Source organism: Catenuloplanes niger, assembly GCF_031458255.1.
Taxonomy (GTDB): Bacteria; Actinomycetota; Actinomycetes; order Mycobacteriales; family Micromonosporaceae; genus Catenuloplanes; species Catenuloplanes niger.
In genome coordinates this window covers 1,661,560-1,719,230 of sequence record NZ_JAVDYC010000001.1, presented here as the reverse complement: position 1 = coordinate 1,719,230, position 57,671 = coordinate 1,661,560, and the positions used below count along the sequence as shown (strand labels likewise).

The window sequence follows — 57,671 nt, the reverse complement described above, 5'->3', positions numbered from 1 at the left end:
ATCAATACCGGACATACGACCGCGAGGGTACGAGGTGAGCCCGCGCTCCGGCGACGCCGGAGCGGCCCGCCGTGCCCTACCGTCGGGAGCGTGCCCCACACACCCACCGGCCCACCGGACGCCGACCCCGACGCGCCCCGGCCCGGCACGCGCCCGAGGCCAGACGCGGAGCCGCGCGGGGGAGAGCCCGGCGGTGAGCCGCGCGGGCGGGCCGGCCGGCGTGGCCGGCTGTGCGGGCTGGCCGCGGACCGCCTCGACGAGGTCCGCGAACGCCGGGACCTGCGCGACCGTCTCCGCCGCGAGCGCGGTCTGCGGACGCGCCGGGACATGGCGCAGCACCTGCGCGACCGGGAGCGGCATCGGCACCGGCGGTGGGGCGGTCCGTCGTGGTACGGCCACCACGGCGGCCCGCCGCCCTGGGCGGACCCGGGGCGCAGGAAGCCGGACTCGCTGGGCGGCGTCGTGATCTTCTCCGCGCTGGTGCAGGTCATCGGCGTACGCCTGGTGGCCGGCTCCTGGGCGGAGTTCACACCGGTCATGCTCGCGCTGCTGCTGGCCGGCCCGGTCAGCCTGCTGTTCCGGCGGGTGCTGCCGGTGCTGCCGGTCGCGGTGTCGGCCGCGGCCGCGATCGTCTACGCGTTGACCGGCCACCCGGGCGGCCCGTACTTCGTGGCGCTGATCGTCGCGGTCGCGCACGGTGTGCGGGCCGAGCGGGCGATCCGGGTCGCGGCCGTGGCCGGCGTCGCCTGGCTGTCCTACCTGCTGGCCGGCCGGGTCTTCGCGGACGCCCTCGGCGTCGCGCCGGGCAACCGGCCCACGGTCGCGGCGCTCGCGATCATCGCGCTGGTCTCGATCGTCATGGTGGTCGGCGCGGAGGCCGGCCGCACGCGGGAGATCCAGTTCGCGGAGATGCTGCGGGCCGAGGCGGAGGAGGAACGCGCCCGCGAGGAACAGGACCGGCGGCAGGCCAGCGAGGAACGGCTGAGCATCGCGCGGGAGCTGCACGACGTGATCGGCCACCACCTGTCCCTGATCAACGTGCAGGCCGGCGTCGGCCTGCACCTGATGGACAGCCGCCCGGAGCAGGCCCGGTCCGCGCTCGCCGCGATCAAGACGGCCAGCTCGGAGGCGCTGCGTGAGGTTCGTGCGGTGCTGGGCGCGCTGGCCGAGGAGGACGAGTCCGCGCCGCGCGCGCCCGCGCCCGGACTGGCCCGGCTGGACGCGCTGACCGAGGGCGCGGGCCTGCCGTGCCGTACCGTCGTCGGCGGCACACCCCGGCCGCTCCCGGCCGAGGTGGACCGTGCCGCGTACAGGATCGTGCAGGAAGCGCTGACCAACGTGCGCCGGCACGCGGGCGGCGCCGCCACCACGGTCACGGTCGACTACGCGCCGGCCGGGATCGGCCTGCGGGTGGAGAACGAGCCGGGCGCGGCCGACCCGACCGTGCCACCGGGCTCCGGCATCGGCCTGCCCGGCATGCGGGCGCGCGCGGAGGCGCTCGGCGGCGCGCTGGAGGCGGCACCGACCGCGTCCGGCGGATACCTGGTCGTCGCGCGCCTGCCGGCGCCGGAGGAGGAGACGAAGTGATCAAGGTGCTGCTCGCCGACGACCAGGCGCTGGTCCGGGCCGGTTTCCGCGCGCTGCTGGACGCGGAGCCGGGCATCGAGGTGGTCGGCGAGGCCGCGGACGGCCTGGCCGCGGCCACGCTGGCCGCGCGCACCCGGCCGGACGTCGTGCTGATGGACATCCGCATGCCCGGCGTCGACGGTCTGGAGGCGACCCGCCGGATCGTCGCTGACCCGGCGCTGACCGACACGAGGATCATCATCCTGACCACGTTCGAGCTGGACGAGTACCTGTTCGAGGCGTTGCGCGTCGGCGCGTCCGGCTTCCTGGTCAAGGACACCGAGCCGGTCGACCTGCTGCGCGGCGTGCGCGCGGTCGCGGCCGGCGACGGTCTGCTGTCGCCGAGCGTCACCCGCCGCCTGATCGCCGAGTTCGCCACGAAGGGCCGCCGCACGCCCGCCCCGCCGCCGCCGTCCCCGGACCCGCTCACCGACCGCGAGCGGGAGGTGGTCGCGCTGGTCGGCGAGGGCCTCAACAACGACGAGATCGCCGAGCGCCTCCACGTCAGCCCGGCCACCGCCAAGACCCACGTCTCCCGCGCGATGATCAAGCTGGCCGCCCGCGACCGCGCCCAACTGGTCGTCTTCGCCTACGAATCCGGCCTGGTCCGGCCCACCTGGCTGCACTGAACCCCACAAAAGCGGATATTCCCGCTTCCGGCGCGACGGCTTGGGCATGCTCCCGCGGGCCCCGGTCCCCCAGCACAAGGACAGAACCCTGTGCGCGCTTCTCGCGTGTGCGCGCTTCCGCGGCCCGGGTGCCTGCGCCCGCGCGATATCGAACCCGGGCGCTGCCGCGCCCGAAATTTCACGATATAGCATCCAGCGTAAGCGCCGCCTTCGCCGCAGGCGGCCCTGACCGATCGCTCAGGTGTGCAAAAAGTAGATCCACAACGGATGTGGATCTACTTTTTGCACACCTGAGCCGTCGCTCAGCGCGGCCGGTGCGGTCAGGGCGTGACGCTACCGGCCCCGAAATGGCGCGGCTGATCAGCGCCTGGTTGTTACGAGCGGCGTCCGGACGCTGGCGCGTCCGGACGCCTGCGCGGTGCGGCGCTGCGCTGGACATGGCTCTCGGTGCGGCGGTTGGGGTGGCGGGATCACACCAAGGGCGGGCCTCGCGCTGGGCATCGCCTCGGTGCGGCGCCCGAGGGCTGCCGGGTCGCGCTGGGAATGCGCGCACGCTGGACATTCTCTCGGTGCGATGCTCGGGGTTGCAGGACCACGCCGAGACCGGGGCCCGCGCTGGTGATCGTCTCGGTGCGGTGCCCGGGTTGCGGGACCGCGTTGGGACCGGGGCCCGCGGCGGATATCAGCTCGGTGCGGCGGCCGGGGGTTGCGGGACCGTGCTGGGAGTCGGGCCTGCGGTGGATGTCGGCTCGGTGCGGCGGCTGGGGGTTGCGGGACCGCGCTGGGACCGGGGCCCGCGGGAGCGTGCCCAGAGTGGGCACGCCGGAAGTGGGAAAATCAAGAGCTTGGGTTTTCAGCCCATGGTCTTCTGGCCGTCGATGGCCTCGCGGAGCAGGTCGGCGTGGCCGGAGTGCTGGGCGGTCTCGGCGATGATGTGGAGGAGGACGCGGCGTACGGACCAGGTCGCGCCGGGCTCGAACCAGGGGGCCTCGGGCAGCGCGCGTGTGACGTCGAGGTCGGCGGTGGCAGCGAGGTCGTCGGTGCGGGCGGCGACCTTTTCGTAGTCGGCGAGCAGGCCGGCCAGCGTCTCGCCCTCGACCATCCGGAAGCCGTTGACCCAGTCGTTCGGCTCGGCCTGCATGGCGTCGGCGCCGCCGGTGGCGAACGTGACCCAGGAGTGCTCGGTCGCGGACACGTGTTTGATCAGGCCGCCGAGCGACAGCGTGGTGCTGGGGACCGGCTGCGACGCGGCCTGCTCGTCGGTCAGGTTCCGCACCGTGAACCGCAGGAAGCCGCGGTGGCGGTCCAGCAGGGCGATCAGGTCGGCACGTTCCGGTGTGATCTGCATAAGAGCAGCGTAGGAAGGATAGCGGCCTACTTTTGTCCTATACATGCGCGAGTTCCCCCGGACGGGCGGGAGCTGTCCGGGATTCGTGTCCGATCTGCCCTGACCTCACATCCGGCGAGGAGGTTTCGCAGCATGGACGACGTGACGACGGCGGCAGGTGCTGAAGTGCACCGCCTGGGGACGGTGTCCCCGGGGCGGACGGTGCTGGCCGTGGCGCACACGGTGGCGACGCCGCGATCGGTTGTGGACGCGGTCGACTCTGGAGAGTGACCTACGGATCCAGACGCTGTTCATGTTGGCACGAGACGTGCTTGCCGGCGGTCGCCGGGCCGAGCTGCGGCGGCTGCACGGCTTGGAGATCTTCTGGGATGGGGCGGTGTGTGCCCACTTCGACCTGGTGATCGCGGCGGACAGCGGCCATCTCTACGAGCTCAACGGTGCGATGCGTTCCGCCAGCCTGGAAGAATCTCACCGGTCGGCTCGCCGGGTCGAAAGCACCGAGATGGGCGAAGAGCTGACCGTCGGGAAAGCGCTCGATGAAGCGCCGCGACCAGTGAAGCGCAAGGGCGGTCTTGCCGATGCCGCCGGTGCGGGTCAGCACCAGAACGGTTCCCCTTCCGCCGACGGGGGCATCCAGTCGGCATAGTTCGTCGTCGCGGCCGACGAAGTGGACCGGGCTCGCCGGCAATTGACGCGGGATAACCGGACCTGACGCGACGCGCGCGTGCGCTTCGAACATCATCTCTCCGCCCGGTGCGAGTCGTGTGATCGATTGTTCGTGCACGAAGGCCACAGCCGTCGTTGACGTGTGTTTGGCGTGGTGTAAAGCCTTTGTGGCCAGTGGTGGCTAATGGCCGAATCGGCAAAAGATGAAGATCGATATTTGCTGAAGGAGCTCCGGGTGCGCTTCGTTGCCGATATTTGTGCAGGCGAGAAGGATGATCCGCGTGCGTCACATGCCGATGCACGTGCAGATGAGTGCCCACATTCGATGAGTGATCATGAATTGGTCGCGATCGTGTCCCATAGTGAATGGGGCGCCTGGTACTGGCATCTGGGGGGACGATGTACCGCACTGTGCTGACCTTCGTCGAACGACACTGTTGCCCGCCCGCGATCAGCCGGCGTGCTCGAGGAGGCCGTGGTGTCGGCTGTACCCGGTGAACCGCCGCGTGCCGAAACCCCGATGGCCGAGGTGACGATACGCGCCGACGGAAGCCGCGAGATCTATCAGTCCGCAGGCGATCAGTACATATATGAAAAGGGCCCGACCGGCCCTGTGGTAGGGAGCCGGGGGTTGCCACGCGACATCTCGACATTCGTCGGCCGCGAGACCGAAATGCATATGGTGATGTCCAGTGTTGAACGCGTGATGGATGATGGTGCGGTTCTGCCGATCGTGACGATCAGTGGAATGCCGGGCGTCGGAAAAAGTGCGTTCGCCGTGCAGGCAGCGCATCGGCTGGCCGGCTACTTCCCGGACGCGCAGTTCTTTCTCGATCTACGTGCGCACAGCGCCGCGTCCGATGCCGGAATGGAACCGCACGACGCGCTCGAGGCGTTGCTGATGGCCGACGGAGTGGAATCGGCCCGCATCGTAGGAGGACTCGAGGCGCGGGCTGCGCAGTGGCGCAGCAGACTCGCCGGGCGCAGGTGCCTTTTGATCTTGGACAACGCCGACCGCGAGGATCAGGTGCAACCGTTGCTTCCCGGCGACCCACGCTGTCTCGCCATCGTCACCAGTCGTAGCCGGATGACGAGCATGACCGCCGCGCACACCACGATCGCGCTGCCGCTGTCGACGTTGCCGCCCACTACGGCAGCGGACCTCTTCGGTCGTATCTCCGGCCGGGACCCACAGGGAGACGAGGCGGAAGCGATCGCGGAACTGGTGAACGCCGCCGGGCGGCTGCCGCTTGCTGTCTGCCTGCTGGCTGCCGAGTTGAGGCCGGAGCCGGGCTGGCGGGTCTCCGATCTGCTGTCCGAGCTCCGGCACGCGTCGCACGCGGCCAGCGTGATCACGGCGGGCGGAAAAGCGCTCACGCCGGCCTTCCACCTGTCCTACTCGCGGCTGCCGACGCCGTTGCGCAGAGTGTTCCGATATCTCGGTGCGCATCCTGGGGCCGAGCTGAACGCGGCGGCGGTGGCCGCGCTGACCGACATGCCGGTGGCGCGCGCTGGTCGTCACCTCAGCCTGCTCTACGAGAACCATCTGCTCGACCAGCCCCGCCGCGGTCGCTTCCGGCTACACGATCTGGTCGGTGACTACACGCGCCACCTTCTTTCCGACGAGACACCGGCGATGCGAGCCCTGTTGCTCGGCCGGATCTCCGATCACTACCTGACGCTCGCCGTTGACGCCTGGCGCTCGATCACCGGAGACCCGTCAGGGGCGGCGGGGTCCGAACAGGCACGCCTTCGGTTGGAGGCCGAGCGCGAGAACTTGTTCGCCTGCGTGGACGCGCTCGTCGTCCGCGACGACCACCAGCGGGTCGTGGGCTTCGCGGCGGGCCTGGCGCCGATCCTCCTGCACACCGGGCCTTGGGATAGGGCTATCCGGCTGCAGCGTGCGGCGGTTGTCGCCGCGGAGCGCCTTGACGATCACACCGCGGTCGCGCGCGCGCTGCGTGAACTCGGTGTGCTGTATCGCCTGACCGGTGCCTACGCCGATGCGGGAAGGGCGCTTGACCGTGCCCTGCGGATCGATCGCGATCAGTCAGACGAGGTGGGCATGGCTTCGACGCTCGCCCGGCTCGGCGCGGTCCGCCGCCATGAGGGCAATCTCGTCGGTGCCGTCGAGGTGCTCAGCACCTCGGTCGACATCAGCCGTCGCGTGGGCCACGAGGCCGGTGAGGCTGAAGCCCTCGACGAGCTCGGTGTGGCGCTGGCGGTCTCCGGTGATCCGGCCCGGGCGGTGCGCTGCCTGCAGCGAGCGCTGGTCATCCACCGGTCCGCCCGGTCCGGTATCGCCTACGCCGACACGCTGAACCAGCTGGGTGGCGTGTGGCAGATGATGTCCGACTACCCGGCGGCAATCACCGCGCACGAGGAGGCGCTCGCTGTCTACCAGGCTCGGCACGACGCCGAGGGCGAATCACGCGCGCGGCACTATCTCGGGGGCGCACTGGTGGAGATCGGGGACTTCGGGCGGGCGGACGAGGTGCTGCGGGCCGCGGTTCCGTTGCTGGAGCGGTTGGGGAATCGTCGAGGTCATGGCATCGCGCTCAACTACCTCGGCGTCATCGCCAGGGAGACCGGGGCGTACGGGACCGCGCGACAACGGCTCGAGCGCGCGCTGACCATCTACCGGACACTGGGCTATGCCCACGGCGAGGCCGACGCCATCAATCACCTCGGGCTTCTCGACGGGCTCACCGGTGACAATGCGGCGGCATCGCTCGCGCATCAGAGCGCGCTCGTCGCCTTCGCGCGCCTGGGTCACCTGCCCGGTCAGGCGGAGGCTCTCCTTGCACTCGGCGGTCTGGAATTGCGCCTCAACCGTCCGGAGAAGGCTGTCGAACACTACCGGGCGGCGCTGCGGTACGCGACGGACGGCAGCTGTCCGGGTCTGCGGGCCCGGGCTCACGAAGGCCTGGGGCGGTGCGGGCTGACTCTTGGAGATCCGGATCCGGACCTCGAACTCCGCCAGGCACAACGGTTGTACTACCGGGTCGGTGCGGTGCCTGCGGCGGAGGCGATCACCGAACTGCTGGAGCAGACATTGCAGCGGTACGACCCGCCGATCGCGTCCTGAGGTGGGCACGATCGAGTGAACCGTCGCCCCGGCCGCCGCGGCTAGTGCGGCAACCGGGGCGACTGCGGCTAGGCTTGCTGGCGATGGTCGACGGGGAGCTTCTTGTCGAAGTGGAAGATCGCCATTGTGGACTCGTTGCCCCTGTCGGTGTGGGTGTAGACGGCTATGTTCGGTGCCGAGGGAAGTTCTGCCCCCGTCCCGGACTCGACCGTCGACGGCCTCTCCGCCTCGGCCGTCATGGGGTGGAACCCTGCGACGGGAGAGCTCGCGGCGATCAAGGCCGTCGTGGTCAGCCCAGCGACGATGATGGACAGCGGAACGTGCACGGGTGTTTCCTCTCGACATGACTCGGCTCGCAAAAGCAATGTCGTAGGCCGAAGATCGACCACGGTCCGCAGAGGTTACTCCCAAAGCGGCTGAAACCGCTAGATGTATGAATGAGGCCTTGCTTAACAGGCTTTTAGGTCGCAGTGGGTTAATCACACCAAGTCGGGCGTTGGTCCACGACCGAGCTGGTTCACGAGTCGCTCCGCTTGAAGATTGTTATTCGCCCTGCGGCCTGGTGTACGCGCCGGCTGTTGGTCGCGTAGAGGCTCACGCCGCGGTTGGCGGGCGGATCACCTGTCCCACTTCGTGCCACCTCAACGCCGGCGTGCGGAGGTGTTTCGGCCTCGTGGTCCTTCGTGGCGGCTTGCCGCGCCGCTTCCCGTACAGAGGAACTCGGGCCGACGCCGACCGCTTGGATCATGCGCTGCGTGAGCCTCTGGACGAAATCCGGTATCGCGGCGCGCTGCCCCGCCGATCGGAGCGTCTCCACGCCGAGTAGGAGCAGACGGTCGGTGGGAACGGTGTCCTCGGCGAGCTGCTCGATCAGCGTCATCGCGTCCTGATGCGCCCCGGTTAGTTCGAGTTGCTGACAGAGTCGGTACACGGTCTCGACACGTTCCTGCCCCAGCGCGTGCCGCCGCCGGTCCGCCCACTGTGTGGTGACTCCGGTCAGGGCCGGACCGGTCCATGTGTCCAGTGCCGAGCGGTATTGCCGGGCAGCCGACGCCGGATCCGAACGTACAGCCGCGTCGTGCGCGGCTGCACACAGCGACCGGAAATTGTGGTAGTCGACGGTCAGTGGGTCCACGTCGAGCGAATACATACGCGGCCGGTGACTACGGAGCGTCCCGGGTGGTGCGCCCGCGCGGGTGAGGGCTCGCCGGACGGACCGGACGTACGTCGCCAGCGTTTCGTCGGCCTGCCCGGGCGGCTCCTCGTCCCACACGTGTGAGATCAGATCGTCGACGCTGAGTCGTCGATTGGGGCTGAGGGCGAACGCGCCGAGGACACAACGCTCGGCACTCCGCGGAAACCCGATCATGGCACCGTCACCGGCCACCATGCTGACGACGCCCAGAAGTCGGATCTGCATGTGGACCCCACCACCATTATGTCAGCGGTGGTCGATGTCCGCCCGGTTGCCGGCCGGCAACCGGGCGAGTACCGGAGCTGCCGCTCAGGCGGCGGGGCGGAACCAGACGACGGCGTACGGGCCGACCGCGATCTCGGCGGAGTGCGGCAGGCCGTGCGAGCCGGCGCCGTCGGCGGTGACCGCGCCGAAGTTGCCGACGCCGGAGCCGCCGTAGTGGGACGCGTCGGTGTTGAGGACCTCGTCCCAGCGGCCGCCCTGCGGCAGGCCGATGCGGTAGCCGGTGCGCGGCACGCCGGAGAAGTTGGCCACGCACGCGACGACCGAGCCGTCGTCGCCCCAGCGCAGGTACGACACCATGTTGTTCTGCCAGTCGTCGTGCGCGATCCAGCGGAAGCCCTGCGGCAGCGTGTCCTGCGACCAGAGCGCGCGCGACTCGCGGTAGACCCGGTTGAGGTCGCGCAGCGTGGCGTGCACGCCCTGGACGGCCGGGTCGCCGAGTACGTGCCAGTCGAGGCCGCGGTGCTCGGCCCACTCGTGCTCGTCGGCCAGCTCGGAGCCCATGAAGATCAGCTGCTTGCCGGGGAACGACCACATGTAGCCGAGGAAGCCGCGCAGGCCGGCCAGGCGCTGCCAGCGGTCGCCGGGCAGCTTCGCGATCAGCGACTTCTTGCCGTGCACCACCTCGTCGTGGCTGATCGGCAGCGTGAACTGCTCGTCGAACGCGTAGCAGGACGGCCAGGTGAGCTGGTCGTGGTGGTGCTTGCGGTAGACCGGGTCGCGCTCGACGTACTCGAGCGTGTCGTGCATCCAGCCCATGTTCCACTTCAGGCCGAAGCCGAGGCCGCCCCAGTCGGTGGGCCGGGAGACGCCGGGGAACGCGGTGGACTCCTCGGCGATCATGACGGCGCCGGGGTGCTCGCGGTAGACGACCGCGTTCAGCTCGCGGAGGAACGCGATGGCCTCGAGGTTCTCGTTGCCGCCGTGCTCGTTCGGCGACCACTTGCCGTGCTCGCGGGAGTAGTCGAGGTAGAGCATCGAGGCGACCGCGTCCACCCGGAGGCCGTCGACGTGGAACTCCTCCAGCCAGTACAGCGCGTTCGCGACCAGGAAGTTCCGCACCTCCCAGCGGCCGTAGTTGAAGATCAGGCTGCCCCAGTCCGGGTGCTCGCCGCGGTGCGGGTCCGGGTGCTCGTAGAGCGCGGTGCCGTCGAAGTTCGCCAGCGCCCACTCGTCCTTGGGGAAGTGCGCGGGCACCCAGTCGAGCAGCACGCCGATGCCGGCTTGGTGCAGCCGGTCGACCAGGTACCGGAACTCGTCCGGGGTGCCGAACCGGGACGTCGGCGCGTAGTAGCCGGTCACCTGGTAGCCCCACGAGCCGCCGAACGGGTGTTCCATCACCGGCATCAGCTCGACGTGCGTGAAGCCGAGCTCGCTCACGTACTCGGTCAGCTGGTCGGCGAGCTCGCGGTAGCCCAGGCCGGGGCGCCAGGAGCCGAGGTGCACCTCGTACACGCTCATCGGCTGGCGGTGGTGCTCGGTCTGCCCGGCGCGCGTGGCCATCCAGTCGCCGTCGTCCCACTTGTGCTCGGACCGGAAGATCCGGGACGCGGTACGCGGGGGCGTCTCGGTCGCCACGGCCAGCGGGTCGGCCCGGTCCATCCACGAGCCGTCCGCACCGTGGATCTTGTACTTGTACAGCTGTCCGATGGCCGCGCCGGGCACGAAGGCGGCCCAGACCCCGCTGTCGCCGAGGTTGCGCATGGGTACGCCGTCGTCCGCACCCCATCCCGCGAAATCGCCGATCACCCGGATCTCGCGCGCGTTCGGCGCCCAGACCGCGAAGTGGCAGCCGTCGTCGGTGGGGTGCGCGCCGAGCACCGTCCAGAGGCGCTCGTGCCGCCCCTGGGAGAGCAGCCAGCGGTCGATCTCGCCGATGAAGTCGTTGCTGTCGTTGCTGTCGGACACGGAGCGGTAAGCCTCGCAACCTGGAGTATGAGGGCGGAAAAGGTTCCGCTGGCCGTCGCGAGGGGCGGCGGCCAGCGGAGAGAGCCGGAGATCGGGGGGATCCTAGACGGCGGACGAGGCGGCGTTCATCAGGCCGTGCAGGAGGTTGCCCTCGGGCACGACGGCCTTCGGCCGGCCGGTGGCGAGCTGCGCCTCGGCCTGCTTGGTGTTGAAGGCGGGTGCTTCCCGGATGGCCGAGCCGTACGCGGCGGCGGTGCGGGCCGCGATCGTGCCCCAGCCGTACCGCTCGGTGACCATCGAGCGCGCCTGCCGGGCGACGCGGCGCGCGAACACCTCGTCGGCCAGCAGCGAGTCGACCGCGTCGGCGAGCGCGTCCGGGTTGCTGTGCGGGAACGTGACGCCGGTGACGCCGGGCTCGACGATCTCGGCGAGACCGCCGGTCGAGGAGACCGCGATCGGCGCGCCGGCCGAGGCGGCCTCCAGCGCGATCATGCCGAACGGCTCGTAGAGGCTCGGGATGACCGTGGCGTCGGTGGCGGCGAGGACGGCGGGCAGCTGCTTCTCGTTCATGAAGCCGGCGAACGTGACCGTGTCGTCCAGGTGCAGCCGCGCGGCCTCGGCCTGGAGCTCCGACCGGTACGGCCCGTCGCCCGCGATGACGACCTTCAGGCCGGGGTGCCGGTGCTTGAGCTTCGGCACCGCGTTGACCAGGTGCTGCACGCCCTTCTCGTAGACCAGCCGGCCGGCGAACCCGATCAGCGGGCCGTCACCGGCGAACTTCGAGCGGGCGGCCGCGACGGCGCGGGGCTGGGCACGCCACATGGTGTCGTCGACTCCGTTGGGCACGACGTCCATCCGGGCCGCGGGGAGGTCGAGGAGCCGGTTCACCTCCCACCGCATGTACTCCGAGCAGACGATGACGCGCACCGCCTCCTGCGCGAGCCACCACTCGACGGTGTGGATCGCCTTGTTCATCTCCTCCGGGAGCCAGCCCTGGTGCCGGCCGGCCTCGGTGGCGTGAATCGTGGCGACGAGGGGGATGTCGAGGTGCTCCTTGAGCGTGACCGCGGTGTGCGTCACGAGCCAGTCGTGCGCGTGGATCACGTCGTACTCACCGGACTCCGCCGCCCGCAGGGCCGCGCGGGTGAGCGTGTGGTTGAAGGCCATGGTCCAGGCGAGCAGGGACGGCGTGGCGAGCGGGAAGACCGGCGGGTCCTCCGGCGCGCGCACGATGCGGACGCCGTCCGCGTACTCCTCCAGCGGGGCGCCGGCGACGTGCCGGGTCACCACCGTCACCTCGTGGCCGGCCTGGGCGAGCGCGATCGAGAGCGCGTGGACGTGTCGGCCGAGGCCCCCCACCACGACCGGCGGGTACTCCCAGGAGAGCATCAGCACGCGTTGCGGACGTGCGGTCCGCATCTCGATGATGTCGGCGTTTGGTGACATAGGCCCGGCCCCCTCGCAGATTCGTCCCTAGGCACACGCCAGCGGACGCCCCTCAAATCAGGTTCAGAAGGGTGTCAACGCGTTGTCGGGATGGCCTTATCTTGCCCTACCCGTGGAAACCAGCGAAGACACCCCGGTTGCCGTCGTGTAACCAAGGTTGATCAACACCGACGGACGCGAACTAGTTCCCCGACCGACCACGCTTGAAACGGGCAACCCGTAGCCGAGTGAGGTGGCTCACCGTCCGCTGTTTCAGTGACAGAGCCTAGGCCAAACTCGGTCAAATGACCTTCGATACCGGAGAGTAGTTCGCCATCTGACACGGCGGACTTCGCACACGTATCGATAAATGGCCCCACCCACCACGGCCACACCGTGCCCATGTGATACGCGCCATCCCTGGCGTCGGAATTTCCACGGTGTTCACCCAGGAAACCCATTTCCCGGGGGCCGAGGCTGCGTAGACCGATCGGCGTCAGCAATCCCTTGGAAATTGCACGGAGAGCACGTGCATCGGCACGCATCGGCGCGTACGGCAAAGACCAGGCCAACAATTGGTTAGGACGAAGCGAGGCATCGTCGCCGTGCGGTCCGTCGACCACGTCGTAGAGCCACCCGGCGGGCGCCGGGAAGCGGCGGCGGAACGAGGCGAGCGCGGCCCGGTGCGCGGCCGGAGCCGCGCCGGCGTCACCGCGGGTGCGCCGTGCGAGATCCACGATACCGGCCAGGCCGTTGATCCAGAGCGCGTTCACCTCGACCGGCTTCCCGGCCCGCGCGGTCACCGGCACGCCGCGCACCCGGGCGTCCATCCAGGTCAGCGCCTCCCCGGCGGCGCCCTGGGTGAGCAGGCCGTCGTCCGGGTCGACGCGGATGCCGTAGCGGGTGCCGCGCAGGTGCGCGTCCACCACGTCGCGCAGCGCCGGCAGCAGCTCCTCGGCCAGGTCGGTGTCGCCGGTGACGGTCACGTGCCGGGCCACCGCGTGCAGGAACCACAGTGTGCCGTCCACCGTGTTGTACTCGACGCTGCCGGTGTCCGCGGTGTTCGCCAGCATGCCCTCGGAGAGCGTGGCCGCGTAGCCGAGCAGCAGCCGCCGGCCCTCCTCCGCGCGGTTCGTGGTGAGCAGCAGTCCCTCGTAGGCGATCATGGTGTCCCGGGACCAGGCGCCGAACCAGGGGTATCCGGCGACCACGTCCGGCGTGGAGCCGGTGCGGACCACGAACGCGTCCGCGGCGAGCGCGAGCGTGGCGTCCACGTCGTCGGCCGGCGCGGCGGCGGCGACCACCGCGCGGTTCCGGCGCCGGGCCGCGGAGATCACCTCGCGGGCCGGCGGCGGGGTGTCGCCGAGCGCGCCGGCCCACGCGCGCACCTCCAGCACGTCGCCGGGCTCCCGCAGTTCGGCGCCGAACGTACCCGCGTGGAACAGATCCTCGTCGGCGGCCAGCCCGCGTGCCGCCTCCTCCCGGTGGTGCACGCCGGTCCACCAGGTGCCGGCCGCGCGCCAGTCCGGGCCGTCCAGGCGGTAGGCGTTCTCGATCACCGCGCCGCCGGCCGCCGGCTCGACGCCCAGCGCGGGCCCGCCCGCACCCCGCTCGCCGTGCCCGTCCCGCCAGGTGCACAGCGCCTGGAGGTCGAGCCGGACCGGGCCGCCGGCCAGCAGCCGGTGCACCACGGCGACCGCGGGGCGTCCGTACACCATGGCCAGCTCGCGTTCGAGGACCACGTCGCCGACCCGCCAGCGCCACCGGGGCAGGCCGTCGATCAGCGAGAACCGCTCCAGGAACGCGTGCCCGGCCGGCGCGACCGAGCTGGACGCCCACTCGTGCACGCCCAGCCGGACCTCGTCACCGCCGACGGTGAGCACTGGGTCCAGGCTCGCCAGCGCGAGCGTGCGCGCGGCCGCGGTCGCGCCGGAGACCATGAGCAGCCCGTGGTAGCGGCGGGTGCGCAGGCCGGAGACCGTGCCCATGGCGTATCCGCCGAGGCCGTCCGGGACCAGCCACTCGCGCGCGGCGCCCTCGGTGAGCGCGCCGCAGACCTGAGGGCCGAAGCTGATCGGGATCATGATTTCAGCACCTATCACTCATGTCGTCGGTGGAGTGGCGGTAACACGCCACGGCGACAATGTTTAGTGTGATCGACTTTGTCTTGGGAAGTTCTCCTATGGAAGATTCACGAGGAGGTGAGGGGCGCCGGTGAGTGAACGGGAGCGTCTCGCGCAGGCGGACTCGGGCGAGCAGCCGTGGCGGGCGTGGGGGCCCTACCTGTCGGAACGCGCCTGGGGCACGGTCCGCGAGGACTACAGTGAACACGGCACCGCCTGGGACTACTTCCCGCACGATCACGCACGGTCGCGCGTCTACCGGTGGAACGAGGACGGCATGGCCGGCGTCTGCGACGACCGCCAGCTGTTCTGCTTCGCGCTGGGCCTGTGGAACGGCAAGGACTCCATCCTCAAGGAGCGGATGTTCGGCCTCGGCGGCGACGGCGGCAACCACGGCGAGGACGTCAAGGACTACTGGTGGTACGAGGACTCCACGCCCACCCACTCGTGGATGCGCTGGCGCTACCACTACCCCCAGGCCGCGTTCCCCTACGAGGACCTGGTGCGGACGAACCGCGCCCGGCGCCGCGACGAGAGCGAGTACGAGCTGGTCGACACCGGCGTCTTCGACGACGACCGGTTCTGGGCCGTCACCGTCGACTACGCCAAGGCCTCGCCGACCGACTACTGCATGCTGGTCACGCTCGCCAACCGCGGCCCGGACGAGGCCACGCTGCACGTGCTGCCCACCATGTGGTTCCGCAACACGTGGTCGTGGGGCATCCCCGGCCGGGACCACGTGCCGACCATCCTCGGCTCCGGCAACCGGCTGATCGGGCAGCACCGCGGGCTCGGCCAGATCGTGCTGGAGGGCTCCGGTGACCCCGAGCCGCTCGCCTGCGACAACGAGACCAACACCCAGCGGCTGTGGGGGCTGGTGGGGCGCAGCGCGTACCCGAAGGACGGCATCAACGACTACGTGGTCGACGGCGCGGACACGGTCAACCCGGACGGCGAGGGCACCAAGGCGGCACTGCACTACACGGTGACCGTGCCGGCCCGGTCGCAGGCCACGATCCGGCTGCGGCTGTCGCTGACCGCGCCCGGCCCCGTACCCTCGCTGGATCTCGAAGCGGGTTTCGACACCGTGATGCGGCTGCGCGCGGCCGAGGCCGACGACTTCTTCGCCGAGGTCATCCCGGCCGCCGCGCCCCGCGAGGCCGCGAACGTGGCCCGGCAGGCGATCGCCGGCCTGATGTGGGGCAAGCAGTTCTACCACTTCGACGTGGAGCAGTGGCTCTCCGGCGACCCCGGCTCCACGCCGCCGTCCGGGCGCCGGCACGGGCGCAACAGCGCCTGGTGGCACATGAACAGCTTCGACGTCATCTCGATGCCGGACCCGTGGGAGTACCCCTGGTACGCGGCGTGGGACCTGGCGTTCCACTGCGTCTCCATCGCGCGCGTCGACCCCGGGTTCGCCAAGTCGCAGCTGCTGCTCCTGCTCCGCGAGTGGTACATGCACCCCAACGGCCAGATCCCGGCGTACGAATGGGCGTTCGGTGACGTGAACCCGCCCGTGCACGCCTGGGCCGCGCTGCGCGTCTTCGAGATCGACGGCGGCTGGGACCACGACTTCCTCGCCCGGGTGCTGCACAAGCTGCTGCTCAACTTCACCTGGTGGGTCAACCGCAAGGACGTCAACGGCAACAACGTGTTCGAGGGCGGCTTCCTCGGGCTGGACAACGTCGGCCCGTTCGACCGGTCCGCCGCGCTGCCGGTCGCCGGTGTGCTGGAGCAGTCCGACGGCACCGGCTGGATGGCGATGTACGCGCTGAACCTGCTGGACATGGCGGTCCGGCTGGCCATCCACGACCACACGTACGAGGACGTGGCCACCAAGTTCTTCGAGCACTACGCGTACATCGGGATGGCCGCCTACCAGCAGGGCCTGTGGAACGACGAGGACTCGTTCTTCTACGACGTGCTGCGGCTGCCGGACGGCGTGAAGCTGCCGCTCAAGGTCCGGTCCGTGGTCGGCCTGCTGCCGCTCGCGGCGACCAGCACGCTCACCGCGGTCACGCTGTCCCGGCTGCCGGAGCTGGCCGCGCGGGTGCGCTGGTTCCAGAACCGCCGCCCGCAGTACGCGGACATCGTCGGCTCGCGGCGGCTGTCCGGCGGCGGGCGGCAGCAGCGGCTGCTCGCCATGGTCGGGCAGGAACAGCTGATGCGGATCCTGGCCCGCATGCTCGACGAGGAGGAGTTCCTCTCGCCGTACGGGCTGCGCACGCTCTCCCGCAGCCACCTGGAGAAGCCGTTCACGATCTGGCTCGGCGGCTCCGACTTCACGGTCGGCTACGAGCCGGCGGAGTCGACCAGCGGCCTGTTCGGCGGCAACTCCAACTGGCGCGGCCCGATCTGGATGCCGACCAACTACCTGCTGATCGAGGCGGTCCGCGAGTTCGCCACGTTCTACGGCGACGACCTGCTGGTGGAGTACCCGACCCGGTCCGGGAAGAAGGTCACGCTCACCGAGGTGGCGGACGACCTGTCACACCGGCTGATCTCGCTGTTCCTGCCGGCGGCGGACGGCCGGCGGCCGATATACGGTCAGTGCGAGCTGTTCCAGACCCACCCGGATTGGAAGGACCGAATCGTCTTCCCGGAGTACTTCCACGGGGACAACGGCGCCGGCCTCGGCGCGTGGCACCAGACCGGCTGGACCGCGCTGGTCAGCGACCTGATCCTGACCGTCTACCGATAACAGAACAGCGGGGGTACGTACCCCCGCTGTTCGCCTGGATTCTCAGGGCGCGGTGTGGTGGGCGATCGTGTCCTGGCGCGTGATCGTCGCCGCGACCCGGTGCAACTCGGCCGGGTCCGGCTGCCAGGCGTCCGCGATGTCGTGGTGCAGGCCGGCCCGCGTCGCGGCGAGCAACTGCTGCTGAACCACCTCGACCGGCTCGCCCGCGTAGTGGTCGCGGACCCGTTCCGTCGCGGCCTGCAGCGCGGAGGTCAGCTGCTCCTCCAGCGCGCCCCGCAGCTTCCGCTCCACCGGTCCCAGCTGCCGGACATCGAGTGTGACCTTCGGCTCGTCCAAGTCGGACATGTTCGACCCCCCTGATGCGCCATCCTGCGTGCTCGCGCTCGTTACCCGGTCCGCCCGGCGCGGCAAACGTCACGACCCGGAAAAAATCCGACGCCGAACGGCAACCTGACGGCGGTCGATATTCGTTAACCTCGTGTCGGGTCGGACGCTCCAGGACGCGTTCGGTTGCAGGAGGTATCGGTGACCAGGCTCGCCCGCGCACTGTCCGTGCTCTGTGGAGTGATTCTCACGTTCTCGCTGCTGGCGGCGCCCGCGGCGGCGCGCCCGGCCGGGTGCGCCGACGGCACCGTCCCGCTCACCGCCGAGGAGGCGCGGCTCGACCGCCCGGTCCCCGGCGGCACCGCGTCCGTCCCCGCCGAGATCCTCGACCGCAGCGGGTTCGACGGCCTGACCCGCGCGTTCACGCTCGGCCTGTGCGCCGTGTCGTCCGGCCGGATCGCCGGGTCGTACGCGGAGGCCACCGGCCGCCTGCTCTTCGAGTCCGCGGTCGCTCGCGCCCAGCGTTCGCTGACCATCGGCGCGGCCCTCCCGTCCGACGACGACCGCCCGCTCTACTGGGCACGGCTGGCCCTCACGCGCGCGCTGCGGCAGTGGACGCCGTCGTTCCCGCACACGGCATCCGAGCGCGCCACCTGGGAGAAGCGCCTGGAGTACGCGTCACGCGGCCTCACCTCCAGCGCGTTCCGCCCGCTGCCCGGCGTCCGCAAACTGATGATCTCCGGCTTCGACCCGTTCCAGCTGGACGCGGAGATCCGCCGCGGCAACCCGTCCGGCGCGGTCGCGCTGGCCCTCGACGGAAAGATCCTGACCGCGCTCGACGGCACCCGCGTGCAGGTCCAGGCCGTGGTCTTCCCGGTCCGCTACCCCGACTTCGACCAGGGAATCGTGGAGGACGCGTTCCGCGCCGCCCTCGCCCGCGACCCCGACCAGGTCACCACGATCAGCCAGGGCCGGCCGGACGCGTTCGACCTGGAGGCCTTCAACGGCCGCCGCCGCTCCACCGCCGTACCCGACAACCTGAACCTGTGGGGCGGCGGCCTGCCGACCGCACCGGCCGTCTTCCCCAACGTCGGCCCCGGTCCCGAGTTCCTGCCCAGCACGCTCCCGATGGAAGCCATGTCGCAGGCCGAGGGCCTGTTCGCGGTGCGCATCAACACCTCGGTCCGGGAGATCCCCGCGGGCGGCACCACCCCGGTCACCCGCCCCGACGGCCCCACACCCGGCTCGATCGCGGTCGACGGCGGCGGCGGTGGCTACCTGTCCAACGAGAGCGCGTACCGCGTCACCCGCCTCCTCACCGAGACGCCGTCACCCCCGGCCGGCGGGCACGTCCACACGCCGGTCCTCGACTTCGACGCCGACAACTTCGAGACGATCACGGACCCGGTCTTCGAGGCCAACCGCGCGGCCATCATCACCCAGACCACCGCGATCCTCCTCGCCGGCCTCACCGCCAGCCCCGCCGCCTAGCCTCACCCGCATATCGGTAGACCGCTTCCGGCCGGTCGACGTCCGGCGTGACATGGGCGGCATATCCGGCATGTGGAGCCGCCGCACGTCACCGGTGGCGCGGAAACCGCGTCACCGAGCCGCGTTTGCCGGTGGCGCGGAAACCGCGTCACCGGGCCGCGTTTGCCGGTGGTGCGGAAACCGCGTCACCGGGCCGCGTTTGCCGGTGGTGCGGAAACCGCGTCACCGGAGCTGCGTCTGTCGGTGGTGCGGAAACCGCGTGACCGGCGGCACGGGAAGGCGCGTCACCGGCGGTGCAGAAACCGCGTCACCGGCGGCGTGGAAACCGTGGCGCCGGTGGCCCCGGAAACCAGGTCACCGGACATGGGGCAAGATCCTTCCAGCACCGTTGCTGTCTGGTGGCGTCGACGCTGTATCGCGCCGAGAGGACGTTCGATCCCAGCAAGCAGAAGGTCGATCCCACATAACGACCGCCCGGCGCCTTCGATCTTCTCGTGCGCACCGCGCAGACCGCCGCCAGGCACACCAGACGAAACCCACCCCACCCAGGAAAAAACAGCCGGGCCAACGAACGCCAAGCCCGCCGGAACCCCCGCCCCTCCCCGGAGCCCGAGGCCCGCCGGAGGCATGCCCTGGATGCCCCCGGCGCAACGCGGAGCGATCCGGGGAATGCGGAAGCGCGCCCGCGCGGCGCGGAGCTGGTCCGGCCGACGTGGGAACGCGCCCGCGCGGCGCGGAGCAGTCCGGCGGATGCGGGAACGCGACCACGCAACGTACCCCCGGCCACCCGCATCCCCCGTTTGAAGGTCGCCGATCCCAGGAACCCTTCGCGGATAAACCAGATGATCAAGGAAACTGACTGCATGCGAATCGGAGTGCTCGACGTCGGCTCGAACACGGCTCAGCTGGTCGTGGCCGACGTCGGCGACGGCGTCCCCCTGCCCGTGCACGCGATCAAGGAACCGGTCCGCCTGGCCGAGGTGATCGGCCGGGACGGTGCCCTGTGCGCGGAGGCGATCGACCGCCTGGCGACCGCCGTCGGGGCGGCCGTCGCGCAGGCCCGGCGCTGGGAGGTGCAGGAGCTGTTCGCCTACGCGACCGCGGTCGTCCGGGACGCCCCGAACCGGGACGCCGCGCTGGCCGGGATCGAGGCGCGGACCGGGGTGCGGCTGGGCACGCTGTCCGGTACCGAGGAGGCGGAGTTGACGTTCCTGGCCGTACGCCGCTGGATGGGCTGGCGGGCCGGCCCGCTGCTGCTTCTCGACATCGGCGGCGGCTCGGCGGAGATCGCCTACGGGCATGATCTGGCGCCGTCGTTCGCGGTGTCGCTGCCGATCGGCGCGGCCCGGATCACCCGTGAGCGGCTGCGCGGTGATCCGCCGCGGAGCGCGAAGGTCGACAAGGTACGCGGCTATCTGCGCCGGGAGCTGGGCGAGGTGGCGAGCCGGATGCGCTGGGACGCGCCGCGGACCGCGGTCGCCACGTCCCGCACGTTCCAGCAGCTGGCCCAGTTGTGCGGTGCGCCGCCGCTGCGGCACGGCCTGTTCGTGCCGCGGGTGTTGCGCCGGGAGGAGCTGGCGCGGCAGATCGGCCGGCTCGGCGCGCTGACCGCGGCCAAACGCGCGCGGCTGCCCGGGATCTCGGCGCCGCGAGCCCGGCAGTCGCTGGCCGGCGCGCTGGTGGCACACACCATGTTGGACATGTTCGGCCTGGACGAGGTGACGATCTGCCCGTGGGCGCTGCGGGAGGGGATTCTGCTGCGGCGGGTCGAGTCGGCGGGCAGCTGGGCGGGCCGGGCGTTGACGCTGGCCGAGCCGGCCGGGACCGCCTGACGTGGACAGTGTGTTAACGATGCGTTTCGCCGTGTCGTGGGCGGGGGAGATGGTGGTACGGATGACCCGCTGAGGTCGTCCCCCGGACCGCGTGCCGTGTGGGTGTGAGCGCAGCGATGCCCCGCGGCGCGCGCCATCTCCACATGGGAGGCGAGGCACAGGGATGGGAGATACCCCGAGGAAGGGCTGGCGCGCGCTTGCCGCGACGGTGCTGGTGACCGTGCCGCTCGCGGCGTGCGGTGGTCAGGACGACGGTGGCCCCCCGACGATCAATTTCTACAATCCGCCGGTCGAGAACATGCAGACCGTGATCGACGAGTGCAACGCGGCCGCGAACGGCCGTTACCAGATCGTCTACCGGGTGCTGCCGCGCGGCGCGGACGATCAGCGCGTGCAGATGGTCCGGCGGCTCGCGGCCGAGGACCCGAGCATGGACGTGCTCGGGCTGGACGTGACGTGGACGCAGGAGTTCGCGGGCGCGGAGTGGATCCGGGAGTGGACCGGCGCGGACGCGGCGGAGGTGCGGGACGGCACGCTGCCCGGTCCGCTGGAGTCCGCGACGTACGAGGACCGGCTGTACGCGGCGCCGAACAACACGAACGTGCAGTTGCTCTGGTACCGCTCGGATCTGGTGCCGAACCCGCCGCGCACCTGGGACGAGATGATCGCCCAGGCCCAGCAGCTGAAGGCGCAGGGCAGGCCGTACCAGGTGATCACGATGGGCGCCCAGTACGAGGGGCTGGTCGTCCTCTACAACACGCTGGTGGCCAGCGCCGGCGGTGCCATTCTGAGCGAGGACGGCAAGACCGCGGTGCTCGACGACGGCGCGGTGCGCGCGCTGGACGTGCTGAAGCGGTTCGCCACGGCCGGGGTGACCAGCCCGTCGTTCACGAACGCGCTGGAGGACCCGGCCCGGCTGGAGTTCCAGGGCGGCAACGGCGCGTTCCAGCTGAACTGGCCGTACGTCTACCCGGCCATGCAGGAGGCCGCGCCGGACCTGGCCCGGACGGTGCGCTGGGCCCGTTACCCCGGGGTGGACGCGAACACGCCGAGCCGGGTCACGATCGGTGGCACGAACCTGGCGGTCAGCGCGTACTCCCGGTATCCGGCGGAGTCGTTCGAGGCGGCCCGCTGTCTGCGCAACGCGGAGCACCAGAAGTACGCGGCGATCAACGACGGTGTGCCGCCGACGATCGAGGCGGTCTACGCCGAGCCGGAGATGGCCGAGGCGTACCCGATGAAGGACGTGATCCTGGCGGAGTTGCAGGACGCGTCGGTGCGGCCGCTGTCCCCGGCGTACCAGAACATCTCCACGGTCATGTCGGCGACGCTGTCCCCGCCGGGTGACATCGATCCGGAGTCGACCGCCGAGCAGCTGAGGCAGGAGATCCAGGACGCGCTCGACTCGAAGGGGGTGTTGCCGTGAGCACGGTCCTCAGTGAGGGCAAGAAACAGGAGCGGCGGCTCGGCTGGCTGCTGTGCGCGCCGGCCGCGGTCGTCATGGTGGCGGTGACGGCGTACCCGATCCTCTATTCGGTCTGGCTGTCGTTGCAGCGGTTCGACCTGAAGTTCCCGGACGAGCGCCAGTTCGTCGGCCTGGACAACTACGTGACGGTGCTGTCCAACGGGTACTGGTGGACCGCGTTCGGCGTCACCATGCTGATCACGGTGGTGACGGTCGCGATCGAGTTGGTGCTCGGCATGGGCCTGGCACTGATCATGCACCGGACGCTGGTCGGGCGCGGGCTGGTCCGGACCGCCGCGCTGATCCCGTACGGCATCGTGACCGTGGTGGCCGCGTTCTCCTGGCGGTACGCGTGGACGCCGGACACCGGGTACCTGGCGAACCTGGTCACGCCGGACGGGGCGCCGCTGACCGAGCGGGCCGGGTCACTGGCGATCATCATCGTGGCGGAGATCTGGAAGACCACGCCGTTCATGGCGCTGCTGCTGATGGCGGGCCTGGCGCTGGTGCCGGACGAGCTGATGCGGGCCGCGTCGATGGACGGGGCGACCTGGTGGCAGCGGTTCACGAAGGTGATGCTGCCGGTGATGAAGCCGGCGATCCTGGTCGCGCTGCTGTTCCGTACCCTCGATTCGGTCCGGGTCTTCGACAACATCTATGTGCTGACGGCCGGTGCGAACGAGACGTCCTCGGTCTCGATGATCGCCTACAACAACCTGTTGCGCGGGCTCAACCTCGGCATCGGCTCCACGATGTCGGTGCTGATCTTCTTGACCGTCGCGCTCATCGCGTTCGTCTTCGTCAAACTCTTCGGCACCGCCGCACCGGGTGCCTCCGACGAGGGGAGGCGCTGATGACCACGGCGCTCACGGAGCAGAAACGACGACCGGCGCCGGTACGCGAGCGGGTCAGCAAGGAGACGCGGGAGAAGGCCGTCTGGGGCCTGCTGGGCGTGCTCGTGGTCGCGTTCGCGCTGATCCCGGTGCTGTGGATCACGTCGCTGTCGTTCAAGACCCCGGCCACGATCGCGGACGGCAACTTCATCCCGCGGGAGTGGACGCTCGACAACTACCGGGTCATCTTCTCCACCGACCAGTTCGTCCGCGCGCTGGTCAACTCGATCGGCATCGCGCTGATCGCGACCACGGTCGCGGTGGTGCTCGGCACGATGGCCGCGTACGCGATCGCCCGGCTGGACTTCCCCGGCAAGGGGCTGCTGGTCGGCGTGTCGCTGCTGATCGCGATGTTCCCGCAGGTCTCGCTGGTCTCGCCGCTGTTCGAGATCGAGCGCCGGCTCGGCCTGTTCGACACCTGGCCGGGCCTGATCCTGCCGTACATCACGTTCGCGCTGCCGTTGGCGATCTACACGCTCTCCGCGTTCTTCAAGCAGATCCCGTGGGACCTGGAGAAGGCCGCGAAGATGGACGGCGCCACCCAGGCGCAGGCGTTCCGCCGGGTGATCGCGCCGCTGGCCGCACCGGGCGTGTTCACCACCGCGATCCTGGTCTTCATCTTCTGCTGGAACGACTTCCTGTTCGCGATCTCGCTGACCTCCACCGAGCGGTCCCGCACGGTGCCGGTCGCACTGTCGTTCTTCACCGGCGAGTCCCAGTTCGAGGACCCGACCGGCGCGATCTCCGCGGCCGCCGTGGTGATCACGATCCCGATCATTCTGTTCGTGCTGTTCTTCCAGCGTCGCATCGTCTCGGGTCTGACGAACGGCGCGGTCAAGGGGTGATGGTCCAGTGGCGGAGATAGTTCTCGACAAGATCAGTAAGCAGTACCCGGACGGTACGACCGCGGTCGAGGAGGTGAGCCTGGAGATCGCGGACGGCGAGTTCGTGATCCTGGTCGGCCCGTCCGGCTGCGGCAAGTCCACCACGCTCAACATGATCGCCGGGCTGGAGGACATCAGCTCCGGTGACCTGTTGATCGGCGGCGAGCGGGTCAACGACAAGGCGCCGCGCGACCGGGACATCGCCATGGTGTTCCAGTCCTACGCGCTCTACCCGAACATGACGGTCCGCGACAACATGGGCTTCCCGCTCAAGCTGGCCAAGCTCGACAAGGCGGTGATCAACCAGAAGGTGGAGGAGGCCGCGAAGGTCCTGGAGCTGACGCCCTACCTCGACCGCAAGCCGGCGAACCTCTCCGGTGGCCAGCGCCAGCGCGTCGCCATGGGCCGGGCGATCGTGCGCAGCCCCAAGGCGTTCCTGATGGACGAGCCGCTGTCCAACCTGGACGCGAAGCTGCGCGTGCAGATGCGTACCCAGGTGTCCCGCCTGCAGAAGCAGCTCGGCACCACCACCGTCTACGTGACGCACGACCAGACCGAGGCGATGACGCTCGGCGACCGCGTGGTGGTGATGCGGGCCGGCCGCGTGCAGCAGGTCGGTCACCCGCAGGACCTCTACGACCACCCGGCCAATCTCTTCACGGCCGGCTTCATCGGCTCACCGTCGATGAACTTCCTGCCCGCGGCCGTGTCGGACGGCCACCTGGAGACGCCGCTCGGAAAGATCACGATCCCCGCCCGGGTACGGGACGGGCTCTCCTCGTCCGAGCTGATCCTCGGCATCCGCCCGGAGCACTTCGAGGACGCCGCGCTGGTCGACGACGCCCAGCGGGCCCGGGGCCACGAGTTCACCGCCCCGGTCGACCTGGTCGAGTCGATGGGCTCGGACAAGTACGCCTACTTCACGCTCGAGGGCGAGACGGCCACCTCGGCCGAGCTGGAGGAGCTGGCCGCGGACGCGGGCGGCGCCGACCTGCCGTCCGGCGCATCCAACCTGGTCACCCGCTTCTCCGCCGAGTCCCGGGTCCGTTCCGGCGAACCGCACCGGGTCTGGCTCAACGTCGACAAGGTCCACCTCTTCGACGCGGCCACCGGCCGCAACCTGACGCTGTAGCCCCGATCGCCGGGAAGGCCGTCCGGGCCTTCCCGGCTCCGGCCTCCGGGCCCCGACCGAGGCCGGGCACACGGTCGTGCGGGGCGCGGCGACGGCTCCGCGCGCGGCATCAGCGGGTGCCCGGCAGCGCCAGTTCGCGGCCCGGCCAGCGCGAGCGGAGCCAGCGGTCGTGGCTGGCGACCACCACGGCGCCGGGACCGGCGGTGCCGAGCGCGTCCTCCAGCTCGTCGGCGAGCCGCGGGGAGAGGTGGTTGGTGGGCTCGTCGAGCAGCAGCAGTTCCGGCGGGTCCGCGATGACCAGTGCGAGCGCGAGCCGCCGTCGCTGGCCGACGGACAGCTCGCCGACCGGCAGCGTCCGGGCGCGGGCCGGGAGCAGGCCGAGCGAACCGAGCGGCACCGCCTCCGCGCGGTCCGGGCCGAGCGTGGCGGCGTAGAGCTCGTGGACGAGCAGGTCCGGCCGGTCGAAGACGGTGTCCTGGGTCAGCAGCGCCACCCGCAGCCCGCGGCGCCGCCGCACGTCGCCGGCCGCGTCGAGGCGACCGGCGAGCACGGCGAGCAGCGTGGACTTGCCGGCGCCGTTCGGGCCGGTGACGAGCACGCGGTCGCCGGCCGAGACGTCCAGGCGGTCGAGGGACAGCCGGCTGGGCACGCGCACGTCACGCAGCGAGACCAGCAGGCCGGAGGCGGCCGTCGTGGCCAGCGTGGTGGGCTGGAACCGCAGCGGCTTGGGCGGCTTGCGGACCTGGGTGCGTTCCAGTTCCTCCAGCCGGCGGGACGCGTTGCGGACCCGGCGGGAGATCTGCTGCTGGACGCGGCCGGCGGTGTGGCCGTAGCCCATCTTCTCGCTGTCCCGTGGCGCCCGGCCGTGCGCGACCTGCTGCGCGGTGACCGAGGCCGCGTGGCGCAGCGACGCCAGCTCGTCCTGTTCCTCCTCGAAGCGGCGCTGCCACCGCTCCCGTTCGGCGATCTTCGCGGCCTGGTACGCGGTGTAGCCGCCGCCGTACCGGGTCGGTCCGTCCGTGGCCGGGTCCAGGTCGATCAGGTCGGTGCAGGCCGCGTCCAGGAACGCGCGGTCGTGACTGGCCACGATCACCACGCCGGGCAGGCCGCGCAGTTCCTCCTCCAGGAACGCGGCGGCCGCGTCGTCGAGGTGGTTGGTCGGCTCGTCCAGCAGCAGCGCGGCCGGGCGGCGCACCAGCAGCGCGGCCAGCGCGAGGCGCCCGCGTTCGCCGCCGGACAGCGAGCCCACGCTGCGGGCCGGATCCAGGTGGCCGAGACCGAGCCCGGCCGTCACCAGCGTCGCCCGCCGGTCCGCGTCCCAGGCGGCCAGTTCCTCCGCCCGTTCCAGCCAGGTGCCGTACCGGTCCAGCAGGTCGTCGGGGTCCGGCCCCGCGCCGCCTGAGGGCTCGGGGTTCGGCGCCGTCCCGCCGGAGGCGTCGCCGGACAGCGCGGCGGCGAGGCGGTCGAGCGTCGCCAGTGCGAGACGGGCCTCGCGGAGCGCGTCGTCGAGCACGTCGGACAGCGTGGCGGTGGGCGGGAACGGCAGCTCCTGGTGCAGGAAGCCGAGGGACTCCGGGCGGACCACGGTGCCCGAGTCGGGCACGTCCGCGCCGGCGAGCAGCCGCAGCAGCGTGGTCTTACCGGTGCCGTTCTCACCGATCAGGCCGATGCGCTGACCGGGGGCGGCGACGAGGGAGACGCCGTCGAGCACGCGGCGCGTGCCGAGCGTGCGGACGAGGTCATGGGCGAGCAGAGCGGGCACGGACATGCCGGGACACCTCGAGGAGACGAGCGGGAACCCGCCGGGCGGCAACGGCCTCGGGCGCGGGTCGGGGAGGTGTCAACGGATCACATCGCGGCCAACGCTAGCGCCGCGCCGCGCTCCCGGCAAGCGACTTCGCCGTGTACGCTCCGAACCCATGACCGCGCGATTGAACTTCTGGTGGGCCGCCTTCCCGGCGGCCAGCATCCGCGCGTAACCACACCGCGGCCGCCCGATCGAGGCGGCCGCCACTGTGCAGATCCTGTGGCACGACGAGGCCCGCCGAGAGCGACGGCCCCGACGCACAGGAGACCGCATTGTTCACCGAGACCATCTCCGGCTCGCGGCCGTTCGCGCTGCTCAAGCGCGAGGGCGCCGACGAGGTCGAGGCCTTCACCGGGGACCTGAGCGTCGTCGGCACGCTCGCGGACCTGCCGCTCGACGACCGCACCGGGCCGCAGACGCTGGCGCTCGTCCCGTACCGGCAGATCGTGGAACGTGGGTTCGACACGGTCGACGACGGCACGCCGATGGAGTGTCTGCGCATCACGTCGTCGGCCACCCACCCGCTGGACGAGGTCCTCCGGGCGCTCCCGGACACGCCGATCGTCACCGGGGACGCCGGGTTCGACGTCGGCGACGACGACTACGCCCGCAAGGTCGAGGAGGTGCTGCGGGACGAGATCGGGCGCGGTGCGGGCGCGAACTTCGTCATCCACCGCACCTGGACCGCGACGGTCCGGACCGATCCGCGCACGGCCGCGCTCGCCGCGTTCCGGAACCTGCTGACCGGCGAACGCGGCGCGTACTGGACGTTCCTGGTCTGGACCGGCACCCGCTACCTGGTCGGCGCGACGCCGGAGCGGCACGTCAGCGTGGACCGCGGCCTGGTGATGATGAACCCGATCAGCGGTACGTTCCGGCACGCGGCCGGCGGGGACCTGCTGGAGTTCCTGGCCGACCCGAAGGAGCGCGACGAGCTCTACATGGTGCTCGACGAGGAGCTGAAGATGATGGCCACGGTCGCGGAGGCCGGCGGCCAGGTGCTCGGCCCGTACCTGAAGGAGATGTCGCACCTCACCCACACCGAGTACCTGCTGGCCGGCCGCACCACGCGGGACGTGCGCGACGTGCTGCGCGAGACGATGTTCGCGCCGACCGTGACCGGCAGCCCGATCGAGAACGCGGCCCGGGTGATCGCCCGGCACGAGCGACGGGGCCGGCGCTACTACGCGGGCGTGCTCGCGCTGCTCGGCCGGGACGCGGACGGCGGCCAGTCGCTGGACGCGCCGATCCTGATCCGTACCGCGGAGTTGTCGCCGACCGGTGAGCTGCGCGTCTCGGTCGGCGCGACGCTGGTCCGGCACTCGACGCCGGCCGGTGAGGTCGCGGAGACCTACGCCAAGGCCGCGGGCGTGCTGGCCGCGCTCGGCCTGCACCCGCGCGCCGCCACCGGGGCGCTCCGGACCCACGATCACGACGATCCGGCGGTACGGGACGCGCTCGCGGCCCGTAACGACCGGCTCGCCCGGTTCTGGCTCGAGGACCGGGTCTCCGCCGCGCCGCGGCCGGTGTTCGCGGGCCGGCGCGCGCTGATCGTGGACGGGGAGGACACGTTCACCGGCATGCTGGCCCATCAGCTGCGCGCGCTCGGCCTGACGGTGGACGTGCGGCCGTGGCACGCGCCCGGCCCGGACCGGGACGCGTTCGACCTGCTGGTGCCGGGTCCGGGACCGGGTGACCCGGCGGATCCGGATTTTCCGCCCGCGGTGGCGCTGCGCGCGGTGATCGCGGAGCGGCTGGCGTCCGGCCGGCCGATGCTGGCCGTGTGCCTCTCGCACCAGCTGCTGTCCGGCATGCTGGGACTGCCGCTGCACCGCAGAGACGCGCCCTATCAAGGCATGCAGCGCGACATCCCGCTGTTCGGGACGACACGCCGGGTCGGGTTCTACTCCACGTACACCGCGCTGTCCGGCGTGGACCGGGTGGAGACCGCTGTCGGCCCGGTCGAGCTGGCCCGGGACGCGGCGGACGGCGCGGTGCACGCGCTGCGCGGTCGCGGGTTCGCCGGCGTGCAGTTCCATCCTGAGTCGGTGCTCAGTCAGGACGGGATGGCCGTGCTGACCGGCCTGCTGACCACGCTCTTCGAAACCGGAAGCGCTCCCACGCAGAAATCGGTTTCCGATTCGCATATTCCGGCGGTTCGCGGGTAGCAGGTCTGATAGCGGCACCTGATGATGCCGGGGTCGCCGGAGGTCCGGGCGGGTTTGAGAGCCCCCGCTCGGACCTTCGGTTTCAGACAGTTCTCAGCTGATTCGCGGCTTGTTCCAAGCCTGCGTGGAACCCGGTCGCCGGTGCCCGGTTGGGGCGCGGTCGTTCGCTCGTCCGGGTTTCGGCCGGGTTGACTCTTCGGGATTAATCCCTGGTTAACGGACCACGATTCGGCGCGGATCCGGCCACTCCATCAACCGCTGATCGCTACTCTGTGCGCACGTAAGGACCGCACCTTACGTACGTAAAGAAGGTGGAGTATGGCGATTTTTAAGCATTTAAGGGTATCGGGGAGCGTTGTCGCGCAGGGCGACGGCAAGCTCCCGGCCGGCGATCCGGACCCGCCACCGGCGGCCGACGGCGCCCACGGCCCGCCCGTTACCGGCGAGCCCGGTTCCACAAAGGCCTGGACCTGGCGCGGTGACTTCGGTGCCTCGCTGGTCGTGGTGCTGATCGCCGTGCCGCTCTCACTCGGCATCGCGGTCGCGTCCGGCGCGCCACTGGTCGCCGGCCTGATCAGCGCCGTGGTCGGCGGCATCGTCGGCGGTCTGATCGGCGGCTCAGCCGTGCAGGTCAGCGGCCCGGCGGCCGGCCTCACCGTGATCGTCGCCGGCCTGGTGCAGGCCTACGGATGGGCCGCCACCTGCGCGATCGTCGCCGCGGCCGGCGTGCTGCAACTCCTGCTCGGCCTGTTCCGGGTGGCCCGCGCCGCGCTCGCGGTCTCACCCGCGGTCATCCACGGCATGCTCGCCGGCGTCGGCGTGGTCATCGCGCTCTCCCAGCTGCACATCGTGCTCGGCGGCACGCCGCAGAGCTCCGCGCTGGACAACCTGATCGAGCTGCCCGGCCAGCTCATCCGCAACCACACGCTGACCGTCGCCACCGGCCTGCTCACGCTGGCCGTGCTGATCGCCTGGCCGCGCCTGCCCACCCGCGCGCGGGTGATCCCGGCGCCGCTCGCCGCGATCGCGGCCGGCACCGGCGTCGCGGCCGTGCTCGGCTGGGACGTCGCCCGCGTCGACCTGCCCGCGGACCCGCTCGGCGCGCTCGTCACGCCACAGTGGCCGGACGGCAGCTGGACGTCGATCGCGGGCGCGGTCATCGCGGTCGCGCTGGTCGCCAGCGTCGAGTCGCTGCTCTGCGCGGTGGCCGTGGACCGGCTGCACGACGGCCGGCGCGTCAACCTCGACCGGGAACTGGCCGGACAGGGCGCCGCGAACCTGACCGCCGGACTGCTCGGCGGCCTGCCGGTGGCCGGCGTGATCGTGCGCAGCACCGCGAACGCCAAGGCCGGCGCGCGCAGCCGCCGCTCCACCGTGATGCACGGCGTCTGGGTGCTGGCGCTCGCGCTGGCCGCGGCGCCGGCGATCGAACTGATCCCGCTCGGCGCGCTGGCCGCGCTGCTCGTCGCGATCGGCGTGCAGATGGTCAACCTGGCGCACATGCGCGGCGTGCACCAGCACGGTGAGCTGCCGGTCTACCTGCTGACCATGGCCGGGGTGGTGGCGCTCGGGCTCTTCGAGGGCGTCCTCATCGGGCTCGGCTGCGCGCTGCTGTTGACGATCCGGCGGCTCGCGTCCATCCACGTGCGGGTCACGCCGGAGCTGGACGGCTCGGTCCGGGTCGCGGTGGACGGGTCGCTGACGTTCCTGAGCGTGCCGGCACTGACCCGAGCGCTCACGGCCGTACCCGCGAGAGCCGTTGTTGATCTTTCTTTGAACATCGATTTCATGGACCACGCCGGCGTGACCGCGATCGACGACTGGCGCACCGGATACGAGCGGGCCGGCGGGACCGTCCGCATCGACGAGATGCTCGAGCAGTGGTACGCGCCGGGCAAGTCCGGGCTGCCCCGGCCGGTGCGGCGCACGCCACCGGTCCGCAACCGCGCGGCCTGGCACCCGCTCGCGACCACGCTCTCCGGCCGCCGTCAGCTGGAGGAGGGCACGGAGGAGTACCAGTCGAAGGTGGCACCGCTGGTCCGGCCGCTGCTCAGCGAACTGGCGCACGGTCAGCGACCCACCCAGCTCTTCATCACCTGCGCCGACTCGCGCCTGGTGCCCAACATGATCACGTCGAGCGGGCCGGGTGACCTGTTCACGGTCCGCAACGTCGGCAACCTGGTGCCGCGCCACGGCGAGGCCGACCCGAACGACTCCACGATCGCCGCCATCGAGTACGCGCTGGCGGTGCTTCCGATCCGGACCATCACGGTCTGCGGGCACTCGGCCTGCGGCGCCATGGACGCGCTGCTCACGCCGGGGAGCGCGGGAAACATGCCGTACCTGAGCGGCTGGCTGCGGCACGGCTCGCACAGCCTGGACCGGCTGTCGTCGCGGCCGGACGGGCCCGACCGCCTGGACCGCCTCGGCCGGGAGAACGTGCTGCAACAACTCGAGAACCTGCGCACCCATCCGGCGGTCGCGGCCCGCGAGGCGGCCGGCGAACTGGAGCTGTGCGGCGGCTACTTCGACATCGCCGAGGGGCGCCTGCACATCCTCTCGCCGGCCGCGCCGGTGACCGTCTGACCACGTTCCACAGTGGCACGATTTGGTGATCTGCCCAGCTCAGGAGGCCCGTAGAGTGGATCTCGGCCGGTCGGGAGGGATCGGCCGAGACACGCTGCGAGGGGACGTCGACATGACCTACATCGGCCCGGGCTAGACAGACCCTCAGATCACCCGCGTCCCCGGGCGCTCCGGCGCCCGGGGACGCTTCATGTCACTCGCACAGCGTAGCGATGGTGCGCCGGATGCTCAGCTCAGCATCGGCCCGGTCCTCGCCTTCGACGACGCCGTCAAACTGAAAGTGCATGCGTTGCCGAGGACGGTTGAGGATGCCTGTCTCGACCGGTGACGGTGCGCGAGACGGAGGGCGGGCCGGCGGATGACCGATGTGCGGTACAGCGCGTTCGCGCGGGAAGCGCGCGGAGTGTCGCCGGCGTACGAGGCGCTGGCGCGCGGGGTGGCCGGGGACGCGGAGCTGATCGCGCTGATCGATCGGCTGCCGGAGGCCAGGCGGCAGCCGAATCTGCTGTTCGGGTCGGTACGGCTGCTGGGCGGGCCGGTGGACTCGTGGGCCGGGTTCCGGGCGTTCGTGGTGGAGCGGTGGGACGCGGTGGCGCTCCAGATGCGCGCGCGGATCACGCAGACGAACGAGGCCGGGCGGTGTGCGGTGCTGCTGCCGGTGCTGGCGTCGCTGCCGCAGCCGCTGGCGCTGCTGGAGGTGGGCGCGTCCGCCGGGCTGTGCCTCTATCCGGACCGCTACTCCTACCGGTACGGCCCGTACGTGCTCGGGGACGGCGTACCGGTGCTGGACTGCGTTTCTGATCTTCTGCCGTCCCGGCTGCCGGACGTGGTGTGGCGGGCCGGTATCGACCTGAACCCGCTGGACGTGCGCTCACCCGCGGACCTGGCCTGGCTCGACGCGCTGATCTGGCCGGAGCACGAGCACCGGCGCACCCGGCTGCGCGCGGCGGCCGCGGTCGCGGCGGCGGACCCGCCGCTGCTCGTGCGCGGTGACCTGGTGGAGGCGCTGCCCTCACTGGCCGCGCGGGCGCCGGCCGGTGCGACGCTGGTCGTGTTCCACACGTCCGTGCTGTACCTGGTGCCGCCGGAGCCGCGCGCGGCGTTCGTGTCACTGGTGCGGTCACTGCCCGGTCACTGGATCTCGAACGAGGCACCGGACGTGCTGCCACCGGCCACCCCGGTCGGCGCGCCGCCGGACGGCCACCACAACCTGCTCGCGCTGGACGGCCGGCCGATCGCCTGGACACGCGGCCACGGACAGGGAATGACGGCCGTGCGCGGGTGACCCGGCCGGCGACGGCGTGACTACCTCTGGCGCAGCCAGCCGAGCAGGCCCGTTCGCCGTCCGCCGGGCCCGCTCCGACGTCCGAGACCGCCCAGACCTCGCCGCGTCGCGGTCCGCTGACGATCAGGTGCCAGTAGAGCGCGCAGCCGTCCGTGCCGAGCACGACGGACCCGTGGTCGTAGACGCGGCGGATGCGTTCCGGGTCCGCGTCGGGGTCCTCTTCCCACAGCCAGGCCTCGGTCAGCGGGAAGGGCGCGGCGAGATCGCGATCCGCGGCGTCGCCGTCCCAGTCGTCCGGCAGGTCGGCGAGGCCGATCAGGCCGTCGATGGGCGAGCCGTCGGCCGTCTCCGCGACATACGTCCGGTACGGCTCCGGCAGCACGATGCCGTGCGCTCGCTCGAACGCGTGCACCGCGTCCCAGCCCAGCGCGGGAGGGCCGCCGTAGGCGGCGGCGAGGGCGGCAAGATCTTCGGAAACCGGCCGTTCGGTGTGCATGCGGTGCATTCAATCGCACCACGCGCGCGACGGCCGTCTAGAGGTGGCGGGAGATGCGGGGGTCGTCGGCCGGGAGGGTGCGCACGCGGCCGTCCCGGTCGATCACCCGGACGACCGGCACCCGGCCGGTGCGCGGGCGCGCGGACAGCCAGGCAAGGCCGGCCACGGCCAGCAGAGCGATCGTCGACACCCAGAGCACCAGGGTCGGCATGGGGGACCTCCCAACGTCGGCCACACCAGAGTAGCGCGCGCCGGACGCCCCGCCACCGGTGGAAACAATCACCCAGGGTAACCCTCAGGTCAGCCGGCCGCGGCGGGCGGCCACTGGCCGGGGTCGCGTGGCGCGGGTGAGATCGGGCGGACGACCACGTCGTACGCGCCGGTGCGCGGCACGCGTTGCGGCTCCGGCTCGCCGATCTCCGCCTCGGCGGAGACGGACAGCCCGGACGGGTCCCAGGAGAGCAGGTCGGCCGGGTCCTGCCGGGCCGGGTCGAGCCGCTGCGCCGGCGCGACGGGCCGCAGGCTGCCGAGCGTCTCGAGCAGGCGTGGGACGTCCGCGCCGTCCAGCCGGAACGACGCCCGGCACTGACGGTCCGTCCAGAGCGACAGCACGATCATGCCGCTCTCGTCGTGGCAGCTGACCCGCATGACACGACCGTCGCCGCGGACATCGGAGAAGAGATCGCCCCGGCGTGGCATCGGCACGAGTTCACCCATGCGCACATCCTGCCGCCCCGATCATCAATTCGGAAGGGACGCCATGACCGAAAAATCCCTCGCTGCCGGTACGGGCTGCGCCCTAGCCTCGGTGGCCATGAACGCGTCGACGCCCGTCTGGGCGCAGCATGTCAGCCGGGTCGCGATGCTGACCGGAGCCGGGGTGTCCACCGCGTCCGGCATCCCGGACTACCGCGGGCCGGACGGGGTCTGGACTCGGGACCCGTCGGCGGCGGAGGCGTTCACCTACGACCGGTTCATGGCGGACGCCCAGGTCCGGGCGCGGTTCTGGCGGACCTATCTGGACCACGCGGCCTGGGGTGCGGAGCCGAACCCGGCGCACCGCGCGATCGCGTCGCTGGACCGGCCGGGGCTGGCGCTGCGCGTGCTGACCCAGAACATCGACGGGCTGCAGCAGCGGGCCGGGCTGGCCGAGCGGAAGGTGCTGGAGCTGCACGGCACCATGCACCGCACGGACTGCACCGGCTGCCGGCGCGGCGTGCCGACGACGGAGGTCCGGGCGCGGGTCGCGGCGGGGGAGGACGATCCGCGCTGCACGGCGTGCGGCGGCATCCTCAAGCTCGGCACCGTGCTGTTCGGTGAGCGGCTGAACGCGCGGCTGCTCGGCGACGCGGCCGCGATCGTGTCCGCGTCGCAGCTGGTCGTCGCGGCGGGCAGTTCGCTGATCGTGAACCCGGTCGCGTCGCTGTGCGCGCTCGCGGTGGAGCGGGGCGCCCAGCTGGTGATCATCAACCGGGATCCGACGCCCTACGACGCGATCGCGGCCGAGGTGATCCGCGAGGACCTGGTCGCGGCGCTGCCCCGGGTGGCCGGCCTGCTGACCGCCGCGCCGGCTCGCGCCTGAGAACGCTCGGTGCACCGGGGAGCGCGATGCGCGGCTCCCCGGCGTACCGGCGACGGAGTTCGATTTTTCTACTGGTATCCGCGGATCTGGCAGAAAGCCCTGGTCAGGTCGCCGTCGCGGGCGTCCCAGGTCTGCCCCCGGGTGACCGCGGCGACCTCGCGCATCTCCCGCTCCGCGGCCTCGCCGAACAGGATCGGGAAGACCGGGACCGCCGCGCCGCCCCGCCGCGACACGAAGTCCTTGAACGCGGCCAGGTCCCGGCCCTGGTTCGACTCGCCGTCCGTCATCAGCACGATGCTGACGAACCGGTCCCGGTCGCCGGCCGCGTCCAGGCTGGCGTACGCGGCGACCAGCGAGTCGTAGACCGCGGTGTCCCCGCCCACGCGCAGCGCGTCGATCGCGCCCCGGATCGCGTCCCGGGACGGCTGCGCGTTCGCGGCGTCGACGGTGAACGAGCGCGCGGCCTGCGGCGTCTGGCTGAACGGCAGCAGCACCACGTCCTCGCGGCTGCGGAACCGGCAGAACTCACCGGTCAACGACGTGTTCACGCCGGTCAGCCCGGACAGCGCGGCCTTCAGCGCGATGATCCGGTCCCCGTCCATCGAACCGGACACGTCCAGCACGTAGACGGTCCGGGACGGCCGGCGCAACTCGTCGTTGTACGCGGTGAGCAGCGCCTTCAGTGAGGCCTGCGTCTCCGGGAACGGCAGCTCGACCGGCGATTCCGGCAGACCCGCGGGCAGCGGTACGCCGGGCAGCGCCGGCCGCCGGGCCGTGGCCTCGCCGATCCGCCGTTGCACGTCCGCGCCGCGCAGCCAGGAGGCGAGCCGCCGGTGCGCGTCCCGGGCCGCCTCCGGCGCGTCCGCCAGCACGGTCAGCGGATAGTCCGCGGTGACCACGCCGTCCGACGGGTGGACGATCGTGAGCTGCTCCGGCAACGCGCCGGAGCGGTTCAGCGCGACCAGCGACGACTCGTAGGTGAACAGGCCGTCCAGCTGACCGTTGCGGGCGACGAACTCGTCGGCCAGCCAGTCGGACGAGCCCGCGGTCAGGCTGTGCGCCCGGAAGAAGCCGTTGACCGGTTCGGACACGCGCTCGATCGCGGCCGCGTCCAGCGCCCGGCCGCTGCCGTCGATCGCGGACGCGACCGCGACCAGCGTGGAGAAGCCGGTGTTCGACGCGGCCGGGTCGGTCATCGCGAACGTGAAGTCCCGGCGCGACGCCGCGGTCGCGATCTCGGACCAGGTGACCGCGCGGTTCGCCCAGCCGAGCCGGGTCGCGGTGGACGCGCGCAGGCCGAGCACGACCGGCGAGCTCATGATCCGCTCGGCCGGGCCGAGCCGGCTCTTCGCGGCCGGGTCCATCTCCAGGTAGCGGTTGGCGGAGAACCAGACCGCGTCGTACGCGGCGCCGCTCGCCACCTTCTCGGCCCCCTCCAGGCTGCCGGTGAACTCGAACTCGACGGTGACACCGGTCGCCTTCGCGGCGTCGGCCAGGATCGGCTCCATGTCGGCCAGCTCGCTGCCGGCCAGCACCCGCAGCGTGGTCGCGGGGCCGTCCGGTGACTCCGGACCGGGGTCCTGCCCGGGTGTGGGCGTGCAGCCCGCGAGCAGGGCGACCGCCAGGGCGGCGGTGAGGACGCGCCGGATCATTTCGCACACTTCCCGGTGGTGTCGTCGAACGAGGGGTTCGCCTCCAGCTCGGTCAGCATCGACTCGAGCAGCGCGTACTCCGGCGGCTCCTGCACCACCGGCGGCTCCGGCCGGTCGGTCAGCGCGCGGCCGTCCAGGCGGAAGCCGTACTCCGCGGCCAGGTTCTGCAGGTGCTCGTCGGTGTCCAGGACCCGGCCGAGCCGGTCGCCGGCGTCGGTGAACGGCACGACCGTGTGCCGGGCGTAGACGGTCGGGTTCGGGAACAGCATCACGTGCTCGCCGTCCCGCGGCACCGTGATCGCGGACGTGGTGTCGAGGAACTGCTGCTCGTAGACGAGCGCGAGCGGGGACCGGGCCGGGCCGTCGCTGAGGTACTGCTCGAACAGGTCCTGGCTGGTCTCCTCCTTCGTGCCCTGGTACGCCATCAGCCGGCACATGTCCGGCATGACCTTCGCGACGTCGGCCGCGGACGAGACCGGCCGGTCCCCGTTGAGCGCCGCGGACGCGAGCGAGACGAACTGGATCGCGGAGCCGGAGTCCTTCGGGTCGGTCGTGCGCAGCAGCACGACCTTGTTGTTCGGTGAGCTCTCGTTGCCGGTGAGCTGGTTCCACCGGGTGCCCCGGCGGGCCAGCTCGACCAGCGCGTCCACGTCCACGACCGAGCGGTCCTGCACGGTGGTGACCACGCCGGCGCCCTTCAGCATCGTCACGACCGGCTGCCAGGTGGCGACCACCATCACGGACGAGAACGGCTTGTACGTGTCGTTCACGCCGCGCAGCTGCCGGATCCGCTCCGCCGTGGACGCGCTGGACGGGAACGCGAAGTCGTACGGGTGCGCGTCGTCCGACAGCGTGTTGACCATGTCGCGCGAGCCCTTGGCGTCGACCACCAGCGTCAGCCCCAGGCAGGACAGCCGGGACAGCACACGCGGATCGTTCAGGTACGGCGACTTCTCCGACCCGATCACGCCGGTCACCCGGGTCCGCTCGCCGGTGCAGCCGGCCACCGGCTCGTCGCCGGACGCGGTGGCGCGGCGGACCACGGCCCACGCGACCACCGCCACCAGCACCACGCTGACCAGCAGCGCGACCATGCGCAGCGCCTTCATCGTCCGTCGCCTCCGGTGTCCTCGGGTGTCTCTCGCAGCGCCCAGCCGGCCACCACGCCGGCGATCACGAGCGCGGGCAGTGCCCAGACGGCCATGGTGGTGTCGAGCAGGTCCGCGGCCAGCAGCCCGACGCCGGCGACCGCGCCGATGCCGCCTCCGGCGGAGGAGAACCAGATCACCGGGGTACGCCGAGCCCGCGCGGACGCCGGCTCCGAGCCCGTCGGCGAGCTCCGCCAGGCCCGGTGGACCGCGTCCCCGAACGCGCGCGCGTCGGCGTACCGGTCGGCGGGCCGTTTCGCCATGCCGCGCATGACCACGTCGCGCAGCGCCGGTGGCACGGTGTCCGGCAGCGGGTCCGGCTCGCGGTCCCGGTGGTCGGTGATGGTGAACCGGCCGCCGAACGGTTTCCGCCCGGCCAGCGCCTCGTAGAGCACCACGGCCAGCGAGTAGATGTCGGCGCGCCCGTCCGCCCGGTCGCTGACCAGGCGTTCCGGCGCCACGTACGCCGGCGTGCCGACCATCTGGCCGACCCGGGTCAGGTCGGACGTGTCGATGTGCTGCGCGATGCCCCAGTCGATCAGGAACGCGTGGTCGGTGCCGGTCAGGTAGCCGCGCTCCAGCATGATGTTGGACGGCTTCACGTCCCGGTGCCGCAGGCCGCGCTCGTGCGCCGCGGCCAGCGCGGACGCGATCTGCGCCACGATCGTGACCGTGCGTTCCGGCGTCAGCGTGCCGGCCGCCATCTCGTCCGCCAGCGTGCGCCCGTCGATGTAGCGCATCGCGATGTACGGCTCGGGCAGCTTCGCGCTGAAGTCGTAGACCACCACCACGTGCGGGTTCTCGATGTCGGCGGCGATCTCCATCTCGCGCAGGAACCGCTCGCGCAGCTCGGTGTCGTCCAGCGCCTCCGGCGCGAGCAGCTTCAGGGCCACGATCCGGCCGCCGCGGTCGAGGTCGCGGGCGCGCCAGACCTCACCCATGCCGCCCCGGCCGATGAGGTCGAGCCGCTGGTACTGACCTACTGGCGAGGTCACCATCCACCTCGAATCCGCGGGGTAGGAACGTGCCAGCGATCGTACGAACGGGGAACCAGGATCTTGGCCGTGAAAACGGCGGAAACGGACGCGCGCCATCCGGAGTTCAGCAGATGTTCGTCAGTCGGTACGCCGTCGACTTTCGGCCGCATCGCCGGTGCGCCCGGCGCCGCTAGCGTGAGCGGCATGCGCCGGACGTACGACCTCACCGTGACCGCGATCAGCGTGGCGCTCGGCCTGCTGTGGCTCTGGGTCGCCCGGACCGTCGACGGCGATGACGAGTTCGCGCCGCTCGGGATCGAGTTCGGCGGTCTGACCGTCGCGGTGCTGCTCTTCCTCTGGCTGCGCCGCTCCCGCCCGGTGCTGCTCGGGCTGCTGCTCGGCGTCGTCGGGATCGCGCTGCCGTCGGTGGGCGGCCTGTCCGCGGCCGCGCTGGTCGGCGTCGCGTCCCGGCGCGGCGCGCGGTGGGCGTTCCTGATCTTCGTGGTGGACGCGGCCCTGATCCTCTCGCTGTTCCAGGAGGAGGGCGGCCCGACCCGGGAGTACTGGGAGACCGCGGCCGTGCTGCTGATGGCCGACCTGGTGCTGATCTCCGCGGGCCTGCTGCTGCGCTCGCACCGGGCACTGGTCCGGTCGCTGGAGGAACGCGCCCGGCAGGCCGAGGAGGGGCAGCGACTGCGCGTCGAGGAGGCCCGCCACCTGGAACGGGAGCGCCTGGCCCGGGAGATGCACGACGTGCTCGCGCACCGGATCTCGCTGCTGGCCGTGCACGCGGGCGCGCTGGAGGTGCGGCGCGGCGCGTCCGAGGAGGAGACGCGGGCGGCCGGGGTGATCCGGGAGTGCGCCTACGACGCGCTGGAGGACCTGCGCGAGGTGATCGGCGTGCTGCGCGCGGCCCCGGACGCGGACGCCGACCGGCCGCAGCCCGGGCTCGCGGACCTGACCGCGCTGGTTGAGGAGTCGCGGCGGGCCGGTGCGCGGATCGAGCTGACGGCGCGGCTGCCGGACGAGGACCCGGGGCGGGCCGGGCGGCACGCGTACCGCATCGTCCAGGAGGGTCTGACGAACGCGCGCAAGCACGCGCCCGGCGCGCGGGTGCGGGTCACCGTCGACGGCGGACCGGACGACGGGCTGAGCGTGGAGCTGACGAATCCGGCCGCGGTCTCCGGCGGGCTGCCCGGTGCCGGGGCCGGCCTGATCGGGCTGCGCGAGCGGGTCGACCTGGTCGGCGGCCGGATCGAGCACGGCTGGACCGGGACCGGCGAGTTCCGGCTGAGAGCATGGCTGCCGTGGAGACCGTGAGAGTCCTGATCGCCGACGACGACGCACTGGTCCGGGCCGGGCTGACGATGATGCTCGGCGGGTTCGACGACATCGAGGTCATCGGTGTGGTCGAGGACGGTGACCAGGTGGCGGCCGCGGCCGCCCGGCTCCGGCCGGACGTGGTGCTGATGGACATCCGGATGCCGCGGATGGACGGGCTGGCCGCGACGGAGGCGCTGCGGGCCCGCCGGGATCCGCCCGAGGTGATCGTGCTGACCACGTTCGACACCGACCGGCACGTGCAGCGCGCGATCCGGGCCGGGGCCGGTGGCTTCCTGCTCAAGCACACCCCGCCGGCCCGGATCGCGGACGCGATCCGGCAGGTCGCGGCCGGTGAGCCGATGATGTCGCCGGAGGTGCTGCGCCGGATGATGGGCTACGTCGCGGGCGCCGGTGTGGACCCGCGCCGGGACGCGGCCCGCACCCGGCTGGCCGTGCTCAGCGACGGCGAGCGCGGCGTGGCGCAGCGGGTCGGTCGTGGCCTGACGAACCAGGAGATCGCCGCGGAGCTGCACATGAGCACCGCGACCGTGAAGGCGTACGTCTCCCGGGTGCTCACCAAGCTCGACCTGAACAACCGGGTGCAGATCGCGTTGCTGGTGCACGACGCCGATCTGCCCATGGCATAACCGGTCGGCGGGGCGGGGGAGCGGCGGCTATACAGAAGGGATGAGCGATCCGCGCCGGTGGCAGCCCGAGCCCGAGCCGTACCCCCATCAGGGGCTGAGCCCCTGGCTCGAGGAGCGGCTGTTCGACCAGCGGATCGTGATGCTGCGCGGGCGGATCACCCCGCCGGCGGCGTCGCAGGCCGCGGCCGCGCTGTTCAGCCTCGACTCGGCCGGCGACGCGCCGGTCCAGATCCACCTCGCCTGCCCGGACGGTGAACTCGCCGCCGCGTTCGCGGTGGTCGACGCGATGGACACGATGCGGTCGCCGGTGCACGTGGTGGTCACCTCCGAGGCGGGCGGTGCCGCGCTCGCACTGCTGGCCGCGGCGCAGCGCCGGCTCGGTTACCGGCACGCCCGGTTCAAGCTCTCCGAGCCGCACGCGTCCGCCACCTCCGGCACCACGGAGCAGGTCACCGCGGCCGCCGGGCAATACCTTCGTGAGCTGGAGGAACTCGCGGTCCGGCTGGCCGAGGCGACCGGCCAGACCCGGCACCGGATCGAGGACGATCTGGGTGCCGGGCGCATGCTGACCGCGGAGCAGGCCCGCGACTACGGACTGCTGCACGAGATCGTCGGTAAACCCTGAGCGATATCTGGGTACGGTGTCGGGCGATGAGCGCTCTCGGAAACATCCTCGCCTTCGACCTCGGCACGTCCTCGGTGCGTGCGCTGGTGCTGGACCATGACGCGGTACCGGTACCGGGCGCGCTCGCCCGCCGCAAGTTCTCCCCCACGGTGGACGGGGACGGCGCCGCCACGCTCGACGCGCAGGCCTACCTCGGCGCGCTGATCGAGTGCGTGGACGAGCTGCACGCGGCCGGCCGGCTGGACGGTGTCGCGCACGTCTCGGCCAGCGCGATGTGGCACTCGATCCTGCCGCTGGACGGCGCCGGCAAACCGCTCGGACCGGTCCTGACCTGGCTCGACACCCGTCCTCGCGCGCACGGCCGGGCGACCGGGCCGGACGACGAGGCCGCGTTCCACCACCGGACCGGCGCGTGGTGGCACCCGCTCTACTGGACGGTGCGCATCCCGTGGCTGCGGGAGCGGTCCGGCACCGCACCGACCGCGTTCAGCGGCCTCGGCGAGTACGTGTGGTCCGCGCTGCTCGGCGAGGGCCCGATCTCGGTCTCCCAGGCGTCCGGCGCCGGCGTGCTGGACCTGGCCGCGCAGACCTGGGACGCGGAGGCGCTGTCGCTGGCCGGCGCGCGCGAGTCCGAGCTGCCCCGGTTGGCCGCGCCGGGCTGGCGGGGCCGGCTGCGCGCGGAGTACGCCGGCCGCTGGCCCGCGCTCGCGGACGCGGACTGGGCCGCGCCGGCCGGGGACGGCGCCGCGTCCAATGTCGGCTCCGGCGCCGGTGACGCGTCCCGGGCGGCGATCACCGTGGGCACGTCCGCGGCCGTGCGGATCGCGCAGGAGGCCCCGGCCGGTGCGTCGCTGTCGCCGCTGCCGGCCCAGCTGTGGCGCTACCGGCTGGACCACACGCGCGTGGTGACCGGCCGGGCCTACTCCGGCGGCGGCAACCTGTTCGCCTGGGCGCAGCGTGCACTGCTGCTGCCGGAGGGCGACGCGCTGGAGGCCGCGCTCGACGAGATCGTCCCCGGTCAGGTCGGTGTCTGGGCCGATCCGCGGTTCGGCGGCGACCGTCCGCCGGGCATGACGCCGCCCGGCGAGGGCCGGCTCGGTGGGCTCGGGCTGACCACCACGGGTCCGCAGATCCTGGCCGGGCTGATGGACGGCGTGTGCGCGCAGATCGCCGATGACCTGGTCGTTCTCGAGTCCACTGTCGGCCGTACCGTGGATGTGCGCCTCGGCGGCGGCGCGGTCGCGGCCTCGGCGTGGTGGCGGCGCGCGTTCACGTCCGCGCTCGCGCCGCGCCGCGTGGAGGCGGTGGACAACCCGGAAGTGGGCGCGGTCGGCGCCGCGTTGATCATGCTGGCGGATCACCCGAACGGATGATGGGCCATCGGCGACTCCGCCACGGAGGCGTCGGCCACACTGACGGTCGCAGATAAACGTCCGAGCACGCGTATTGGGATTCCCGCTGTCACCTGCTTGGATGTGATCATCTTCGGTGTTCACCCCCCCTCGCACCGGAGGACCTCAGGAGGTGTGGTGGCTTCTGCCACGGGTCCGTCGCGTCGATCGGCGTCCCCTTCAGACCGGCGCCGCCGCGGTTCCCGCTCAGGTGGGTCGCGATTGCGCGTCGAGGACTGGCCGATCCGCACGAAGATCGTCGCAGTGCTCGTCATTCCGTCGGTGGCGTTCATGCTGGTCGCCGCCGTGCAGGTCACCGACTCCGTGCGCCGGAGTCTCGACCTGGCCCAGTTCGCGCGGGAGGCCCGGCTGGCCCCGCAGATCGTCGAGGTGATCCACGACCTCCAGGCCGAGCGGGACCGGACGATCGGCGAGGTCAACCCGCAGAAGGACCTGTCCGCCGTGTTCCGCCGCCCGTCGCTGGTGCAGAACGCGATGGCGGAGTACTACGCCGAGACCGACGCCTCGGTGACCGCGCTGCGCACGGCCGGCGACGACGTCAACGGCACGGTGGCCTGGCAGGCGGCGTACACGGACTCGATCAGCGCGGTCGAGTCGATCGGCCGGCTGCGGGTCACGCTGGCCGACGACATGGCGAACGTGCTCGTCGACTTCCCCGGCTCGATCAAGACGCTGGACGACTCGTACACCCGGGCGATCACCACGCTGATCGGCCTGCTCGGCGCGCCGACCGCCGGCTCCGACCGGCCCGAACTCGCGCTCGCGCTGCAACGCCAGGTCGAGATGGCGGAGATCACGGAGATCCTGGCCCGGCAGCGCGCCATCGTGTTCCGGGCCGCGAAACCCCCGGACAAGGTCGCCCCCGGGTACGCGGAGGGAGACCTCGACCAGTACAGCGCGCTGCGCAGCGAGCTGGTGGACGCGGTCCGCGAGTTCCGCAGCGTGGCCGCGCCCGCGCAGATCAGCGCGTACGAAGCGACCACCCGGGACGACGCCACCCAGGACCTCACCCGGCTGGAATCGATCACGCTGAACTCCAGCGGCAAGTTCCCCGCCGCGGACGAGTGGTGGGACACCAGCGAGCGGCGGCAGGCCGTGCTGGCCGGCGTCCAGTCGCAGGTCGTCCGGGACGGCGTCGGCTCCGTCGACGAGGCCTCCGGCGCGCAGACCCGCAGCACCGTGATCAGCGCGGCCGCGATCCTGATCATCCTGCTCGCCGCGGTCATCGCGTCGCTGGCGATCGGCACGTCCATCGTCCGGCCGCTGAAGCGCCTCCGCGAACAGGCGCTCAAGGTTGCGCAGACCGAGCTGCCCGAGACGCTGGAACGGCTCCGCTCGGTGCAGCGCGGCATCCCGGACATCTCGGTCGGTGATTCACAGATCCGCGGCCGGGACGAGATCGGTGAGGTGGCGCGCGCGTTCGTCGACGTCCACCGCTCCGCCGTCGACGTCGCCCGCGAACAGGCGTCCATGCGCCGCAACGTCAACGCGATGTTCGTCAACCTCGCCCGCCGCAGCCAGGTGCTGGTCGAGCGCCAGCTCGAACTGCTCGACGAACTGGAGCGCGAGGAGAGCGACCCGGACCAGCTGACCAACCTGTTCAAGCTGGACCACCTCGCCGCCCGCATGCGCCGCAACGACGAGAACTTGCTGGTCCTCGCCGGCTCCGACAACGCCCGCCGGTGGCGGGACCCGGTCGCGCTGTCCGCGGTCGTGCTCGCGTCCACCGCCGAGATCGAGGACTACACCCGGGTCCGCCACGACGCGCCGGACGGCGTGCACGTGATGGGCCACGCGGTCGCGGACGTGGTGCACCTGCTGGCCGAGCTGCTGGACAACGCGGCCGCGTTCAGCCCGCCGAGCACGGTCGTGCGCCTGTCCGGCCGGCTCGCCGCGGACGGCACCGTGGTGCTGGAGGTCGTCGACGACGGCCTCGGCATGACCCCCGGCACCGTCCAGGAACTCAACCAGCTGCTCGCCGAGCCGCCCGCGGTCGACGTCGCCGCGTCCGAGCGGATGGGCCTCTTCGTGGTCAGCCACCTCGCGGCCCGGCACGGCATCCGGGTCAGCCTGCGCTCCGGCGAGCGCGGCGTGATCGCCACCGTGTGGATCCCGCCGTCCGTGCTCACCGAGGCACCCCGGGACGACGCGCTGCGCGGACCGTCCACGCAGCTGCCGGCGCTCCAGTCGAGCGCGCCGATGGCGCTGCCCGCGTCCGGTGCCGCGCCCGCGCTGCCCGCCGTCTACGGTGGCACGCCGCCGGTCCTGCCGGGCTCCGGCTCACGGGAACTGGTGCCGACCGGCTTCGAGGCGGCCGGCGTGATGACCGGGACCGTGGTCCCGGTGTCCGCGGTGCCGTCCACCGGATACCGGTCCCCGGCGGCGGCCCAGCTGCCGCCGCGGCCCCCGGTCGACCTGCGGCTCAACCAGCCGCCGGCGCCACGCGCGGTGCGGCCGTCGCCGCGGCCCGCCGGTGGGCAGCCGCGACCGGAGATCGCCACGTTCTTCGACACGACCGGGACCGGGCCGCTGCCGCTGGTGCCGAAGCAGCGAAGCGGCGGCGTCATCTCGGCCGTGCCGACGCCGCCGGGACCGGCGCCGACCGAGGCGGTCCGGACCAGCGGCGGTGCGGTCTACGGCTCGGCCGCGTCCGGCGTCACGGCGCGGCCGGAGCTGCCGGCCGGCCCGACGTTCGGTCCGTCGTCACCGGCGCCCTACGGGTCCTTCGCGCCGGCCGCACTCGCCGGGCCCGCCGGACCTTCCGGGTTCGCCGGACCTTCCGGGTCTGCCGGGTCTTCCGGGCCTGCCGGGTCTTCCGGGCCGGTGGGGCCGGAGGAGTCCGGTGGCTACCCGGTGTACGGCTCCGGCGGCCCGTCCGACTCGGGTGCGTTCGCGATGCCGTCCGCGTACGACGCGTTCAGCGGTCGGCGCGCGGCCGAGAGCAGCGGCGAGTATCCGGTCGCCGCGTCGCCCGTCTCCGCCGCCCCGGCCGCGCGCCCGGCCCGGCCGATCCGCGCGGAGGACGTGCTCGGCGCGGCCAGCGGCGCGTCCGGCGGCGGCACCTGGTGGAACCGGTCCGGCGCCGGCAAACCGACCGGCGGCACGACCGCGCTCGACCGTACGCCGACGGCCCCCGCGGCCCCGGTCACCGGCGGCACGAACTCGGCCGGCCTACCCATGCGAGTCCCGATGGCCCAGCTCCCCGACGGCCAGGGCGGCACTCCGGCCCCGGCCGGCCGCGCGCCCGAACGCAAGGTCGCGGAGCTGGACCCGGAGGCGACCGGAACGACGCTCAGCAGGTTCTACAGCGGCATCCGCGCCGCTGAGACCGAGGAAACAACAGAAAACACCGGGTCGCACACGGCGATCCGGTGGGAGGGAGACAGGCAATGACCGTGCTGAGCCAGGAGGCGCGCGACCTGAGCTGGCTGGTCGACGCGTTCGCCCAGCGGGTCCCCGGTGTCGCCCACGCGATCGTGGTCTCCTCCGACGGCCTGCTCCTCGCCGTGTCCGACGGCCTGCCCCGCGACAACGCGGACAAGCTGGCCGCGGTCACGTCCGGCCTGTACAGCATCACCCAGGGCGCGGCCACCATGTTCGACGGTGACGTCGTCAAGCAGACCGTGGTCGAGATGGGCCGCGGCTTCCTGCTCGTGATGAGCATCCGCGACGGCTCCATCCTGGCCACGCTCGCGGTCCGGGACGCCGACATCGGCGTCGTCGGCTACGAGATGGCCCGCCTGGCCAAGCAGACCGGCGAGATGCTCACGCCCGCCCTGCGCGCCGAGCTCCAGGGCTCCCTGCCGTACTGATGAGACAGCACCGCTGTGCTGCGGAACGGCGGCGTCCCGGCGCCGGCGCCCGCAGCACGGCGGTGCGCCGCACCGGCCGCCCGCCCGGAACGCGCTGTTCGTAGGATGCCCCGTATGTCGCCTGAAGCGGTCAACTCACCCGCGCTCGCCACACCGCCCGGGTACAGCCACGCCATGCGCGCGGGCGGGCTGCTGTTCGTCTCCGGCCAGGTGCCGTTCGACTCCGAGGGCGCGGTGGTCGGCGTCGGCGACATGCGCGCGCAGGCCGAGCGGACGTTCCAGAACCTCGGCACCGTGCTCGAAGCGGCCGGGGCCTCGTTCGCGGACCTGGTCAAGCTCACGTACTTCGTCCGCGACGTCTCCGCGGTCGCGGACGTGCGCGCGGCCCGGGACATGTTCGTCGACGTGCGGAACCCGCCGGCCAGCTCGCTGGTCGAGGTGTCCGCGTTGATCCACCCGGACCTGCTCATCGAGATCGAGGCGATCGCGGAACTGCCGGGAGCGTAAGCGGGCCGCGTCCGCACGGTGCGCGGCAACCAGCGGTCGGCACCGGTCCCGCCGCCTGCCGAGCGCGCCGGCCGCCGCACCGATTCGATCTTCGCGCCCCGAGGTCGCGGCACAGCCGAATGATCTCCGCCGCGCGTCTGGATCATGCTGGCCTTCCGCTTCGGTCACGCAACGCCTTCGGCTACGCAACGCGCCTTCGGCCGCGAAAACGTTGCGGCCCGCGGAATCCTTGCGGCCCGCGGAATCCTTGCGGCCCGCGGAATCCGTGCAGCCGCGGAACCCGTGCAACCGGAGAACCGCTGCGGTGAGCGGAACCGGTGCGGCCTGGGAACTGCTGCGGTGTGTGGAACGGTGCGAGCCCCGCGGAACCCGTGTGGTCTGCGGAACCCGTGCCGTCCGCGAGCAAGCTGCCGCCCGGGGAAGCTGCCGCCCGCGAGCGGCCGGAGGTCCGGGGACCGCCGGAGATCCGGGCGTGTTCGCGTAGCGGAGTGGTCAGACCGGCAGCGGAGGCGTCAGACCACCAGGTCGTCGACGATTTCGATCATGTCGGAGGCGGTGTCCGGGGACATGTCGCCGTCGTCGGCCAGGCGTTCCAAGCGTTCCTGCAGGTCGGCGGCGCCGTCTGAGAGCTTCTCCGGGTCGTCGATGTCGCGGCGGAGATCGCGGAGGTCGTCGAACAGGCGGCTTCCGGCGCGCGCGTTGATGTCGCGACTGACGAGTCCCTGTGCCAGGGCGGCGTCGAGCCGGTTGAGGATGGTGCCGGCCTCGACGGTGTCCTCCTCGTCGCCGGACGGGGACGGGGACGGCGAGCGCGACGGGGTGCGGCTCGGGGAGGGCGCGCCGGCCGGTTTCTCCGGGGCGGCGGCGGGCGCGGTGCCGCGATCGGGTGCGGACACGGCGGGGTCGCGGCCGCTACCGGGACCGAGGAATATCGCGGCCAGGGCGACCAGGGCCACCCCGCCGGTGATCAAGCCGGTCGCGAGCACCCCGACGCCGCGTGGGCTGCGCAGGCGGTCGGGCCAGGAGCGGCCGCCGACCGGGAGCGGGGCGTGCGCCGGGAACGGCACGTCGGCCGCGGTGTGTGCGGCCGGCACCGACGCGGCGCCCGGCGCGAAACGCCCGGCCGGTGAGCCGGCGGCCGGCGACACCGGCACCGCCCCGCCGAACCCCGAACCGGCCGAGCCGCCACCCGCGGAGCCGTTGCCGGATCGCGCGGCGCCGGGGTTCGACCCACCGAAGCCGGAACCGGCCGAGCCGCCATCGGCCGGGCCGCGACCGGACGCGGGGGCGCCGGGAGCCGACCCGCCGAAGCCGTGACCGGCCGCGCCGTGACCGGGCGGCGCGACGGCGGGCGAGACGGGCGCCGGCCCGCCGAAGCCCGGACCGGACGCCGCCGCGGCCGGCGAGAGGGGAGCCGGCCCGCCGCCACCCGGGGCGGGCGACACCGGACCCGGCCCGTGGAAACCCGTGCCCGGCGGGATCGGGCCGGGCGACACCGGCGCCGGGGACACCGGCGCCGGGGACGCCGGGTGAGCCGGCATCGGGCCGGCCGGCATCGGGCCGGCCGGCATCGGTGTGGTGGGGGCGGGGAGCGCGCCGGCGGCGTACCGGCCGAAGATCCGTGCGATGGAGGCGGCCGAGGGCCGCGTCTCCGGGTCGCGGGACAGGCAGGCCAGGGCCGCGGCGGCCAGCGGTTCCGGCACCGCGGGGGGCAGCGGGGCGGGGGAGGCCACGCCGGAGCGGTGGACGGCGGCGGCCTCCTCCCACGACGTGATCGCCAGGGGCGGTTCGCCGGTCAGGGCCGCGTAGAGCGTCGCGCCGACCGCGTACACGTCCGCCGGCGGACCGGCCTCGCCGCGCAGCAGCAGTTCGGGTGCCGCGTACGGCGGGGTGCCGGCGAGCCAGCCGTCCAGGATCTCGGTGCCGCCGATCCGCTGGCCGGTGAAGGAGCCGGTCGCGTGCGGTGTGTCGCCGGCGACGAGCGTGGCGATGCCGAAGTCCAGCACCTTCGCCGCGCCCTTCGGCGTGAGCATGACGTTGGCCGGTTTGATGTCGCGGTGCACCACGCCGAGCCGGTGCGCGTCCGCGAGCGCGGCCGAGATCTCCGCGGCCATCCGGGCGGCGGCGCGCCACGGCAGTGGCGGGCCGTTGACCAGCAGGTCCGCGAGCGTGGCGCCGTCGACCAGCTCCATCACGATGTACGGCAGCACGACGTCGTCGAACGCGAACTCGCCGTAGTCGTAGACGTGCATGGCGTGCGGGTGGGTCATCCGGGCGGCGGCGCGGGCCTCGCGGCGGATCGCGGCGCGCAGCAGCTGGTCCTCGGCGGCCGCACCCGAGAGGATCTTGACGGCGACCGCGCGGCCGAGCGTCTCGTCGGCCGCGCGCCAGACCTCGGACATGCCGCCGAGGCCGATCCGCCCGTCGAGGACGTAGCGGCCGTTGAGGCGGGTTCCGGCGGCGGGCTCGGGCATGAGGCCAAGTGTCCGTCGCGCGCGCAACCTCGACAAACGATCAAAGGACAAAATAAGGGGGTACGCCGCGCACGGCGTACCCCCGGGAATGCTTTTAGAGGGAATTGTCGGAGATGACCCGTCGGTACCAGTTCGCGCTGCGCTTCAGGATGCGGCGCTGGGTCGGGTAGTCCACGTAGATCAGACCCCACCGCTGGTCGTATCCGACCTCCCACTCGAAGTTGTCCATCAGCGACCACACGTGGTAGCTCTCCAGCGGCACGCCGTCCCCGATCGCGCGGTGCGCCTCGGCGAGGTGGTCGCGGAGGAAGCTGATCCGGCCCGCGTCGTCGACCGAGCCGTCCACGCCGACCTCGTCCGCGCAGGGCAGGCCGTTCTCCGTCACGGTGATCGACGGCGGCGCGTAGTCGCGGGTCACCCGGGTGAGGATGTCGTACATGCCGGGCGGGTAGACCTGCTGCCAGGCGGCCTGGGTGGTCGGCCACTTCTGCACGGTGCCGCCGTCGGTGGTCACGTAGATCGGCGTGTAGTACTGGACCGCGAGGATGTCGATCGGCTGCTTGATGATCTCCAGGTCGCCGTCCCGGATGCCCCGGACCAGCGGCGAGTCGGGTCCCTGGTCGGCCAGCACGTCCTCGGGGTAGTGCCCCTTGAACATCGGGTCGAGGTAGAACCGGTTCTCGTAGCCGTCGTAGAGCCGGACCGCGTCCGACGTCGCGTCGCTGTCGTCCGCGGCGTAGCACGGGTGCAGGTTGAGCGCGCCGCCGATCCGGGACCCCGATCCGGTCGCGCGCAGCGCCTGTACGCCGAGACCGTGCGCCAGGGCCAGGTGGTGCCCGACCAGGTACGCCGTCGGCTCATCCCGGATGCCGGGCGCGTGGTGGCCGGTGATGTAGCCGTTCTGCACCACGGTCTTCGGCTCGTTGATGGTCAGCCAGACCGGTACGGACTCACCCAGCGCCTCGAAGACCGCGGTGGCGTAGTCCGCGAAGCGGTACGCGGTGTCCCGGTTCGCCCAGCCGGCGTCGTCCTGCAGCGCCTGCGGGGTGTCCCAGTGGAAGAGTGTGGCCATCGGGCTGATGCCGCGCTCCAGCAGGCCGTCCACCAGCCGGCGGTAGAAGTCGAGCCCGCGCTGGTTGATCGCGCCGCGGCCGTCCGGCTGCACGCGCGGCCAGGAGATCGAGAAGCGGTACGACCGGAGCCCCAGGTCACGGATCAGGTCGAGGTCCTCGGCGTACCGCCGGTAGTGGTCCGAGGCGGTGTCGCCGGTGTCCCCGTTGGCGACGCGGCCGGGCGTGTATGCGAACGTGTCCCACACGGACGGCCCACGGCCGTCCTCGCGTGCCGCGCCCTCGATCTGGTAGGCGGACGTCGCGGCACCCCAGCCGAAGCCCTCCGGAAATCGCAGGCCGAGGCGCGCTTCCGGGTCCGGGCTCGGCTCGACCGGCACGGCCGGGAGCACTGAGGCGGGTGGAGGCGCGGCCGGCGAGGCCTGCCGGGTCGGTACGGACATGCTGGTGATCCCCTCTGGGAGGTGCCCCATCCACCGTGCGTGGGAGCGCTCCCGAGGCTATCGCAGACCATGGCGGATGGGTATGAACAGGTCGGATGATGATCAGTCTCACCGCTGGGGCGGGTGATCGGGGCGAGTCGGCGCGACCGAGAATGACCGCCGTCCGGCGGCGTCGCTGCCTTGGCCCGTGAAATCTTTGTGACACCGGGCGCCTGAAGATGCGCCCGGGTACTAGTGTGGGGACGGGGAGGGCAACCCCCGTCCCCACCGAACCTCTGCAACTCTGCATCTCTGCGGGTTCAAGAAACGCACGCACTGTTGGAATGGCCTCCTCGAGTGCGTGTCGCGCGGGAGCCGGGCCACGCGAGTGGCTGGTGGTTCCCACCTCCTTTCGACCGGGTCGATGGGTCGGCTGGTGGCGGAGTCCGGGCTGGCCCGCCGCCAGCCTTACGGTTGGGCGACTGCTACGACCGGTGCCGGTGTAGCACTCTCACTCAATGGTGTCGATGGAAGCGCTCCCATCGACGTTGATTGGACTGTATCCCCCGTCACGTCTTTGTGAAAGCCCCAAAATGAGCCCGAAACATTCGGGCCGTGGCTTCGTGGCGTGAAATCGCAGCTCAGCGCCGGTGGGATCACTTACCATCATCTATGGGTTGCTCCGGGAGCGCTCCCATGCGAGACTGTCGAACATCGCGTGACGGGAGCCACAGAACCCCACGCTTGACGGGTCGCCGAGGGCCCCGGAGCTGTCTCCGGTGCGGCCGCCCAGTGCGCATCCCCACCTTTCTCGGCGTCGGCATGTCCGATTTGCGCGCGCGGCTCCACCCGTGCGGACGCATGACGCCCGGTCCGCGAGGAGACATCAGCAGATGAGAATTCGGCCCAGCAGGAGACGGCTGGCGATGACCGCCGCCGGCGTGCTGGTCGCAGGCGGGATGGTGACCGTACCGGTCAGCATGGCCTACGCCGCGACCGCCTGTGACGTCGTATACACCACCAACGACTGGAACAACGGCTTCACCGCGAGCGTGACGCTCAAGAACCTCGGCGACCCGGTCAGCAGCTGGAACCTCGGCTGGACCTTCCCGGGCAACCAGCAGGTCACGAACGGGTGGTCCGCGAAGTTCAGTCAGTCCGGCCAGAACGTGACCGCGAGCAACGAGGCCTGGAACGGCAGCCTCGCCACCGGCGCGTCCATCACGCTCGGCTTCAACGGCAGCTACAGCGGGACCAACGCGAAGCCGGCGTCCTTCACGCTCAACGGCACCACGTGTGCCGGGGCCGCCAACGCCGCGCCGACCGTCTCGCTCACCAGCCCGGCCGACGGCGCCACGTTCACCGCGCCGGCGAACGTCAACCTCGCCGCGACCGCGGCGGACGGGGACGGCTCGATCGCCAAGGTCGAGTTCTACCGCAACGGCCTGCTGATCAACACGGACACCACGGCGCCGTACGGCTACGACACCACCGGACTGCCGGCCGGCAGCTACACCGTGCAGGCCCGGGCGTACGACAACGCCGGGCTGACCGGCACGGACGAGCACGCGTTCACCGTCACCGGCACGTCCGCGAGCAGCATCGTCACCCCGGCCACGCTCCAGGTGGCGGAGGGCGCCAGCGCCGCGCTCAACGTCAAGCTGAGCGCGGCGCCCACGTCCAACGTGACGGTGGCGCTGGCCAAGACCGGCGACGCGGACGTCACGCTCGGCGCGAGCACCGCCACGCTGACCGCGGCCAACTGGAGCACCGGCATCAGCGTGCCGATCAACGCGGCCGAGGACGCCGACACGGCGAACGGGACCGCCACGATCACCGCGTCCGCCAGCGGCTTCACCTCCTCCGTCACCACGGTCACCGAGACCGACAACGACGGTGGCGGCACCCCGGGCGGCGCGTACGGCGAAGAGTTCATGGAGCTCTACAACAAGATCAAGGCGCCGGCGAACGGGTACTTCAGCCCTGAGGGCGTGCCGTACCACTCCGTCGAGACGCTGCTGGTCGAGGCGCCGGACCACGGTCACGAGACCACGTCCGAGGCGTTCAGCTACTGGCTGCTCCTGGAGGCGCAGTACGGCCGCGTCACCGAGAACTGGACCCCGTTCAACAACGCCTGGCGGGTGATGGAGCAGTACATCATCCCGAAGGAGACGCAGAGCAACTACAACGCGTCCGACCCGGCGGACTACGCGCCCGAGGCCGACCTGCCCAGCCAGTACCCGGGCGTCGGCGGCAAGATCGACTCGACGGTCAAGGTCGGCGCGGACCCGCTCGCCGCGGAACTGCAGGCCTCCTACGGCACCACCAGCGTCTACGGCATGCACTGGCTGATCGACGTGGACAACGTCTACGGCTTCGGCAACTGCGGCAACGGCACCAGCCGGCCGGCGTACATCAACACGTACCAGCGCGGTCCGCAGGAATCGGTCTTCGAGACCGTGCCGCACCCGAGCTGCGAGACGTTCAACTTCGGGCGCACCGGCAACGGCGGCTTCCTGCCGATCTTCATCGGTGACTCGTCGTACGCGCAGCAGTGGCGTTACACCAACGCGCCGGACGCCGACGCGCGCGCGGTCCAGGCCGCCTACTGGGCGCTGAAGTGGGCCAAGGAGCAGGGCAACCAGTCGCAGATCTCGGCCACCATCGCGAACGCCGCGAAGATGGGCGACTACCTGCGCTACGCGATGTACGACAAGTACTTCAAGCAGCCCGGCTGCGCCTCCACCTCCTGCCCGGCCGGCACCGGCAAGGACAGCGCCTCGTACCTGCTGTCCTGGTACTACGCGTGGGGCGGCTCGTACGGCGCCAACAACGGCAACTGGTCGTGGCGGATCGGCTCCAGCCACAACCACGGCGGATACCAGAACCCGTTCGCGGCCTGGGCGCTGTCGACCGTGCCCGAGCTGAACCCGAAGTCGGCCACGGCCAAGGCGGACTGGGCGACCTCGCTCACCCGTCAGATCGACTTCTACACCTGGCTGCAGTCGGCCGAGGGTGCCATCGCCGGTGGCGCGACCAACAGCTGGAAGGGCAACTACAGCGCCCGCCCGGCCGGCGTGCCCACGTTCTACGGCATGGTCTACGACGAGAAGCCGGTCTACCACGACCCGCCGTCCAACCAGTGGTTCGGCTTCCAGGCGTGGAGCATGGAGCGCGTCGCCGAGTACTACCACGAGTCCGGTGACGCCCGTGCCAAGGCGCTGCTCGACAAGTGGGTCGCCTGGGCGCTCGCCAACACCACGGTGAACGGCACCAACTACCAGGTCCCGTCCACGCTGCGCTGGTCCGGCCAGCCCGGCGGCAACTGGCAGGCCGGCACCACCAGCGTCAACAACAGCGGCCTGCACGTCACCGTCGTCGACCACACGCAGGACGTCGGCGTGGTCGGCGCCTACGCCCGGACGCTCGTCTACTACGGCGCGAAGTCCGGCAACACGCAGGCGCAGAGCACCGCCAAGGCCCTGCTGGACGCGTTGCTCACGCACAAGGACGACCTCGGCATCTCCGTCCCGGAGACCAAGGCCGACTACAACCGGTTCGACGACGTCTACGACGCCTCCACCGGCCAGGGCCTGTTCGTCCCGTCCGGCTACAGCGGCACCATGCCCAACGGTGACGTCGTCGCCCCCGGCAAGTCCTTCCTGGACATCCGTTCCTTCCTCCGGGACGACCCCGACTTCCCCAAGGTCGAGGCCTACCTCAACGGTGGACCGGCGCCGGTCTTCAACTACCACCGCTTCTGGGCCCAGGTCGACATCGCCCTGGCCCTGGCCGACTACGACCGACTGATCGGTTGACGGCCTGCCCGGGCCCTTCCCACGAGGGCCCGGGCCACCTATAGAGCGGCGCCGTCGCCCGCACGTCGGCGCCGCACGGCCTGATTCCCACGATCAGGCCGCACGTGGTGGGCCGGGTGCCGTCCAGGCCAACGCCGGTTCCCGGTCCACCACCCTCTTCTTCCGGGCGGGCGGCACCACGGTGTCGTTCGCCCGGTTCCATGTCCACGGCCGGACGATCACGCGGCCGGTACGGTGGCGGAGGTCCCCGGCCGGCCGGGGCCGGTCAGGCGGACCGGGAGCGGTAGCAGCGCCAGGAGTAGGCGTCACCGGGGTCGGTGACGTGGGCCCGGGCGGTCGGGCCGTTGCGCCAGGCGCACATGGCGTCCATGTCGACGGCGCGCTCGAAGCCGGGGCCGCGGCACTCCCAGCCGCCGGCGCGGAGCCGGGCCTCGGAGGCACCGAACTCCTGCCAGCAGTAGAGGCGGACGGCGGCGTTGAGCTCGCCGTCGCTGACCGGCCCGAGCTCGACGCCGGTGGTGCGCGGCGCGGGAGCCGGGCCGGTGGTGCGGACCGCCGGCGGTGCGTGCGTCACGGGCGCGCGCGACGCCGAACGGGACGGATCCGGCGCGGACGACTCCGCGCCGGCCGACGTGGGCGGCGGGGTGCGCGGCGCGATGGAGGTGGAGATCGCGGGCGCGGTCACCGGGGCGGCGGTCAGGCCCGCGACGAGAGAGGTGGAGGGCGCGGGTGCGCCGGCCTTCCAGACGGGCGCGATACCGCTGGTGAACCGCAGCGAGCAGAGCGCGACGATCACGGCCAGCGCGACGGCGACGATGACCCACGCGTAGTCGCGGACGAACCGGCGCAGCCCGCTCGCGGCGCGGTGCGTGCCCGTCACCATGTCCGCGTCCCGGTCGTGTGGTGGTGCCCCATACCCACTCAACGACCCGGCGGCCGTTGCGGAATTCGGATGATCCACATCCTTTTCGCCGGATACCGCCCCGTCCCACGGCCCGGCCTCGAAGGCGGCGCCCGGTGCCGATATTCGCGCGTCCCCGACACCACCGGCCCCACCCGGATCAGCGCCGCGTGGTCGCGGCCCGACCCACTCACCGCCCGGTTGCCGCCCGGCCCATTCGCTACCCGGTTGCGGTCCGGCGCGCTCGGCACCCGGCTGCGGCCCGGCGCGTTCGCCGCGCGGTTGCTGCCCGGCCTGGCTCGAACCGGCCGGCAGTGAGCCGGCGGTCCCGGCACCGGCTGCGGGCGGTTCGCCCGGTTCGGTGCCGGTGGAGAGCGGCCCGGCCGGTTCGGTGCCGGTGGACGATGTCCCGGCCGATTCGGGCGCCCGGCCCGGTGCGGTCCCGGGTTCGGATGCCGCCGGGGACGTGGCGGCGGACCCGCGCAGGTGCGGCGGCAGCATCCGGCCGGTAGCCGCGGCGTGCTTGCGCGCCTCCTCCAGCGGATCCGTGCCGTTGGCGGCCGCCAACGCGGCAATGACCAGCGGGATCTCCACCGTCGACCCGGCCCAGTCGGGCGCGAGGCCACCGTCGGCGCCCCCCGCCTGACTCGGCACGGCCGGGTGCTCGGGCTGCTGCGCCGAACCGGCCGCCGTCGCTCCGCCGGCCCTCGCCGGGTGGCCCGGTTCCGCCGCGCGGCCGGACTCGGCCGGGTGAGCGGCCTCCGCCGTGGGGCCGGCTTCCGCCGGGTCGCCGGTGTCCGCCGTGCCACCGGTCTCCGCCGGCTGGGTGGGCGGTGCGCCGGACGTCGGTGGGCCGGCGGTCGCGGGGTCGGTGGCCGCGGGGCCGGGGGCCGACGAGGGGGCCGGTGCGGGGAGCGGGCCGGGCAACGGTGGCGCGGCCGGTGGCGGGGAGCCGGCCGGGGCGGCCGGCCGGCGTACCGTCGCGGGGTTGTGGTCCTGGGTCGTGGTGGCGGGCTCGTCGGGACGGGGGGTGGGCTCCTCGGCCACGCGGCCGGCCTCCTCACGGGGGTGAAGCGGGTCTCGGTCTGCGGGAAGGACCGCAGACCGACCACAATAGCCACCGCCGCCGCGAGAGTGAGTCGGCAGGACCGGCGGGTGGCCGGCCGCGAGGTTCGTCGATCGATGTGCGCGGGAAACCGCAGCTAGGCGGCGGTGGCGTAGGCGGCGGAGCAGGCCTGGCGGGCCCAGCGCATGCGGCCGGCGGACGTCTCGGGGTGGTCGCCGAACTCCTGGGCGACCAGCGCGGCGACGCCATTCTCACCGTGCCGGGCGACCGTGGTGCGGACGGCGTCCCGGATGAGTTCCGCGGTCGGCTGCTGGGAGCGCTGGAGGTGCGAGGCGAAGAGGGCCTCGACCTGGACGGGCTGGACGGCCATGACGAGCTCCTTTCGTGGAGGAAGGTGCATTCCAGAAAACCCCTGCGGGGGTACGCCGTGGGAGCGCGCCGGTTGCACGACGGTTGCACCCCGGCAAGCCGATATTTCGGACCAAGGGAATATCTCGGGTCAAGTCAGTGACAATGACGAGGTGGGCGGGGCGCTGCGGGCTGTGGTGATCGAGGACGAGGAGGATCTCCTCGACCTGCTGCGCGGGCACCTCGGCCGGAACGGCTGCGCGGTGTCCGGGTACGGGACGGCGGAGGAAGGCATCGCGGCGGCCCGCGCGGACCCGCCGGACCTGATCGTGGTGGACGTCCTGCTGCCCGACCGGGACGGCCGGGAGGTGATCCGGCTGTTGCACGACGATCCGCGTACCGCGGCCTGCCCGATCGTGGTCTGTTCGGTGCTGGACGCCGACGACCTGGACGATCTGCCGACGGCCGCGTTCCTGGCCAAGCCGTTCGGGAAGGCCGACGTGGCCGAGCTGATGCGGCGGCTCGCGCTGCCG

General features: G+C 72.0%; 43 protein-coding genes (1 of these 43 running past the window's edge). 25 read left to right on the top strand and 18 right to left on the bottom strand.

All coding sequences use genetic code 11. The features are described 5' to 3' along the window. Positions 1-90 precede the first annotated feature (90 nt). Positions 91-1,587 carry a sensor histidine kinase gene (locus tag J2S44_RS07465; protein ID WP_310410144.1) on the top strand — a complete coding sequence of 499 codons (1,497 nt, stop codon included), beginning with the start codon at positions 91-93 and terminating at the stop codon, positions 1,585-1,587. Further along, positions 1,584-2,255, top strand: coding sequence for a response regulator transcription factor (locus J2S44_RS07460; protein WP_310410142.1), 672 nt, complete (start codon positions 1,584-1,586; stop codon positions 2,253-2,255). The genes J2S44_RS07465 and J2S44_RS07460 overlap by 4 nt, the downstream gene beginning before the upstream one ends. An 853-nt stretch (positions 2,256-3,108) precedes the next feature. Here J2S44_RS07460 and J2S44_RS07455 read toward each other — a convergent pair. Next, positions 3,109-3,603 carry a DinB family protein gene (locus J2S44_RS07455; protein WP_310410141.1) on the bottom strand — a complete coding sequence of 165 codons (495 nt, stop codon included), beginning with the start codon at positions 3,601-3,603 and terminating at the stop codon, positions 3,109-3,111. Positions 3,604-3,735: 132 nt separating this feature from the next. Between J2S44_RS07455 and J2S44_RS07450 the strand changes: the two genes are divergently transcribed. Beyond that, on the top strand, positions 3,736-3,873 hold the full coding sequence (locus J2S44_RS07450) for a hypothetical protein (RefSeq protein ID WP_310410139.1): 138 nt from the start codon (positions 3,736-3,738) through the stop codon (positions 3,871-3,873). Position 3,874: 1 nt separating this feature from the next. On the opposite strand, the gene J2S44_RS07445 is transcribed toward J2S44_RS07450, so the two are convergent. Beyond that, positions 3,875-4,396: a hypothetical protein gene (locus J2S44_RS07445; protein ID WP_310410137.1), complete on the bottom strand. Its 522-nt coding sequence runs from the start codon at positions 4,394-4,396 to the stop codon at positions 3,875-3,877. 333 nt (positions 4,397-4,729) lie between these two features. On the opposite strand from J2S44_RS07445, the gene J2S44_RS07440 reads away from it, so the two are divergent. Further along, positions 4,730-7,357, top strand: coding sequence for a tetratricopeptide repeat protein (locus tag J2S44_RS07440; RefSeq protein WP_310410135.1), 2,628 nt, complete (start codon positions 4,730-4,732; stop codon positions 7,355-7,357). Between the two features lie 68 nt (positions 7,358-7,425). On the opposite strand, the gene J2S44_RS07435 is transcribed toward J2S44_RS07440, so the two are convergent. The 5 genes from J2S44_RS07435 to J2S44_RS07415 all read right to left on the bottom strand — a co-directional run bounded on the left by J2S44_RS07435 (position 7,426) and on the right by J2S44_RS07415 (position 14,251). Then, positions 7,426-7,683: a hypothetical protein gene (locus J2S44_RS07435; RefSeq protein WP_310410133.1), complete on the bottom strand. Its 258-nt coding sequence runs from the start codon at positions 7,681-7,683 to the stop codon at positions 7,426-7,428. A gap of 191 nt (positions 7,684-7,874) precedes the next feature. Beyond that, complete coding sequence (locus J2S44_RS07430; RefSeq protein ID WP_310410132.1) at positions 7,875-8,777, bottom strand: AfsR/SARP family transcriptional regulator; 903 nt, start codon at positions 8,775-8,777, stop codon at positions 7,875-7,877. 84 nt (positions 8,778-8,861) lie between these two features. After that, the gene (glgB, locus tag J2S44_RS07425; RefSeq protein ID WP_310410131.1) at positions 8,862-10,742 is read right to left on the bottom strand and encodes a 1,4-alpha-glucan branching protein GlgB; all 1,881 of its coding nucleotides are present in this window, start codon (positions 10,740-10,742) and stop codon (positions 8,862-8,864) included. A gap of 102 nt (positions 10,743-10,844) precedes the next feature. Further along, positions 10,845-12,188, bottom strand: coding sequence for a glycosyltransferase family 4 protein (locus tag J2S44_RS07420; RefSeq protein WP_310410129.1), 1,344 nt, complete (start codon positions 12,186-12,188; stop codon positions 10,845-10,847). Positions 12,189-12,349: 161 nt separating this feature from the next. Further along, on the bottom strand, positions 12,350-14,251 hold the full coding sequence (locus J2S44_RS07415; RefSeq protein WP_310410127.1) for an amylo-alpha-1,6-glucosidase: 1,902 nt from the start codon (positions 14,249-14,251) through the stop codon (positions 12,350-12,352). Between the two features lie 130 nt (positions 14,252-14,381). Here J2S44_RS07415 and J2S44_RS07410 point away from each other — a divergent pair, with 130 nt between their 5' ends. Next, positions 14,382-16,991, top strand: a complete 2,610-nt coding sequence (locus J2S44_RS07410) for an MGH1-like glycoside hydrolase domain-containing protein (protein ID WP_310410125.1) — start codon at positions 14,382-14,384, stop codon at positions 16,989-16,991. A gap of 42 nt (positions 16,992-17,033) precedes the next feature. Here the strand turns inward: J2S44_RS07410 and J2S44_RS07405 are convergent, their stop codons facing one another. Next, a complete protein-coding gene (locus J2S44_RS07405) occupies positions 17,034-17,327 on the bottom strand; it encodes a hypothetical protein (RefSeq protein WP_374727961.1) in 294 nt (97 codons plus the stop codon). 189 nt (positions 17,328-17,516) lie between these two features. On the opposite strand from J2S44_RS07405, the gene J2S44_RS07400 reads away from it, so the two are divergent. The 6 genes from J2S44_RS07400 to J2S44_RS07375 all read left to right on the top strand — a co-directional run bounded on the left by J2S44_RS07400 (position 17,517) and on the right by J2S44_RS07375 (position 25,012). Then, complete coding sequence (locus J2S44_RS07400) at positions 17,517-18,806, top strand: PA0049 family protein (protein ID WP_310410121.1); 1,290 nt, start codon at positions 17,517-17,519, stop codon at positions 18,804-18,806. Positions 18,807-19,669: 863 nt separating this feature from the next. Then, a complete protein-coding gene (locus tag J2S44_RS07395; protein WP_310410119.1) occupies positions 19,670-20,638 on the top strand; it encodes a Ppx/GppA family phosphatase in 969 nt (322 codons plus the stop codon). A 163-nt stretch (positions 20,639-20,801) separates the two neighbouring features. Further along, complete coding sequence (locus J2S44_RS07390; RefSeq protein ID WP_310410118.1) at positions 20,802-22,064, top strand: ABC transporter substrate-binding protein; 1,263 nt, start codon at positions 20,802-20,804, stop codon at positions 22,062-22,064. After that, a complete protein-coding gene (locus J2S44_RS07385; protein WP_310410116.1) occupies positions 22,061-22,957 on the top strand; it encodes a carbohydrate ABC transporter permease in 897 nt (298 codons plus the stop codon). The genes J2S44_RS07390 and J2S44_RS07385 overlap by 4 nt, the downstream gene beginning before the upstream one ends. Beyond that, positions 22,957-23,841: a carbohydrate ABC transporter permease gene (locus J2S44_RS07380; protein WP_310410114.1), complete on the top strand. Its 885-nt coding sequence runs from the start codon at positions 22,957-22,959 to the stop codon at positions 23,839-23,841. The genes J2S44_RS07385 and J2S44_RS07380 overlap by 1 nt, the downstream gene beginning before the upstream one ends. A 7-nt stretch (positions 23,842-23,848) precedes the next feature. Beyond that, a complete protein-coding gene (locus J2S44_RS07375) occupies positions 23,849-25,012 on the top strand; it encodes an ABC transporter ATP-binding protein (RefSeq protein ID WP_310410112.1) in 1,164 nt (387 codons plus the stop codon). A gap of 109 nt (positions 25,013-25,121) precedes the next feature. Here J2S44_RS07375 and J2S44_RS07370 read toward each other — a convergent pair whose 3' ends face one another. Beyond that, positions 25,122-26,780, bottom strand: a complete 1,659-nt coding sequence (locus J2S44_RS07370; RefSeq protein ID WP_310410110.1) for an ABC-F family ATP-binding cassette domain-containing protein — start codon at positions 26,778-26,780, stop codon at positions 25,122-25,124. A 311-nt stretch (positions 26,781-27,091) separates the two neighbouring features. Between J2S44_RS07370 and J2S44_RS07365 the strand changes: the two genes are divergently transcribed. The 4 genes from J2S44_RS07365 (at position 27,092) to J2S44_RS07350 (ending at position 32,858) form a co-directional block, all read left to right on the top strand. Beyond that, positions 27,092-28,987, top strand: a complete 1,896-nt coding sequence (locus J2S44_RS07365) for an anthranilate synthase family protein (protein ID WP_310410108.1) — start codon at positions 27,092-27,094, stop codon at positions 28,985-28,987. 318 nt (positions 28,988-29,305) lie between these two features. Next, the gene (locus J2S44_RS07360) at positions 29,306-31,573 is read left to right on the top strand and encodes a SulP family inorganic anion transporter (protein ID WP_310410107.1); all 2,268 of its coding nucleotides are present in this window, start codon (positions 29,306-29,308) and stop codon (positions 31,571-31,573) included. Positions 31,574-31,763: 190 nt separating this feature from the next. Continuing rightward, positions 31,764-31,901: a hypothetical protein gene (locus tag J2S44_RS07355; RefSeq protein WP_310410105.1), complete on the top strand. Its 138-nt coding sequence runs from the start codon at positions 31,764-31,766 to the stop codon at positions 31,899-31,901. A 30-nt stretch (positions 31,902-31,931) separates the two neighbouring features. Then, entirely contained in the window at positions 31,932-32,858 is a 927-nt protein-coding gene (locus tag J2S44_RS07350; protein ID WP_310410104.1) for a DUF2332 domain-containing protein, read from the top strand. A gap of 533 nt (positions 32,859-33,391) precedes the next feature. Here J2S44_RS07350 and J2S44_RS07345 read toward each other — a convergent pair. Then, positions 33,392-33,565, bottom strand: a complete 174-nt coding sequence (locus tag J2S44_RS07345) for a hypothetical protein (protein WP_310410102.1) — start codon at positions 33,563-33,565, stop codon at positions 33,392-33,394. A gap of 89 nt (positions 33,566-33,654) precedes the next feature. Next, positions 33,655-34,071, bottom strand: a complete 417-nt coding sequence (locus tag J2S44_RS07340) for a hypothetical protein (protein WP_310410100.1) — start codon at positions 34,069-34,071, stop codon at positions 33,655-33,657. 97 nt (positions 34,072-34,168) lie between these two features. On the opposite strand from J2S44_RS07340, the gene J2S44_RS07335 reads away from it, so the two are divergent. Then, complete coding sequence (locus J2S44_RS07335; protein ID WP_310410098.1) at positions 34,169-34,936, top strand: SIR2 family NAD-dependent protein deacylase; 768 nt, start codon at positions 34,169-34,171, stop codon at positions 34,934-34,936. Positions 34,937-35,004: 68 nt separating this feature from the next. On the opposite strand, the gene J2S44_RS07330 is transcribed toward J2S44_RS07335, so the two are convergent. Genes J2S44_RS07330 through J2S44_RS07320 form a run of 3 tightly spaced genes read right to left on the bottom strand, consistent with a single transcriptional unit; the run spans position 35,005 to position 38,731 of the window. Continuing rightward, positions 35,005-36,588 carry a substrate-binding and vWA domain-containing protein gene (locus J2S44_RS07330; RefSeq protein ID WP_310410096.1) on the bottom strand — a complete coding sequence of 528 codons (1,584 nt, stop codon included), beginning with the start codon at positions 36,586-36,588 and terminating at the stop codon, positions 35,005-35,007. Next, positions 36,585-37,697 carry a substrate-binding domain-containing protein gene (locus tag J2S44_RS07325; protein ID WP_310410093.1) on the bottom strand — a complete coding sequence of 371 codons (1,113 nt, stop codon included), beginning with the start codon at positions 37,695-37,697 and terminating at the stop codon, positions 36,585-36,587. The genes J2S44_RS07330 and J2S44_RS07325 overlap by 4 nt, the downstream gene beginning before the upstream one ends. Next, the gene (locus J2S44_RS07320; RefSeq protein ID WP_310410091.1) at positions 37,694-38,731 is read right to left on the bottom strand and encodes a serine/threonine-protein kinase; all 1,038 of its coding nucleotides are present in this window, start codon (positions 38,729-38,731) and stop codon (positions 37,694-37,696) included. Before J2S44_RS07320 ends, J2S44_RS07325 begins: the two co-directional genes overlap by 4 nt. A gap of 186 nt (positions 38,732-38,917) precedes the next feature. On the opposite strand from J2S44_RS07320, the gene J2S44_RS07315 reads away from it, so the two are divergent. The 7 genes from J2S44_RS07315 (at position 38,918) to J2S44_RS07285 (ending at position 47,039) form a co-directional block, all read left to right on the top strand. Continuing rightward, the gene (locus J2S44_RS07315) at positions 38,918-40,033 is read left to right on the top strand and encodes a sensor histidine kinase (RefSeq protein WP_310410089.1); all 1,116 of its coding nucleotides are present in this window, start codon (positions 38,918-38,920) and stop codon (positions 40,031-40,033) included. Then, the gene (locus tag J2S44_RS07310; protein ID WP_310410087.1) at positions 40,012-40,683 is read left to right on the top strand and encodes a response regulator transcription factor; all 672 of its coding nucleotides are present in this window, start codon (positions 40,012-40,014) and stop codon (positions 40,681-40,683) included. The genes J2S44_RS07315 and J2S44_RS07310 overlap by 22 nt, the downstream gene beginning before the upstream one ends. A gap of 40 nt (positions 40,684-40,723) precedes the next feature. Beyond that, positions 40,724-41,308, top strand: a complete 585-nt coding sequence (locus J2S44_RS07305) for an ATP-dependent Clp protease proteolytic subunit (RefSeq protein ID WP_310410085.1) — start codon at positions 40,724-40,726, stop codon at positions 41,306-41,308. 26 nt (positions 41,309-41,334) lie between these two features. Beyond that, positions 41,335-42,681, top strand: a complete 1,347-nt coding sequence (locus J2S44_RS07300) for an FGGY family carbohydrate kinase (RefSeq protein WP_310410083.1) — start codon at positions 41,335-41,337, stop codon at positions 42,679-42,681. Between the two features lie 240 nt (positions 42,682-42,921). Next, a complete protein-coding gene (locus tag J2S44_RS07295) occupies positions 42,922-46,113 on the top strand; it encodes a sensor histidine kinase (protein ID WP_310410082.1) in 3,192 nt (1,063 codons plus the stop codon). Continuing rightward, complete coding sequence (locus J2S44_RS07290; RefSeq protein ID WP_445343956.1) at positions 46,110-46,532, top strand: roadblock/LC7 domain-containing protein; 423 nt, start codon at positions 46,110-46,112, stop codon at positions 46,530-46,532. The genes J2S44_RS07295 and J2S44_RS07290 overlap by 4 nt, the downstream gene beginning before the upstream one ends. A 114-nt stretch (positions 46,533-46,646) precedes the next feature. Next, positions 46,647-47,039, top strand: a complete 393-nt coding sequence (locus tag J2S44_RS07285; protein ID WP_310410080.1) for a RidA family protein — start codon at positions 46,647-46,649, stop codon at positions 47,037-47,039. Positions 47,040-47,551: 512 nt separating this feature from the next. Here J2S44_RS07285 and J2S44_RS07280 read toward each other — a convergent pair. Both J2S44_RS07280 and J2S44_RS07275 read right to left on the bottom strand, forming a co-directional pair. Continuing rightward, positions 47,552-49,513, bottom strand: a complete 1,962-nt coding sequence (locus J2S44_RS07280) for a serine/threonine-protein kinase (protein WP_310410078.1) — start codon at positions 49,511-49,513, stop codon at positions 47,552-47,554. Positions 49,514-49,607: 94 nt separating this feature from the next. Next, entirely contained in the window at positions 49,608-51,026 is a 1,419-nt protein-coding gene (locus J2S44_RS07275; protein ID WP_310410076.1) for a GH1 family beta-glucosidase, read from the bottom strand. An 872-nt stretch (positions 51,027-51,898) separates the two neighbouring features. Here J2S44_RS07275 and J2S44_RS07270 point away from each other — a divergent pair. Next, on the top strand, positions 51,899-54,823 hold the full coding sequence (locus J2S44_RS07270) for a glycoside hydrolase family 48 protein (RefSeq protein ID WP_310410074.1): 2,925 nt from the start codon (positions 51,899-51,901) through the stop codon (positions 54,821-54,823). 265 nt (positions 54,824-55,088) lie between these two features. Here J2S44_RS07270 and J2S44_RS07265 read toward each other — a convergent pair whose 3' ends face one another. Together J2S44_RS07265 and J2S44_RS07260 are read right to left on the bottom strand one after the other, a co-directional pair. Continuing rightward, a complete protein-coding gene (locus J2S44_RS07265) occupies positions 55,089-56,771 on the bottom strand; it encodes a hypothetical protein (RefSeq protein ID WP_310410073.1) in 1,683 nt (560 codons plus the stop codon). A 155-nt stretch (positions 56,772-56,926) separates the two neighbouring features. Next, on the bottom strand, positions 56,927-57,160 hold the full coding sequence (locus tag J2S44_RS07260; RefSeq protein ID WP_310410071.1) for a hypothetical protein: 234 nt from the start codon (positions 57,158-57,160) through the stop codon (positions 56,927-56,929). A gap of 151 nt (positions 57,161-57,311) precedes the next feature. On the opposite strand from J2S44_RS07260, the gene J2S44_RS07255 reads away from it, so the two are divergent. Then, a protein-coding gene (locus tag J2S44_RS07255) for a response regulator (protein ID WP_310410070.1) crosses the window boundary here: on the top strand, positions 57,312-57,671 show its 5' portion. The gene runs 24 nt beyond the window's last position; only the first 360 of its 384 coding nucleotides appear in the window; it begins with the start codon at positions 57,312-57,314; its stop codon lies off the right edge, out of view.

Coding starts and splice junctions, on each gene's coding strand:
- J2S44_RS07455 (WP_310410141.1), bottom strand. CDS start 3,603: ATGCAGATCACACCGGAACGTGCCGACCTGATCGCCCTGCTGGACCGC.
- J2S44_RS07450 (WP_310410139.1), top strand. CDS start 3,736: ATGGACGACGTGACGACGGCGGCAGGTGCTGAAGTGCACCGCCTGGGG.
- J2S44_RS07430 (WP_310410132.1), bottom strand. CDS start 8,777: ATGCAGATCCGACTTCTGGGCGTCGTCAGCATGGTGGCCGGTGACGGT.
- J2S44_RS07420 (WP_310410129.1), bottom strand. CDS start 12,188: ATGTCACCAAACGCCGACATCATCGAGATGCGGACCGCACGTCCGCAA.
- J2S44_RS07415 (WP_310410127.1), bottom strand. CDS start 14,251: ATGATCCCGATCAGCTTCGGCCCTCAGGTCTGCGGCGCGCTCACCGAG.
- J2S44_RS07395 (WP_310410119.1), top strand. CDS start 19,670: ATGCGAATCGGAGTGCTCGACGTCGGCTCGAACACGGCTCAGCTGGTC.
- J2S44_RS07390 (WP_310410118.1), top strand. CDS start 20,802: ATGGGAGATACCCCGAGGAAGGGCTGGCGCGCGCTTGCCGCGACGGTG.
- J2S44_RS07380 (WP_310410114.1), top strand. CDS start 22,957: ATGACCACGGCGCTCACGGAGCAGAAACGACGACCGGCGCCGGTACGC.
- J2S44_RS07370 (WP_310410110.1), bottom strand. CDS start 26,780: ATGTCCGTGCCCGCTCTGCTCGCCCATGACCTCGTCCGCACGCTCGGC.
- J2S44_RS07360 (WP_310410107.1), top strand. CDS start 29,306: ATGGCGATTTTTAAGCATTTAAGGGTATCGGGGAGCGTTGTCGCGCAG.
- J2S44_RS07355 (WP_310410105.1), top strand. CDS start 31,764: ATGTCACTCGCACAGCGTAGCGATGGTGCGCCGGATGCTCAGCTCAGC.
- J2S44_RS07350 (WP_310410104.1), top strand. CDS start 31,932: ATGACCGATGTGCGGTACAGCGCGTTCGCGCGGGAAGCGCGCGGAGTG.
- J2S44_RS07345 (WP_310410102.1), bottom strand. CDS start 33,565: ATGCCGACCCTGGTGCTCTGGGTGTCGACGATCGCTCTGCTGGCCGTG.
- J2S44_RS07340 (WP_310410100.1), bottom strand. CDS start 34,071: ATGGGTGAACTCGTGCCGATGCCACGCCGGGGCGATCTCTTCTCCGAT.
- J2S44_RS07335 (WP_310410098.1), top strand. CDS start 34,169: ATGAACGCGTCGACGCCCGTCTGGGCGCAGCATGTCAGCCGGGTCGCG.
- J2S44_RS07330 (WP_310410096.1), bottom strand. CDS start 36,588: ATGATCCGGCGCGTCCTCACCGCCGCCCTGGCGGTCGCCCTGCTCGCG.
- J2S44_RS07325 (WP_310410093.1), bottom strand. CDS start 37,697: ATGAAGGCGCTGCGCATGGTCGCGCTGCTGGTCAGCGTGGTGCTGGTG.
- J2S44_RS07315 (WP_310410089.1), top strand. CDS start 38,918: ATGCGCCGGACGTACGACCTCACCGTGACCGCGATCAGCGTGGCGCTC.
- J2S44_RS07310 (WP_310410087.1), top strand. CDS start 40,012: ATGGCTGCCGTGGAGACCGTGAGAGTCCTGATCGCCGACGACGACGCA.
- J2S44_RS07305 (WP_310410085.1), top strand. CDS start 40,724: ATGAGCGATCCGCGCCGGTGGCAGCCCGAGCCCGAGCCGTACCCCCAT.
- J2S44_RS07300 (WP_310410083.1), top strand. CDS start 41,335: ATGAGCGCTCTCGGAAACATCCTCGCCTTCGACCTCGGCACGTCCTCG.
- J2S44_RS07290 (WP_445343956.1), top strand. CDS start 46,110: ATGACCGTGCTGAGCCAGGAGGCGCGCGACCTGAGCTGGCTGGTCGAC.
- J2S44_RS07285 (WP_310410080.1), top strand. CDS start 46,647: ATGTCGCCTGAAGCGGTCAACTCACCCGCGCTCGCCACACCGCCCGGG.
- J2S44_RS07280 (WP_310410078.1), bottom strand. CDS start 49,513: ATGCCCGAGCCCGCCGCCGGAACCCGCCTCAACGGCCGCTACGTCCTC.
- J2S44_RS07275 (WP_310410076.1), bottom strand. CDS start 51,026: ATGTCCGTACCGACCCGGCAGGCCTCGCCGGCCGCGCCTCCACCCGCC.
- J2S44_RS07270 (WP_310410074.1), top strand. CDS start 51,899: ATGAGAATTCGGCCCAGCAGGAGACGGCTGGCGATGACCGCCGCCGGC.
- J2S44_RS07260 (WP_310410071.1), bottom strand. CDS start 57,160: ATGGCCGTCCAGCCCGTCCAGGTCGAGGCCCTCTTCGCCTCGCACCTC.